The sequence below is a fragment of the Streptomyces sp. NPDC014991 genome (genome assembly GCF_043080665.1).
In the GTDB taxonomy this organism is placed as follows: domain Bacteria; phylum Actinomycetota; class Actinomycetes; order Streptomycetales; family Streptomycetaceae; genus Streptomyces.
On record NZ_JBIBVY010000001.1, the window covers coordinates 1 to 55,826 of the forward strand.

Sequence of the window (55,826 nt, forward strand, 5' to 3'; positions counted from 1 at the left end):
GCAACGGCTCGATCAACGCCCACGACTCATCGGTCAGCTCATGACGACGCACCACGCACAGACCAACGACGCCGACACTTTGCGGACACGACCTAGGACCTGTCTTCCGGATCCTGCCGCGGTCGCGGGGTCCGGCACGCACATCCGCGGCGTCGTCGTCACTCGCCGACTCCGCCACGCTCGGCTGCGCTCACGCGGGGGGACCACCATCGCGTCGACCTCCCCCTCCGCCTCGCAGCCGCACGCACCAGGCCCCGCTCGGGCCGGCCAGGAGGCGAGGCCGGCCCGAGCCGGCCCGATCCGGAAGAAGGGCCCTAGCGGTGGTCCGCCACAGCGGCGAACAGGCTGCCAGGCTCATGTCACTCCTTGATCGAGTCAAGAGCGCTTCACGGACACGCGACGGAGGGGGTCCGAGCGCGGAACGACCGGTGCCGAGGCCCCGACCGGGCCCCGGCATGGAGAGATTGACGTGTCGTCAGCCGACCAGGTTGTCCGCCAGCTCCTCGCTGAGGTTGGCGTCCGTGCCCGGGATGCCCAGGTCGGAGGCGCGCTTGTCGGCCATCGCCAGCAGGCGGCGGATCCGGCCCGCGACCGCGTCCTTCGTCAGCGGCGGGTCGGCGAGCGCGCCCAGCTCCTCCAGGGAGGCCTGCTTGTGCTCCATGCGCAGCCGTCCGGCGGCGGCGAGGTGCTCCGGTACCTCGTCCCCGAGGATCTCCAGGGCGCGCTGGACCCGGGCCCCGGCAGCCACCGCGGCGCGGGCCGAACGACGCAGATTGGCGTCGTCGAAGTTGGCGAGCCGGTTGGCGGTTGCCCGTACCTCCCGGCGCATCCGGCGTTCCTCCCAGGCCAGCACCGACTCGTGTGCGCCCAGACGGGTGAGCAGGGCGCCGATCGCGTCACCGTCCCGGACGACCACCCGGTCCACACCGCGCACCTCGCGGGCCTTCGCGGCGATCGACAGTCTGCGGGCCGCGCCGACCAGCGCGAGCGCGGCCTCCGGGCCCGGGCAGGTCACCTCCAGGGAGGAGGAGCGGCCGGGCTCGGTCAGCGAGCCGTGCGCCAGGAAGGCCCCGCGCCAGGCCGCCTCCGCGTCACAGGTGGCCCCGGAGACCACCTGCGGGGGCAGCCCGCGGATCGGACGGCCCCGCCCGTCCACGAGCCCCGTCTGGCGGGCCAGCTGGTCACCGCCCGCGACCACCCGTACGACGTACCGCGAGCCGCGGCGCAGCCCGCCGGGCGCCATCACGATCAGCTCGGAACTGTGGCCGAAGATCTCCAGGATGTCCCGCTTGAGCCGGCGCGCCGCCATCGCGGTATCCAGTTCCGCCTCGATCACGATGCGCCCGCTCACCAGATGGAGGCCGCCGGCGAACCGCAGAACGGCGGAGACCTCTGCCTTCCTGCAGCAGGTCCGGGTGACGGGGAGCCGGGAGATCTCATCCTTCACCGCTGCCGTCATCGCCATGGGCCGATCCTTCCATGCATCCGAAAAATACGGTCGTACGCGGCGGCCAACAGCTCCGGATCATGCCGGGGCGTTCCGTCGGTCCGGGCCACCGGCGCCAGCTCGACCGCGGCTCCCAGCCGCTTGGCGGCCTCGGTGAGCAAGTCACGGTCGGGCACGGCGGCCTCGTCGGCCAGCACCACGTCCAGGGCGAGTTTAGGGGCGTGTCGCCCCAAAACCTCCAAATGACGCTGCGGTGAGAAGCCCTCGGTTTCTCCCGGCTGCGGCACCAGGTTCAGCGAGAGCACACGGCGGGCCTTGGTCTCGGTGAGGGCGTCGAGCAACTCGGGGACGAGCAGGTGCGGGATCACCGAGGAGAACCACGAGCCGGGGCCGAGGACCACCCAGTCCGCGTCCCGGACCGCCGCCACGGCCTCCGGCACGGCCGGCGGGTCGTGCGGCACCAGGTGCACCGACTGCACCTCGCCGGGCGTGAGGGCCACGGTCGCCTGCCCGCGGACCGTGTCCACGTCGTCCGGGCGCTCCGGGTCGTGCCCCTTGACCAGGGCCTGGAGCTCCAGCGGTACGGCCGACATGGGCAGCACGCGCCCGTGCGCCCCGAGCAGCCTGCCGACCAGGTCGAGGGCCTGTACATGGTCGCCGAGCTGCTCCCACAGGGCGACGATCAGCAGGTTGCCGACCGCGTGGTCGTGCAGGTCGCCCCTGGAGTGGAAGCGGTGCTGGATGACCCGGGACCAGGTCTGGCCCCAGTCGTCGTCCCCGCACAGCGCGGCCAGTGCCTTGCGCAGATCGCCGGGCGGCAGCACGCCCAGTTCGTCCCGGAGCCGGCCGCTGGAACCGCCGTCGTCGGCCACGGTGACGACGGCGGTGAGATCGCCGGTGATCCGGCGCAGCGCCGCGAGCGACGCGGACAGGCCCATGCCGCCGCCGAGCGCGACCACCTTGGGCTGGGCGCCGCGACGCCGGGGCCGGCCCCCACGGACCTCGGCCGGGCGGCCGGCACGGGCCTCGGGCACCATCCGGCGCAGCCTGCCCAGCCGCGGTGTACGTCCCGTCATTCCCGTCCCATGTCCCGGTGTACGACCACCGTCTCCACGCCCTCGGCCGCGAGCCGCGCGGCGAGCTTCTCCGACATCGCGACCGAGCGGTGCTTGCCGCCGGTACAGCCGATGGCGATGGTCACATACCGCTTGCCCTCGCGGCGGTAGCCGGCCGCGATGAGCCGCAGCAGCTCGGCGTACCGGTCGAGGAACTCCTTCGCGCCGGGCTGGTTGAAGACGTAGGCGGCGACCTCCTCGTTGACGCCGGTGTACGGGCGCAGCTCCGGGACCCAGTGCGGGTTGGGCAGGAACCGCATGTCCGCGACCAGGTCGGCGTCGACCGGCAGGCCGTACTTGAAGCCGAAGGACATCACGGTGGCCCGCAGCTCGGGCTCCTCCTCGCCCGCGAACTGGGCGTCCATCTTGGCGCGCAGCTCGTGCACGTTCAGGCTGGAGGTGTCGATCACCAGATCGGCGTCGCCGCGCAGCTCGCGCAGCAGCTCCCGCTCGGCGGCGATGCCGTCCACGATGCGGCCGTCGCCCTGGAGGGGATGCGGCCGGCGCACCGACTCGAAGCGGCGCACGAGCGCCTCGTCGGAGGACTCCAGGAAGACGATCCTGCGGGTGACGCCCCGGGTGTCCAGGTCGGCGAGGGACTCGCGCAGGTTGTCGAAGAAGCGCCGGCCGCGGACGTCCACGACGACCGCGATCCGCGCCACGTTGCCCTGCGACCGGGCGCCCAGCTCCACCATGGTGGGGATGAGCGCGGGCGGGAGGTTGTCCACGACGAACCAGCCGAGGTCCTCCAGACACTTCGCGGCCGTGGATCTGCCCGCTCCGGACATGCCGGAGATGATCACCAGCTCGGGGATGGCCGCCTCGGGGGCCCCGGCTGTCTCGCTGCCCGTACTCACCTGTGCTCCGTTGTCCTCGCCCGCTCCCTGGCCGGCGTCCTGCCGGACGACATCGTCGCCCGTGTCGCTGTGCGGCTGTTCTCGCCGCGCTGTGGGCTGTGCGTCGTGCTCGGTCATGTCTCCTGCCCCCGTCGTCCGTCCGGGGGGCCCGCGGTCACGGGCTCCCCCGAGGAACCCCCCGTCGTGCCGGGTTCCTCGTCCTCAATGATCTCTCCGGTCGCCGTGTTCACGGCGGGTGCGGCCGGGACCGCCCGGGCGAGGGCCACGGCGATGGTCTCGGCCGTCTTCCGGCCTATCCCGGGCACTTCCTGGATCTGCTCGACGGTGGCGGACCGCAGCTTCTTCACCGAGCCGAAATGCTTGATGAGCGCCTGTCTGCGGGTCTCGCCGAGCCCGGGCACGTCGTCCAGCGGGCCGGACCGGAAGCGCTTGGCGCGCTTGGTCCGCTGGTAGGTGATCGCGAACCGGTGGGCCTCGTCACGGACCCGCTGGAGCAGGTAGAGGCCCTCGCTGGTGCGGGGCAGGACCACCGGGTCGTCCTCGCCGGGCACCCAGACCTCTTCCAGGCGCTTGGCGAGACCGCAGACCGCGATGTCGTCGATCCCCAGCTCGTCCAGGGCGCGCCGGGCCGCCGCGACCTGCGGCTGACCGCCGTCGACGACGACCAGTTGCGGCGGGTACGCGAACTTCCTGGGACGCCCGTCGTCGTCCTTGAGGGAGCCGGTGACCACGTCCGTGCCGGTCAGCGCGCCGTCGCCGTCGGTGAGCACCTCCTCGGTGCCGGCGCCGTCGGCCCACTCCCCCGTTCTCTCCTTCTCGGCCAGGTAGCGCCTGAAGCGCCGGCTGATCACCTCGTGCATGGAGCGGACGTCGTCCTGGCCGGCGAAGCCCTTGATCTGGAAGCGGCGGTACTCGTTCTTGCGCTGGAGGCCGTCCTCGAAGACGACCATGGAGGCCACCACGTCGTCGCCCTGGAGGTGCGAGATGTCGTAGCACTCGATCCGCAGCGGGGCGCTGTCCAGGCCGAGGGCCTCGGCGATCTCCTCCAGCGCACGCGAGCGGGTGGTCAGGTCGGAGGCGCGTCTGGTCTTGTGCAGGGCGAGAGACTGCTGGGCGTTGCGCTGCACGGTCTCCATGAGCGCCTTCTTGTCGCCGCGCTGCGGGATGCGCAGCGAGACGTTCGCCCCACGGCGGGCGGCCAGCCACTCCTGGACCGGCTCGACCGGCTCCGGCAGGGCCGGGACGAGCACCTCCTTGGGGACCGCGTCCCCGGTCTCCTCGCCGTACAGCTGCTGGAGGGCGTGCTCGACCAGGGCGCCGGTGGTGACCTCCTCGACCTTGTCGGTCACCCAGCCGCGCTGGCCGCGGACCCGGCCGCCGCGTACGTGGAAGATCTGGACGGCCGCCTCCAGCTCGTCCTCGGCGACGGCGATGAGGTCGGCGTCGGTCGCGTCGGCGAGCACGACCGCGTTCTTCTCCATGGCCTTCTTCAGGGCCCCGATGTCGTCGCGCAGGCGGGCCGCCCGTTCGTACTCCATCTCCTCGGCCGCCTCCGCCATCTGCTTCTCCAGGCGGCGCAGGTAGGTGCCGGTGCGGCCGGTCATGAAGTCGCAGAACTCGTCGGCCAGGTCCCAGTGGTCCTCGGGGGTGATCCGGCCGACACAGGGGGCGGAGCACTTGTCGATGTAGCCGAGCAGGCAGGGGCGGCCGGTACGGGTGGCGTTCTTGAAGACACCGGCCGAGCAGGTGCGCACCGGGAAGACCCGCAGCAGCAGGTCGACGGTGTCCCGGATGGCCCAGGCGTGCGCGTACGGACCGAAGTACCGGACGCCCTTCTTCTTGTGACCGCGCATCACCTGCACCCGCGGGAACTGTTCGTTCATCGTCACCGCGAGGTAGGGGTAACTCTTGTCGTCGCGGTACTTGACGTTGAACCGGGGGTCGTACTCCTTGATCCAGGAGTACTCCAGCTGGAGCGCCTCCACCTCCGTGGACACCACGGTCCACTCCACGGACGCTGCGGTGGTCACCATCGTCCGGGTGCGCGGGTGCAGGTTCGCCAGGTCCTGGAAGTAGTTCGCCAGGCGCTGGCGCAGGCTCTTCGCCTTCCCGACGTAGATCACCCGGCGGTGCTCGTCACGGAACCTGTACACCCCGGGAGAGTCCGGGATGTCTCCCGGCCTGGGGCGGTAGCTGGAGGGATCGGCCATGTCTCACACCCTACTGGCGGGCACCGACACCGCGTCGCGCCTGTGGACGACGCCCGCCCTCGTGCGGCACCCGGAAGTGCGTCGGCGGCACCCCCGCCGCGAAGTCCGCGCCCCTGTCGACGGCACCTCCTCACCGGCGCCGCGCGCCACGCCCGCCCCCCGCCTCCCCCGGCCGCGGGACGGTGAGGTCCGGCCAGTCGTCCACGACGGTGGGGCGCTAGGTGTTGTCGGGTTCTGGTCAACACGCTTCAATGCGGGGGAACCCGGGGCCGTGCACGCACGCACACGGGCGCGGTTGCCCGGCCACGGGCGTCCGCAGCGCCCACGGGGGTGGCCCCGCGGACTCGCACAGACGGTCTGACCAGCCGGAGTGACACCTCACAGAAAGGCCCCTCGGCATGCGGCATGCCACAGAGCACGCGGACGTCCCCACCGCGGAACTCGACACGGCCCTGCGCGGCGGCCCCTTCCACGTGGCGCTGCGCGCCGCGATCGCCGCACGCGGACTGCCGCTCCAGCGCGTGCAGCACCATCTGTCACGCCGCGGGGTCAAGGTGGGCGTGACCAGCCTGAGCTACTGGCAGCAGGGCGCCCGCCGCCCGCAGCGCCCGGAGTCGCTGCGCGCCGTACGGGCGCTGGAGGAAATACTCCAGCTGCCGGACGAGTCACTGATCCGGCTCCTCGCCGAGGCCGACGAGCGCTCGACGGCCGGCCGGCCGGGGGGCCGCTCCTACCGTTCCCAGGTCGAGACCTCGGACGTCCTGGACCGGCTCACCGCCGACCTGGGCTGGTCCGTGGACGGCGGGCTGCACACCCTGGGGCACCACGAATGTGTCCGGATCGGCGCCCGGCGCGAGCTGGCCGGCCGCGAGGCCCATCACATCGTGCGGGCCCACCGCGACGGCGTCGACCGCTTCGTCGCCGTTCACCACGGTGACCGGGGCTGTGACCCGCGCCGGATGACCGTGCGGGCCCTGGAGAACTGCCGCACCGGGCGCCTCCGCTGGGACCAGGACACCGGGGTACTGGTGGTCGAGCTGCTGTTCGACACCCGGTTGCGTTCCGGCGACACGTTCCTCTTCCGGTACGCCGTCGAGGACGGCACGGCGGGGACCGCTCGCGAGCATCTCCAGCGGTTCGGTTCCCCCGGTGGCCAGTACGCGCTCCAGGTGCGCTTCGACCCGGCCGCTCTGCCGGTGCGCTGCCACCGCTTCGCCCAGCACTCGCCGGCGGCTCCGCGCAGCGGCCGGCAGGAACTCGCCGTGACCGGCATGCACCACTGTGCCCACGTGGTGGAGCCGCGCATCCGGCCGGGCATCGTGGGGATCGCCTGGGAGTGGGAGTGACGGACCCCTCTCCGCCCGTGCCCTGATGAGCGGAACCACCCGGCAGGCCGCCGCGCCGAGGACGACGGGAGCCGGGGATCTACCTGCTCGCAGCGCTGCGACGGGATGACCGGGCCGGGACGATCACGGGCGGCCGGTCCGGGCGGCTCCGGCGACGGGCGGGCGGCTTCCGGCGGCCGGTCTGGGCGGCTCCGGCGACGGGCGGGCGGCTTCCGGCGGCCGGGACGGTTACGGCGCGGCCGCTCTGGGCGGCCGGTCCGGGCAACGGGCGGGCGGCTTCCGGCGGCCGGGGCAGGGCCGGGTGTCCGGGGCGGGCGAGCGCGTGACTCCGGGCGACCGCGGACCGCTCCGGGCAGCCTTCCGTCAGACTGCCGGGCCGGCGATGATCCTGCCGTTCGCGGCCTTCACCGTCAGCGCGCCCAGGGGCTCGGTGGCCGGCGCCTGGACCACCTCGCCCGTCACGGCGTCGAACTCGCTGCCGTGGCAGGGGCAGACCAGAGTCGTCCCCCGCAGCTTGTTGATAGGGCACCCGGCGTGCGTGCAGATCGTGCTGTACGCCTTCAGCGTGCCGTTCCGGTCGCGGCTGACCACGACGTTGTGGTCCTGGTAGAGCTGGGCGCCGCCCTTGGGGACCTCGGTCTCGGCACCGAGATCGACCGGTGCGGTCGGGGTGGCCGCAGCCGGCCCGCTCCCGCCCGGTGCCGAGCACGCGGTCAGGCCGAGCCCGGCGACCGGGGCAGCGGCGGCTCCTCGAAGGACGGTACGGCGGCTTGCCGAGGAGTGGGCGGGCATCTGGCTCTCCACAGGTCAAGGTGTGTGCAGGGCGACGATACCCGGGGGAAGGGACCGCTTCGGACCCGAGGGGCGGCAGGTGCTCACGTGCGCGTTTACGCGGGGTGAGAGGGTGAGATACCGTCCCGGTCCGGCCTGCCTGAGGCGCAGGCCGGGCACGGCTCGGTCGGCGGCCTCAGGGCGCGGATCAGTCCGGTACCACCCGGAGCCGGCGGAGGTGTCGGGCCGGTTCACGACTCAGGCGGCGCAGGGATCGGGGCCGCTCACCACTCGGGCCAAGGAGGGAACCGCCGCATGATCGTCGTTGCCGGTGAGGCACTGATCGACCTCGTACCGCAGGGCCCCGGTGCCCTCGCGGTGCTGAAACCGGCGCTCGGCGGCGGCCCCTACAACACCGCCGTGGCCCTCGGGCGGCTCGGCTCCCGCACCGCCTTCTGCTCCCGGGCGTCGAACGACGCCTTCGGTGAGGCCCTGCTGGACGGGCTGCGGCGGGCCGGGGTCGACGTGTCCGGCGTTCAGCGGGGGCCGGAGCCGACGACCCTCGCGGTGGCCACGGTCGACGCCGCCGGCTCGGCCGCCTACTCCTTCTATGTCGACGGCACCGCCGACCGTCTGTTCTCCGGCCCGGTGACTCTGCCCGCCGGTACACGCGCGGTGTCCTTCGGTACCTGTTCGCTCGCCCTGGAGCCGGGGGCGAGCGCCTACGAGGAGCTGATGCGCACCGCTGCGGGGCAGGGGCTCTTCACCGCCCTCGACCCCAACGTGCGGGCGGGGCTGATCCCGGACGCGGACGCCTACCGGGCGCGTTTCGAGAGCTGGCTGCCCTCGGTGACGCTGCTGAAGCTGTCCGAGGAGGATGCCGCGTGGCTCGGCGGCACCCCGCGCGCGTGGCTGGCGGCGGGACCGTCGGCCGTGGTGCTCACCCGGGGCGGCGACGGCCTGACCGTGTTCACCCAGGACGGCGGGGAGCACTCCGCGCCCGGTGAGAAGGTCAGTGTCGTGGACACCATCGGCGCCGGTGACACGGTGAACGCGGCCTTGCTGCACGGACTGGCCGTGCAGGACGCGCTGACGCCGGAGGCGTTCGCCGCCCTCGGGACGGAGGGCTGGGCCCGGCTGCTGCGTTTCGCGGCCCGCGCGGCGGCGGTGACCTGCTCGCGGGCGGGGGCCGAGCCGCCGTACGCGGCCGAGCTGGGCGGGCGGGCCGCGCCGTGAGCGGTCTGATCTCCCTGTGCTGTTGACAAGGTACGGCCGGTCCTGCGGTGTGCGGGGACCTGTCGGATCGCAGGACCGGGCTGGTTGCCGAGGGAACGAACGGCGCCCCGCGGGGAGTTCCCGCGGGGCGCCGACTTTTTGATGGTGCGTCAGCCGGGCCGAAGGGCGTTCCTGACCGCCTCCCGGTCCGGCCGGCTCAGGCCTTGCGGGCCCGCGTGGCCTTCTTCGCGGGCGTCGCCTTCTTCGTGGCCGTGGCGGTCTTCTCGACCGGCGTGCTGTTGGCCCGGACCGTCACCGTCTTCTTCGCCGGTGACTTGGCGGCGGCGGTCTTCCGTGCCGTCGTGGTCCGCGGCTTGACCGGTTCCGCGTCGCTGACGCGGTCGGCGCCGAGGATCTCGCGCAGGAACTTGCCCGTGTGGCTGGTCGGGACTCCGGCGACCTCCTCCGGCGTGCCCTCCGCGACCACCAGGCCACCGCCGGCGCCGCCCTCCGGACCCATGTCCACGATCCAGTCGGCGGTCTTGATCACGTCCAGGTTGTGCTCGATGACGATGACCGTGTTGCCCTTGTCGACCAGCCCGCCGAGCACCGTGAGCAGCTTGCTGATGTCCTCGAAGTGCAGACCGGTGGTCGGCTCGTCCAGGACGTAGACCGTGCGTCCGGTGGACCGCTTCTGGAGTTCGCTGGCGAGCTTGACGCGCTGCGCCTCACCACCGGAGAGGGTGGTGGCGGACTGGCCGAGGCGGACGTAGCCGAGACCGACGTCGTTCAGCGTCCTCAGGTGCCGGGAGATCGCCGGGACCGCCTCGAAGAAGTGCATGGCCTCCTCGATCGGCATGTTCAGCACCTCGGCGATGGACTTGCCCTTGTAGTGAACCTCCAGGGTCTCCCGGTTGTACCGGGCGCCGTGGCAGACCTCGCACGGGACGTAGACGTCCGGCAGGAAGTTCATCTCGATCTTGATGGTGCCGTCACCGGAGCAGTTCTCGCAGCGGCCGCCCTTGACGTTGAAGGAGAAGCGCCCCGGCAGGTAGCCACGGACCTTCGCCTCGGTGGTCTCGGCGAACAGCTTGCGGATGTGGTCGAAGACACCGGTGTACGTCGCCGGGTTGGACCGCGGGGTGCGGCCGATCGGCGACTGGTCGACGTGCACGACCTTGTCGACCAGGTCGTCGCCCGCCACGCGCGTGTGGCGTCCGGGGACGGTCCGGGCGCCGTTCAGCTCGCGTGCCAGGTGCGTGTACAGGATGTCGTTGACGAGCGTCGACTTGCCGGATCCGGAGACGCCGGTGACGGCCGTGAACACACCGAGCGGGAAGGAGACGTCGATGTCCTGCAGGTTGTTCTCGCGGGCACCGTGCACGGTGAGCTGCCGGGACGGGTCGAGCGGGCGGCGCACGTCCGGCAGCGGGATCGACTTGCGGCCCGAGAGGTACGCGCCGGTCTGCGACTCGGTGTTGGCGAGCAGTTCCTTCACGGAACCGCTGTGCACGACCTTGCCACCGTGCTCACCCGCGCCGGGGCCGATGTCCACGATCCAGTCGGCGACCTTGATGGTGTCCTCGTCGTGCTCCACGACGATGAGCGTGTTGCCCATGTCACGCAGCCGGACGAGGGTCTCGATCAGCCGGTGGTTGTCCCGCTGGTGCAGGCCGATGGAGGGCTCGTCCAGGACGTAGAGGACGCCGACGAGGCCGGAGCCGATCTGGGTGGCCAGGCGGATGCGCTGGGCCTCGCCGCCGGAGAGGGTGCCGGCCGCGCGGTTGAGCGAGAGGTAGTCCAGGCCGACGTCGACCAGGAAACGCAGCCGCTCGTTGACCTCCTTCAGGACCCGCTCGGCGATCTTCTTGTCGCGGGCGCTCAGCTTCAGTTCGCCCAGGAACTCCGCGCAGTCACTGATCGACATCGCGGAGATCTCGGCGATCGACCTGCCCATGATCGTGACCGCGAGGACGATCGGCTTCAGACGCGTGCCCTCGCAGGAGGGGCAGGGCACCTCGCGCATGTAGCCCTCGAAGCGCTCGCGGCTGGCGTCGCTCTCGGCCTCGCTGTGCCGGCGCTTCACGAACGGCACCGCGCCCTCGAAGGCGGTCGTGTAGACGCGCTCGCGGCCGTACCGGTTGCGGTACCGCACCTCGATCTGGGTCCTGTGGCCCTGGAGCAGGGCCTTCTTGGCGCGCTGCGGCAGACCGGCGAAGGGGATGTCCGTGCGGAAGCCGAGGGCGTCCGCGAGGGCGCCGATCAGGCGGCTGAAGTAGTCCTTGCTCTGCCCGTGCGACCAGGGGTGGATGGCACCCTCGTCCAGGGACTTGTCGGGGTCCGGGACGATCAGCTCGGGGTCGACCTCCATGCGCGTGCCGATGCCGGTGCACTCGGGGCAGGCGCCGAAGGGCGAGTTGAAGGAGAAGGAGCGGGGCTCCAGCTCCTCGAAGGAGAGGTCGTCGTACGGACAGTAGAGGTGCTCCGAGTACATGCGCTCGCGCTCGGGGTCGTCCTCGGGGAGGTCCACGAAGTCGAGCACGACCATGCCGCCGGACAGGCCGAGGGCGGTCTCCACGGAGTCGGTGAGGCGGCGCTTGGCGGAGTCCTTCACCGTGAGGCGGTCCACGACCACCTCGATGGTGTGCTTCTCCTGCTTCTTCAGGGCCGGCGGCTCGGAGAGCTGGACGGTCTGGCCGTCGACGCGCGCGCGGGAGTAGCCCTTGGTCTGGAGGTCGGCGAAGAGGTCGACGAACTCGCCCTTGCGCTCGCGCACCAGCGGGGACAGCACCTGGAAGCGGCTCCCCTCCGGGAGCTCCAGGACCCTGTCCACGATCGCCTGCGGCGACTGGCGCGAGATCGGGCGGCCGCACTCGGGGCAGTGCGGCTTGCCGATGCGCGCGAAGAGCAGACGCAGGTAGTCGTAGACCTCGGTGATCGTGCCGACCGTCGAGCGGGGGTTGCGGGAGGTCGACTTCTGGTCGATGGAGACCGCCGGGGAGAGGCCCTCGATGAAATCGACGTCGGGTTTGTCCATCTGCCCGAGGAACTGCCGTGCGTACGAGGAGAGCGACTCCACGTAACGGCGCTGGCCCTCGGCGAAGATGGTGTCGAAGGCCAGGGAGGACTTGCCCGACCCGGACAGGCCCGTGAAGACGATGAGCGAGTCACGAGGCAGGTCGAGCGACACGTTTTTCAGGTTGTGCTCGCGCGCGCCACGGACGATGAGACGGTCGGCCACGCCGGTCCGCACCTTTCTAGAGAAGTGACAGGGGCGGGGCCCCCGAGCTTCTTCAGACTAGGGGGAGCCACTGACAACGCCGGTCGGATTGCCCGGTTGCATAACAACCCCCGACCCTCCAGCATGCCCGACGCCACCTTCGACGATATAGCACGTGCTTTCGATTTGCGGGCGAGGTTCCTCACCTTCACCCGAAGGTGTGGCGGGACTAGGGTCAGCACCATGATTGATCACGCTCATGACCTGGCCTGTGTACGTGACGCGACCGACCGGCTCCTCACCGCGGTCGCCGAACTGGACAACGCGTCACTCTCCCTGCCGTCACGGCTACCCGGCTGGACCCGCGGGCATGTGCTCGCCCACCTCGCCCGCAACGCCGACGCGCTCGTGAACGTCCTGGAAGGGCGTCCCATGTACGCGAGCGCCGAACAGCGCGACGCCGACATCGAGCGCGACGCCCCGCGCCCCGTGGCGGCCCAGCTCGCCGACGTCCGGGAGAGCGCGGCCCGCTTCCGGGCGGCCGGGGACACGCCCGCGGACTGGACGCGCACCGTGGAGCTGCGCAACGGGGTCACCGACTCGGCGGCCCGGATCCCCTTCCGGCGCTGGGCGGAGGTGGAACTGCACCACGTCGACCTCGGAGCAGGCTACGAGCTGGAGCATCTTCCGGCGGAGTTCCTGGAGCGGGAGACCGGCTTCCTCGCACAGCGGTTCGCCGGGCGCCCCGAGGTCCCCGCGACCCGGATCACGGACGGCACACGCGCGTGGAGCACCGGCCGCGAGGCGGACGTGCCCGAGGTCACCGTCACCGGACGGCCGGCCGACCTGATGGGCTGGCTCGCCGGGCGCCGCGACGGGGCGGCGCTGGAGGTACGGGGCGGCGCGCTGCCGAAGCTGCCCCCGCTGTAGGACGGCAGCCGTCTGCCGCCGGGCCTCCCCCGCTATAGGCTGGCCGCCATGACGTACTCCGGAGAGGTCAAGGTCGGCGGACCGGCGGATGTGCACGAGCTGAAAGACCTGATGATCACCAAGATCGCGGTCGGCCCGATGGACAACAACGCCTATCTGCTGCGCTGCCGGGCCACCGACGAGCAGCTTCTGATCGATGCCGCCAACGAGGCGGAGACACTCCTGGCCATGATCGGTGACGACGGCATCGCGTCCGTCGTCACCACACATCGGCACGGCGACCACTGGCAGGCGCTCGCCGAGGTCGTCGCCGGCACGGGCGCGCGCACCTACGCCGGCCGCGACGACGCCCCCGGCATCCCGGTGCCCACCGACGTCCTCGTCGACGACGGCGACGTCATCAAGGTGGGCCAGGTGCAGCTCACCGCGCGCCACCTGGTCGGGCACACCCCCGGTTCCATCGCGCTGATCTACGACGACCCGCACGGCCATCCGCACGTGTTCACCGGCGACTGTCTCTTCCCGGGCGGGGTCGGCAACACGCGCAAGGATCCGCAGGCGTTCGCCAGCCTGATCCACGACGTGGAGACGAAGATCTTCGGCGCGCTGCCGGACGAGACGTGGGTCTACCCCGGGCACGGCGACGACACCACGCTGGGCGCGGAGCGGCCGCACCTGCCGGAGTGGCACGCGCGCGGGTGGTGAGCGGCGCGCGTGGTCGCTCACACCGGCGCGCGTGGCTGTGAGCGTCCGGCGAGGCGGGGCGGCTCACCGAGGCGTTGCGCAGGCACCCGTACGTGCGGGGACGCGACCGCGACCGGCGCGCGCACCCTGCCTCCACGCGGGGCGTGCGCCCTGCTCGTACGCCCCGCGCCCGGCGCGTGTGCGCGCTCCCGTGGAGCAGTGCCAGGCGGTCGACCGGGGACGCACAGGATGACGGCTCCCTGCGCGGCAGGGGCCGCCGGTCTTCCGCCCCGCCCTCGGCCGGCGGCCCGGGCGCGGGCACGCGCGCGTGAGTCGCCGTGTTCCCCCGCGTTCACACGGCCGCAACACCCGTTCCCAGTATGCGGACAACCACCGCCGTGACATGGACATAAGCGTCGTCCGCTGCCACTCTCCCGCCATGCATCCTGCTCCTCGCCTCCTGCGTCGCGCGGTAGCCGCCGCGACCACAGCTCTGCTCGCCACCGCTGTCGGCTGTGCGCCGCAGCCCGAGAACAAGGCGTCGGCGGCCCCGTCCGGACCGGCCGCCAAGAACTGCGCGAAGGACGGGCTCACCACCAAGACGTCGGGCAAGCTGACGGTCGCGACGGACGAACCGGCCTACGAGCCCTGGTTCAAGGACGGCAAGCCCGCCGACGGCAAGGGGTACGAGTCGGCGGTCGCCTACGCCGTGGCCAAGCGACTGGGCTACGGCAAGAGCGCGGTCGTGTGGCAGAGCGTGCCGTTCAACAAGGCGTTCGCGCCGGGCGTGAAGACCTTCGACTTCGACATCAACCAGGTGTCGATCAGCGCCGAGCGCAAGAAGGCCGTGGACTTCTCCTCCGGTTACTACGACGTGCGTCAGGCCGTCATCGCGCTGAAGGACGGCAAGGCCGCCGGGGCGACAGGCCTCGCGGACCTGAAGAAGCTGAAGCTGGGCGCCCAGGTGGGAACCACGAGCCTCGACTACATCACCGACGTGGTGAAGCCGGCCCGGCAGCCCGCCGTCTACGCCAAGAACGACCAGGCCAAGTCCGCGCTGCGGAACGGGCAGGTGGACGCCGTCGTCACCGATCTGCCGACCGCCTTCTACATCACCGCGGCCGAGGTGACGGAGGCGAAGATCGTCGGCCAGTTCGAGAACCAGGGCGGCACGCCCGAGCAGTTCGGGCTCGTGCTGGACAAGGGCAGCGCGCTGACCCCCTGCGTGACGCGCGCCGTCGACGCCCTGCGCGAGGACGGCACGCTGGCCCGGATCGAGAAGCAGTGGCTCTCGGACGCCGTCGACGCCCCGGTGCTCAAGTGACGGTCACCCGGGGCGAGCCGGCCCGGGAGGGGGCGGACGACAAGCGTGACCTGGCGGACGCCACCGAGGACGGCGCTTCCGGTGACGGTGCCCGGGGTGACGGCGTTTCGGGCGACGGCTACGTGCCCTCCGAGCGGCGGCTGGCGCGCGAGCGCTACCAGCGCGCGCGTGCCCGCCGCGCCACGGCCGTCGCGGCCCTCTCCACGCTCGTCACGGCCGCCGTGCTGTACCTGGTCGTCGTCGGCGCGCCGGGCTGGCCGCGCACCAAGGAGACCTTCTTCAGCGCCCACTACGCGCGCGAGGCATTCCCGAAGGTCCTCGAAGGTCTGTGGCTGAACGTCCGGCTGCTGCTGGTCTGCGGCGTCGCCGTCCTGGTCCTCGGCATGCTGATCGCCGTCGCCCGGACCCTGCGGGGCCCGGTCTTCTTCCCGCTCCGGGTGCTGGCCGCTGCGTACACCGACTTCTTCCGCGGCCTTCCTCTCATCATCAACCTGATGATCGTGGTCCTGGGCGTTCCCGCGCTGCGGCTCCAGGGCGTGACGGTCGATCCGGTCCTGCTGGGCGGTACGGCGCTGACCCTGACGTACTCGGCGTACGTGGCCGAGGTCTTCCGGGCCGGCATCGAGTCCGTCCACCCCTCACAGCGCGCGGCGGCCCGCTCGCTGGGCCTCACCAACCGGCAGGCACTGCGCCACGTCGTCCTGCCCCAGGCGGTGCGCCGGCAGGTGCCGCCGCTGCTCAACGACCTCGTGTCGTTGCAGAAGGACACCGGCCTGGTCTCGATCGGCGGCGCGGTGGACGCCGTCCGCGCGGCCGACATCATCGCAGGCCGCAGTCTGAACTACACGCCGTACATCGTCGCGGGGCTGGTGTTCGTGGCGCTGACCATCCCGATGACCCGCTTCACGGACTGGGTGACGGCCAGGATGGACAGGCAGCGGGCTCAGGGAGGATCCCTGTGAAGACCTGGGGAGGATCCCTGTGAGCACCACTGTGAGCACCCCGGAGAGCGGCGCGCCCGTGCTGCGGATGGAGTCCGTGCGCAAGACCTTCGGCGGCTCGGTCGTCCTGCGGGACGTCGGCCTCGAGGTCGCCCCGCACACCGTGACCGCGCTGATCGGCGCCTCCGGCTCGGGCAAGTCCACGCTGCTGCGTTGTGCCAACCTCCTGGAGGAGATCGACGACGGCGCGATCTGGCTGGACGGCGAGGAGCTCACCGACCCGCGTGCCGACCAGGACGCGGTGCGCCGCCGTATCGGCGTGGTCTTCCAGGCCTACAACCTCTTCCCGCACATGACCGTGCTCGACAACATCACGCTCGCACCGCGCCGGGTGCACGGCGTCTCCCGGCAGGAGGCCGAGGAGAGCGCCAGGGGGCTGCTGGGGCGCCTCGGCCTGGCCGGCAAGGCGGACGCGTACCCGGACCGGCTCAGCGGCGGCCAGCAGCAGCGTGTGGCGATCGTGCGGGCTCTGGCCGTACGGCCCCGGCTGTTGCTGCTGGACGAGGTCACGGCCGCGCTCGACCCCGAACTCGTGGGCGAGGTGCTGGAGGTGGTGCGCGGCCTGAAGGACGAGGGCATGACCATGGTGCTGGCGACGCACGAGATGGGTTTCGCCCGGGACGTCGCCGACCAGGTGTGCTTCCTGGACGGCGGGGTGGTGCTGGAGCGCGGCACGCCCGAGCAGGTCTTCGGCGACCCGCAGCAGGAACGCACCCGGCGCTTCCTGCGAAGGATCGTGGAGGCGGGCCGGCTGTAGCGACCCCGCCCGGAGCTACGCGTCCGCGCGCGCCGCCCCCAGCAGGGCTGCGACCCGCTCCACGCCGAACACGTAGCCCTGCACCCCGCAGCCGGCGATGACACCGTCCGCGCGCAGCGACACGTAGGAGTGGTGCCGGAACGCTTCGCGCTGGTGGATGTTGGAGATGTGCACCTCCAGGACGGGCATGCCGTCGCAGGTGTTCAGCGCGTCCAGGATCGCCACCGACGTGTGCGAGTACGCCCCGGGGTTGATGACGATCCCGCAGTGGCCGAGCCGTGCCTCGTGGATCCAGTCGACCAGTTCGCCCTCGTGGTTGGACTGCCGGAAGTCCACCGTGCCGCCGTGCTCGGCCGCCGCCTCGGCGCACCGTGCCTCCACGTCGGCCAGCGTGTCCTTGCCGTAGATCTCGGGCTGGCGCCGGCCGAGCAGGTTCAGGTTGGGCCCGTTGAGAATCATGATCGGGGCGTTGGCCAGGGTGCGGGGCACGGTTCCTCCGGTCCGTTCGGGGCGGTGCGTCGACGACCGCTGCTGGCACCCGGTCTATCACGGTGGCCGGAGCGGACGACGAGCCGTGCGCGCCGGTCACCACGGCGCGTGCCCGGCCCCGCGCGGCGCTTCCGCACGCCCCGTGACTCCTGATCGTCCAGGCAGTTGACGCGGTATGCACGAGGTACGCCGCGTCAGCACACCGTCCATGCCGCGGCTCGCCGCCGCCTCACTCGCCGGGACGGCGATCGAGTTCTACGACTTCTTCGTCTACGGCACCGCGGCCGCGCTGGTCCTGGGGCCGCTGTTCTTCCCGACGTTCTCGCCGGCCGCGGGGACGCTGGCGGCGTTCGGGACGTTCGGAGTGGGGTTCGTGGCCCGGCCTCTGGGAGCGGTGGTCTTCGGGCACCTCGGGGACCGGCGCGGACGGCGGCCTGTGCTCGTCGTCTCCCTGCTGCTCACCGGCGCCTCGACGGTAGCGGTCGGCTGTGTGCCGTCGTACGGGACGATCGGTGTCGCCGCGCCCGTGCTGCTGCTCGTCCTGCGCTTCCTCCAGGGGCTCGGGCTCGGCGGGGAGTGGGGCGGCGCGGTGCTGCTGACCGCCGAGCACGCGCCCGCCGGGCGGCGCGCCCTGTGGTCGAGCTTCCCGCAGGTGGGACCGGCCCTCGGCTTCGTACTGGCCAACGGGATCGTGCTCGCGCTGTCGGCGACGCTGTCCGGCGCGGAGTTCGCGCGGTGGGGGTGGCGTGTGCCGTTCTGGGCGGCCGGCGCGCTGGCACTGGCCGGTCTGTGGCTGCGTTCGTCGCTCACGGAGAGCCCGCGGTTCCTGGAGATCGACGACCACGCGCGCGTACCGCTCGTCGAGGTCGTACGGCATCACGGGCGGCTGGTGCTGCTGACGGCCGGGGCACTGGCCGCCGGGTACGCGGTGTTCTACACGGTGACGACCTGGTCGCTGGCCTACGCCACGGAACGGCTCGGTGTGAGCCGCACGGTCATGCTGACGTGTGTCATGGCCGCGGTGCTCGTGATGGGCGCGCTCACACCGCTCGCGGCGCTGCTCGGTGACCGCTACGGGCGCCGGCCGATGTGTCTGACCGGGTGTGCGGCCAGCGTGCTGTGGATGCTTCCGATGGTCGCGCTGCTGGCGACCGGCGAGCCGCTGCTGATGTTCCTGGGCATCCTGGGCGCCCTCCTCGCCTTCGTCACCATGTTCGCGGTGATCGCCGCCTACCTGCCGGAGCTCTACGAGCCGCGAGTGCGCTGCACGGGCGCCGCCGTGGGCTACAACCTCGGCGGGGTGCTCGGCGGCGCGCTCACCCCCCTCGTGGCCACGGCAATCGCGGAGCGGGGCGGGCGTGTCCCCTGGGGGGTGGGGGCGTATCTGAGCGGCATCGCCCTGCTCAGCCTGGCGTGCTTCGCGCTGCTGCCGGAGACGCGGCCGGTGCCCGTAGCGGCGGCGGAACCGGTGACGGGGCCGGTGACGGGCTGACCGGACGTGCCGCGGGTGCCGACGGGCCGGGAGTGGTGGGCCCGGTGATGGCGGGCTACGGGTTGACCGCCAGCTCCAGGTAGGCCGCGAACAGCACCAGGTGCACGCCGCCCTGGAGGGGGGTGGCCCGGCCCGGCACCACCGTCAGGGAACTGACGACCACGGTCAGCAGCAACATCAGCATGTGGGTCGCGCCGAGACCGAGGACGAGCGGCCCGGACAGCCAGACGGAGGCGAGCGCCACGGCCGGGATGGTCAGGCCGATGCTGGCCATCGCGGAGCCGAGCGCCAGGTTGAGGCTGGTCTGCACCCGGTCACGGCGGGCGGAGCGCAGCGCGGCGATGGTCTCGGGCAGCAGGACGAGCAGGGCGATGATCACACCGACGACGGCGGGGGGCAGGCCTGCCACCGCCACACCCGACTCGATGGTGGGCGACACACCCTTCGCCAGGCCGACCACGCCGACCAGCGCCAGCCCGAGCAGGGCGAGGCTGGTCCAGGCGGTGCCTGCGGAGGGAGGGTCTGCGTGGCCGTCCCCGGTGATGATCTCGCCCTGGCGGGTGACGGGGAGGAAGTAGTCGCGGTGGCGCACGGTCTGTGTGGCCACGAACAGGCCGTACAGGACCAGTGACGACAGCGCGGCGAACGTCAGCTGGACCGTGGAGAACTCGGGTCCGGGCTTGCTGGTCGTGAACGTCGGCAGCACCAGACTGAGCGTGGCCAGCGTCGCCACGGTCGCCAGTGCCGCGCCCGTGCCTTCGGGGTTGAAGACCGCCGTGCCGTGCCGCAGGGAGGCGACGAGCAGGCAGATCCCGACGATGCCGTTGCAGGTGATCATCACGGCGGCGAAGACGGTGTCCCGGGCCAGGGTGGAACTCTTGTCACCGCCGTCGGCCATGAGGGTGACGATCAGGGCCACTTCGATGATCGTGACGGCGATGGCGAGCACCAGCGAACCGAAGGGCTCGCCCACCCGGTGGGCGACCACCTCGGCGTGGTGCACCGCCGCCAGAACGGCGCCGGCGAGAACGAGGGTCACCAGGGCGACGACCGCGCCGGGCAGGTCGCGGCCCCAGGTGAACACCAGCAGGACGATCGCGAGCACCGGCACGAGGGCCGTCCATTGCCGGGTGAGCGACCACAGCCGAGTGATCATGCGGCGATGTTCGCAGAGACGTACAGCATTCGCATGTCGTTCTTTCGGGACACCTCTTGTCCTTTCCGGTGCGGGGCCCGGTACCGGCGGGGGCCGGCCCCCGCACCGGCCGACACCGCGTCGCACCGGGGCCCCGCAGAGCCGTCAGCGCGGTCAGGCGTCGGCGTTCTCCCTCGGAGTGCCCTCGTCCACGTGCGCCGCTTCCACGGCCGCCTGCTTCCGCGAGGCCATCAGGCTGGTGATCGTGGTGACGGCGAGGACGGCGCAGATCACGCCGAGCGAGACCGGGATGCCGATCTCCGGCACGTGCACGCCGGACTCGTGCAGGGCGTGCAGCACCAGCTTGATCCCGATGAAGCCGAGGATGATCGACAGTCCGTACGACAGGTGGACCAGCTTCCTGAGCAGTCCGCCGATGAGGAAGTACAGCTGGCGCAGCCCCATCAGGGCGAAGGCGTTGGCGGTGAAGACGATGTACGGGTCCTGGGTCAGGCCGAAGATCGCGGGGATGGAGTCCAGGGCGAACAGCACGTCAGTGGTGCCGATGGCGAGCATCACGACCAGCATCGGGGTCATGACGCGCTTGCCGTTCTGCTGGATCCACAGCTTGGTGCCGTGGTACCGGTCGGCCACGCCGAACCTGCGCTCCGCGGCCTTCAGCAGCTTGTTCTCCTCGAACTCCTCGTCCTCGTGGTCCGCCCGGGCCTCCTGGATGAGCTTCCAGGCGGTCCAGATCAGGAAGGCACCGAAGAGGTAGAACACCCAGGAGAAGCTGCCGAGGACGGCGGCTCCCGCGGCGATGAAGACGGCCCGCAGGACCAGGGCTATGAGGACACCGACGAGCAGGACGCGCTGTTGGTACTGGGTGGGCACCGCGAACTTCGCCATGATCAGGACGAAGACGAAGAGGTTGTCGACGCTCAGCGACTTCTCGGTGATGAAGCCCGCGAAGAACTCGCCGGCCGGTTGTCCGCCGCCGAAGACGAGGAGGCCGAGGCCGAACAGACCGGCCAGGGCGATCCAGACGACGGTCCAGACACCCGCTTCCTTGACCGACACCTCATGGGGCTTGCGACCGATGAGGAAGTCGACGGCGATCAGGGCGGCGAGGCCCACGATGGTGAGGACCCACAGGGTCAGGGTGACTTGCACTGCACCTCCGGCATTACGTCACGGCGAATACGTCAGCGTCGTCGCTGCCGGAGGTCTCTTCCACCCACGATGGGCCGGCGTCCCGGGACCGGAACCGGTCCGTATTGACGGGAGCGCCGCAGTCAGGGAGTACTCCCCTCCGCACAAAAAACAGTACCTCAACGCCCAAGGGAAGGTAAAGAGAGAAGTAAAGGAAATTCCAAAAAGCCTGCTCAGAGGGGCTTTACTCGTACTTGGGGAGGGCTCTGGCCACTTGTGCGAGCACCTCAGGCAGGATCCGGCTGCCGACCGGGATCCGTGAGGCTCATACGTCAGACGTGCCCGACCCAGGGAGCGGCGAGGTGATCGCCGGGCAGCGGGGTGAGTCGCAGCAACGAACGCCACAACGGGTCCAGCGAGGGACCGTGGGCGGCGGCGTCCTCCCGGTCCGCCACCAGCAGGAGATGTACGCCGGCGGCCGGGCCCTCGTCGGCGAGATGACGCAGCCGGCTCACCTGCCGCTGACGCGGTCCGGAGTTCTGATGGAACTCACCCGGCGCGTCGGCCTGGTCCGGATGGCGATGTCCGCAGGCGCGTCCAGGACACTGCCGGCCGATGTCGACACCGCACGGCAGCTCCTGACGGTCCACGACTCCCCCCACGGGTTCGACGACCGGGCGGCGCCCAGCTGGTCGACCAGGCGCGCGCTGTCCTCGACCGCGGCCTCGCCCAGCTCACCGACCGCGCCGGCTCCGCCGCGCCGGGAGCGGCAGCGGTCTGCGGGGCGGCAGCGGCAACGGAGGCGGCAGCGGTTGGGGGCTGGGAGCGGGAGCGGACACCTCGACGCCGGGCGGTACGGCGACGCCGGGGTGGGCCACCCACTGGGGGCCGCGCACCCTGCCGTACTCGTCGGCGAGTGGGGCTCCGGCCAGGACCGGCGCTCCGGCCGAGATGCGGGTCTCCAGCCGGACCCGGGACAGCGGGTGGTTCTGTCCCCGCACCAGCTCGGCCGTCATCGCCGTGGCCCCCTGGGTCGCGGTCTCCCGTCTGCCGCACCCCGTGGCCGGCGCTCCTACAGATGCGGCAGGATCGCCGGCATCAGGTCCTGGAAGGTGCGGCCGCCGGCCGGCGCGCCGATGGCCGTCATCGTCCAGCCGGAGCCGGCACGGTGCACCTTGGCCATGATCTGGGCGGTGTAGTCGCCACCACCGGCCAGCGTGTAGCGGGCGAGTTCCTGACCATTGGTCTCGTCCACGAGGCGGCAGAACGCGTTCTGCACCTCCTGGAAGGTCTGGCCGGTGAAGGAGTTCACGGTGAAGACGATCTGGTCGACGTGGACCGGGACGCGCTGGAGGTCCACCAGGATGGCCTCGTCGTCCCCGCCCTGACCGGCGCCGCCGACGCGGTTGTCACCGGTGTGGCGCACGGAACCGTCGTCGCTCACCAGGTGACGGAAGAAGACGACGTCCTTGGGTTCCCCGCCGGCGAAGAGGACCGCCGAGGCATCCAGGTCGATCTCCCGGGTGCGGGAGCCGAACAGGCCGCGCCGTTTCGCCGCCTGCCAGCCGAGGCCCATACGGACCGCCGTCAGGGTGCCCCCGTCCTTCTTCTCCAGGCTGATGGCCTGACCCTTGGACAAGTTCACGGACACGGCTGATTCCCCTCTCGACAGTCCCCTGTTGCCGCGCCATGGAGCCGCGCGGTTGTCGAAAACCCTACGCAGGGGCGGCGACGGCGCCGAACCCCGAACCGCGCTTTGTGTCGGTGTTGCAACACTCGGCGCATATGGCGAGGTCCGGCACCGTCGCGGAGGTCAGGCGAGGCCGCCCTCCCGCATCTGGCGCAGCTCTTTCTTCATCTCGGAGACCTCGTCACGCAGCCGGGCCGCGATCTCGAACTGGAGCTCCGCGGCGGCGGCGCGCATCCGTTGGGTCATCTCCTCGATCTGTCCGGCGAGTTCGGCCGCCGGCCGGTCCGTCGGAACCGCCCGGCCCTTGGCGGCCTTGGCACCCTTGCCGGCCTTCGCGCCCTTGGCCGCCTTGTCCCCGAGCGACGGGACGGGTGCCTTGGCGGCCTTGCCGTCCTTCGCCGAGCGGTAACCGGAGTCGAGGAGCTGTTCGGTGTCGACCTCCTCGCGGGCGATCTGCGCGACGATGTCGTTGATCTTCTTCCGCAGGGGCTGCGGGTCGATGCCTCTGGCCTTGTTGTAGGCGACCTGCTTCTCCCGGCGGCGGTTCGTCTCGTCGATGGCCTTCGCCATCGCCGGGGTGATCTTGTCGGCGTACATGTGGACCTGGCCGGAGACGTTTCGTGCGGCGCGGCCGATGGTCTGGATCAGCGAGGTGCCCGAGCGGAGGAAACCCTCCTTGTCGGCGTCCAGGATCGCCACGAGGGACACCTCGGGCAGGTCGAGGCCTTCACGGAGCAGGTTGATGCCGACCAGGACGTCGTACTCACCGGAGCGCAGCTCGCGCAGCAGTTCGACGCGGCGCAGGGTGTCGACGTCGCTGTGCAGATAGCGGACCTGGATGCCGAGTTCCAGGAAGTAGTCGGTGAGGTCCTCGGCCATCTTCTTGGTCAGCGTGGTGACGAGGATCCGCTCGTCCTTCTCGGTGCGCTTGCGGATCTCGTGCACCAGGTCGTCGATCTGGCCCTCGGTGGGCTTGACCACGACCTCGGGGTCGACCAGGCCGGTGGGGCGGATGATCTGCTCGACGACACCGTCCGAGCGGGACAGCTCGTAGGTTCCCGGGGTGGCCGACAGATAGACGGTCTGCCCGACGCGCTCCTGGAACTCCTCCCACTTCAGGGGACGGTTGTCCAGGGCCGAGGGCAGGCGGAAGCCGTGGTCCACGAGGGTGCGCTTGCGGGAGGCGTCGCCCTCGTACATCGCGCCGATCTGCGGGACGGTGACGTGCGACTCGTCGATGACGAGCAGGAAGTCGTCCGGGAAGTAGTCCAGCAGGGTGTTGGGCGGGGAGCCGGGCAGGCGGCCGTCGAAGTGCATCGAGTAGTTCTCCACGCCGGAGCAGGTGCCGATCTGGCGGAGCATCTCGAGGTCGTACGTGGTGCGCATCCGCAGGCGCTGGGCCTCCAGGAGCTTGCCCTGCTTCTCCATCTCCGCGAGGCGGTCCCCCAGCTCCTTCTCGATGTCGTTGACGGCCCGCTCCATGCGCTCGGGTCCGGCGACGTAGTGGGAGGCGGGGAAGACGTACAGATGCTCGTCGTCGCTGATGATCTCGCCGGTGAGCGGGTGGAGCGTGGACAGCGCCTCGATCTCGTCGCCGAACATCTGGATGCGGACGGCCAGCTCCTCGTAGACCGGGAAGATCTCGATGGTGTCGCCGCGGACCCGGAAGGTGCCGCGGGTGAAAGCCATGTCGTTGCGGGTGTACTGGATGTCCACGAAGCGGCGCAGCAGCTCGTCGCGGTCGATCTCGTCGCCGACCCTGAGCGGGACCATGCGGTCCACGTACTCCTGCGGGGTACCGAGGCCGTAGATGCAGGACACCGACGCGACCACGATGACGTCACGGCGGGTGAGCAGCGAGTTGGTGGCCGAGTGGCGCAGGCGCTCGACCTCCTCGTTGATCGAGGAGTCCTTCTCGATGTAGGTGTCCGACTGGGGGACGTAGGCCTCGGGCTGGTAGTAGTCGTAGTACGAGACGAAGTACTCGACGGCGTTGTTCGGGAGCAGCTCGCGGAACTCGTTGGCCAGCTGGGCGGCGAGCGTCTTGTTCGGCGCCATCACGAGCGTGGGGCGCTGGAGCTTCTCGATCATCCACGCAGTGGTGGCGGACTTGCCGGTGCCGGTCGCGCCCAGGAGGACGACGTCCTTCTCGCCGGCCTCGATGCGCTTGGCCAGGTCGGCGATGGCCGCCGGCTGGTCGCCGCTGGGCTGGTAGGGGCTGACGACCTCGAAAGGCGCCACCGTGCGTTCGATGTGGGAAACGGGCCGCATGTCATCAACCGTACGACCCCCCACTGACAACCGGCCCCGGTCAGCGGTTCTGCGGGGTGCGCTGGCCGTGGTGCTCCGGCTGGTGTCCCCCGTGGAGGGCGGGCCGGCGGCCGGTGTGGGAGGCGACGGCGGCGGCCGGCACGCCCGGCTTGTCCTCGACGGGCGTCCACTCGGGGCGGCCCGTGACCATCAGCGGATCGAAGATCACGACGACGCCCGCGAGGAGCAGGAAGGCGAGCGGGCCGATCAGCATCGGCGCGAGCACGGAGGCCTCCGGCGCGCCTCCGGTGGCGTGGGAGACACCGTCGAGGTGAACGCCGAGGGCGGCCATCCCGGTGTAGTGCATGCCGCTGACCGCGAGTCCCATGACCAGGCTCGCGCCCACGCTCCACAGGAAGCCCCGGACGCGGCCGGCGGCCCACAGGGCGGCGGTGGCGGCGACGACCGCTATCACGACGGAGGCGGCGACGGTGATCGTGTTGTAGGTGAACCGGCCGTGGAAGCGGACGCCCGCCATGCCGAGGTAGTGCATGGAGGCGACGCCCAGGCCGGTGATCGTGCCGCCGGTGAAGAGCGGGGTGCCGGTGGCACCCCGGTAACCGACGATGAAGATCCCCACACCGACCATGACGATGGCGAGACCGAGACTCGCGTACGTGATCGGCCCGTCGTAGTGGATCGGCGCCCCCTGGATGGAGAAGCCCATCATGGCGACGAAGTGCATGGTCCATATGCCGGAGCCGATCGCGGCCGAGCCGAGGGCCAGCCAGGCGGGTCGCCTGGAGTGCGTGACCAGCAGGGATCTGGTGGTGCAGCGCAAGCCGAGGGCGCCACCGAGGCAGGCCATCAGATAGGCCACCAACGGGGTCACGGCCCCGTAGCTGAATCCGTCGACCGTGCCTTGCATCGCGGCTGCCCTTCCGCCTTCTTACGTCCCGGAATGTTTGGAATGCGCCCCCGTCCCAGGACCGCGCGGCGGTCAGGGTTGTCGCAGAGAGTATGACCCCCACCGGAATGGTCGAACGATTCTGCGGCAAAGAAACACGGCGTTGCCGCACTTGTGCGGCACTGGTGAGCGGTCGCGGAGATCCCCGTTCGGTCCGTGGTCGTCGTGCGCCCGGGTGCCGTTGACCCAGTGCTGTCAGTCTGGTGCTGTCGGTATCCGCTCGACGCGAGGAGTACGCATGTACGCGCGCGTAGTCGCCGCCACCGTCGCCACGGTCCTGGGGACGGGGACGATCCTGCTGAGCCCCGCCTCCGACGCCCGGGCGGGCGAGGACGGCCCACCCACGGTGATCGCCCATCGGGGCGCCTCGGCCTACGCCCCCGAGAACACGCTGGCCGCCATCGACAAGGCCGCCGAGCTGGGCTTCTCCTGGGTCGAGAACGACGTCCAGCGCACCAAGGACGGCGTGCTGATCGTCCTCCACGACGACGGCCTGGAACGCACCACGGACGTCGAGCAGGTCTTTCCCGGCCGCGCGCCGTGGAAGGTGAAGGACTTCACCGCCGCCGAGATCGCCCGGCTGGACGCGGGCAGCTGGTTCTCCCCCGCGTACGCGGGCACGCGCGTGCCGACACTGGCGGAGTACATGCGGCGGTTGGAGCACAACCACGAGAAGCTGCTCATGGAGATCAAGAACCCGGAGCTGTATCCGGGCCTCGAACAGCAGACCATGAAGCTGCTCGCCAACGAGGGCTGGTTGGACGGCCGCCATCTGGGGCGGCTGATCGTGCAGAGCTTCAGCGCCGACAGCGTGCGGACCGTCCACGAACTGAAGCCCGCGGTCACCACCGCCTACCTGGGTACGCCCACCGTGTCGGATCTGCCCCGGTTCGCGGGCTTCGCCGATCTGGTCAATCCCCCGCACGACTCGCTCTCCCTGGGCTACGTCTCGGCCGCGCACGCCATCGACGGGCCGCACGGCAGGCCGCTGGGGCTGTTCGCCTGGACGGTGGACGACGCGGCCACCGCGCGCCGGGTGGCCGGGTACGACGTCGACGGGATCATCAGCAACAAGCCCGACGTGGTGCGGGCGGCGCTGGCTTCGGACTGAGCGGGACGGTCGTTGTCGGTGGCGGGTCGTACCGTGGGCGCATGGACAGCCATGGGCGGGATGAGCAGCGACTCGTGTGGGCCGTCGTCGGCACGGACATCGGTCCGCTGATGCTGGCAGCGACCGGCGACGGCCTGGTGAACGTGGTCTTCCACGCGTCGGACGCCGTGCGCCTGCGGGCGCTGGAGCGGCTGGCCGCCCGGCTGGGCCGCGAGCCCGTGGAGGATCCGGACGCGCCGCTGCTGGCGGAGGCCGTACGCCAGGTGCGGGCCTACCTGGCGGGCGAGCGGCACGCTTTCGACCTGCCGCTGGACTGGTCACTGATATCCGGGTTCAACCGGCAGGTGCTGCGCGCACTGGCGTCCGGAGTGCCGTACGGCACCGTGGTCGGGTACGGCGATCTGGCGGGGCGGGTCGGGCAGCCCGGCGCTGCGCAGGCGGTCGGCGCGGCGATGGGCGCCAATCCGCTGCCCGTGGTCGTGCCCTGCCACCGGGTGGTGGAGCGCGGCGGCGGCATCGGCGGTTTCGGGGGCGGGCTGGAGACCAAGCGGAAGCTGCTCGCCCTGGAGGGCGTGCTGCCCGAGCCGCTGTTCTGAGATGGCCTCCGTAGTCGCCCCCGGCCCGGCCGCCCGGGGGGCGGGGGCCCCCCCCGTTCATCTGTCCCGGAGAAGATCAGGGTTCGCGGACCTGTGGGGGCGTGCCCCGCACCCGCCCGGACGGCGTCGCCGGCGGACGGCCGGTGACCTACGACGCCCAGCGGTACGGGAAGCGCGACACCGTCGAGCGAGCCGTCTGGTCGTGGCGGGGCCTGGCCATCCGCTACGACCAGACACCGGGCAGCTGCCTGGCGGGGCTCCAGCTGCGTGGCGCGATCATCCGGCTCCGCGGCCTCCGCCCCGCCCGGTCACGACTCCTTACAGGTCCAGCACCGAGCGGCTCGTTGCGGAGGCGAAGCCCAACCAGGTGTGCCGGTTGCCCGCCCAGCACCAGCCCACCTTGGGGGCGTTGCGACGCTCGCGGCCGTCACGCCCGGTGCCGTTGCTGATCCAGATCGCCGGCGTGCGGGCGTCCAGCGCGCCGTTGGCCTTGCGCAGCCGGGAGCCGATGGTCATGAAGCAGTGGTTGCGCTCCAGGACGGCGGGCTGCTGCATCACCCAGTGGATGCCTTCGGTGAGCAGCAACGGGGTGCGGTTCTCCGCCGTGAGGGCGGGCAGCGCCTCGTTCGGGCTCCGGTTGGCCATCCGGTCACCGCGGTCGAGGCCGGTGAGGAGGTAGAGCGGGGCGTCGGGCAGCGCGACCGTGTCGAGCGGGGCGAAGAGGTCGACGTCGGGCATGTCGGTGACGACGAAGCCCGGCTTGCCGTCGTGGCGGAGCAGCCGCGCGAGGGCGGAGGCAGTGGCCCGGCCCGGGTGGACGGCGAGTAGGGCGCCGTCGCCACCCGCAGATGCCTCGGCGGCCTCGGCGAAGGCACGGAGCTCGGCGGTGGACAGCCCTGCGATCTCGTGCACCCCCAGCTCGACCAGTCGTTCGGCCTGCACGCTCAGGGCCGGGAGTAAGGGGAGAACGGTGGAGGTGGCGTGCGTGGTTTCGGACACGATGCTCCAAGGGACAGCGACGCGGGTGGACCCAGAGGCAACGAGGCGGCCCGCCGGAACGTTCCCGCCGCTGCCGGACCCCGCTCCCCTGGTACGGCCTGATCCGCACGGAGGACCCTAGTCGTCGTAGTGCCGGGCCTCGAATATGTTGCCGTCGGGGTCGCGGAAGTAGAAGCTGCGGGTGGCGTCGCCGCGGGCGCCGGACAGGCCGCGGTCGATGTCCGACACGGGGACATCGTGTTCTTGGAGGCGGGCGCGCAGGGTGTCGAAGGCGGCGGCCGGCAGGGACAGACAGACGTGGTTGACGGGGTGGCCCGCGCTGTCGGCCGAGCCGGGCAGCATCCTCATGCGTGCGGCGAAGGTGCGCGGGGCGAGGTCGAGGATGGTCTCCTCGTTGACGCGTACGGAGGGGAAGGCCGCCTTTCCCTCGGTGAACTCGGTGACCCTGAGCGGCTCCAGGCCGACGGCCGTCTCGTAGAAGCCGGCTGCCGCGACGGGATCGGTCACCCACAGGACGACGTGGTCGAGACGCGTGGTGTTGTTCGTCATGCGGCCCAGGCTGGTGGCGTCTCCCACAGGCCGCAAGCGTTTATGCGGTGCCGGCGCCCGCCAGGGATGAGGAGGAACCGACGGACAGGAGGCGGGCACGTGGTGCTGGTGGTGTCGGAAGAGGTGCGGGGAGCGCTCGACGCGCGGCGCCCGGTGGTGGCCCTGGAGTCCACGATCATCGCGCACGGCCTGCCCCGTCCGCGCAACCTGGAGGTCGCGCGGGAGCTGGAGGAGGCGGTGCGGCGGGAGGGTGCCGTGCCGGCGACCGTCGCCGTGCTCGACGGTCAGCCGCGGGTCGGCCTTGACGAGCGGCAGCTGGAGCGGGTCGCGAACCAGGACGGCATCCGCAAGCTGGGCCACCGTGACCTGCCGCTCGCCGTGGCCGCGGGGGCGAGCGGTGCGACGACCGTGTCGGCGACGGCACAGCTGGCCGCGCTGGCGGGGATCCGGGTGTTCGCCACGGGCGGGCTGGGCGGTGTGCACCGGGAGTGGACACTGACCCAGGACGAGTCCGCCGACCTGGGGCTGCTGGCGCGGACCCGGATCACGGTGGTGTGCGCGGGCGTGAAGTCGATCCTGGACGTGCCGGCGACGCTGCAGCGGCTGGAGACGCTGGGCGTGGCCGTCGCCGGGTTCGGCACGGACCGGTTCCCCGGCTTCTATCTGTCGGACTCGGGGCATCCGGTGGACTGGACGCTGGACAGTCCGGAGCAGGTCGTCGCCGTCATGCGCGCCCAGGACGCCCTGGACGCGCCGGAGTCCGCGCTGATCGTCGCGAACCCCGTTCCGGAGGCTGAACAACTCGATCCCGGGCTGCACGCGCGCGTGCTCTCCGACGCGCTGCGCGCCTGCGCGGAGCGGGGTGTCACCGGGCAGGCGGTGACACCGTTCCTGCTGGACCATCTGGTCCGTCACACGGACGGAGCCTCGCTGAGCGCCAACCTGGCGGCGGTGCGGGGCAACGTACGGCTGGCGGCGCGGATCGCCACGGCGTGGACCAGGGGGTGACCGCTGAGCGGAACAGGGCGCTGCTGGTCGTCGGGGACGTGGTCACCGACGTGGTGGCCCGGCACCGGGGGCCGCTCGCGGCCGGCACCGACACGGCCGCCGTGATCCGGACGCTGCCGGGTGGTGCGGGCGCCAACGTGGCCTGCTGGGCCGCCCACGCGGGCTGCGCGGACGTACGGCTGCTGGGGCGCGTGGGCGCGGACGCCGCCGCGTGGCACGAGCGGGAGCTGGTGGCGGCCGGGGTGCGGCCCCGGCTGGTGGTGGATCCCGAGGCGGCGACCGGGACGGTGATCTGCCTGGTCGACACGGGTGCGGCGGCCGAGCGGACGTTCCTGACGGACAGCGGGGCGTCTCTGCGGCTCGACCCCGCCGACTGGTCGGACGCACTGCTCGACGGCGTGGCCCGGCTGCATCTGTCGGGCTATCTGCTGTTCACCGAACCGAGCCGGCAACTGGTCCGCAGGGCCGTCGCGGCGGCACGCGCGCGTGGCGTGCCGGTCAGCCTGGACCCGGCGTCGGCCGGCTTCCTGGCGGGGCTGGGAGCGGACCGTTTCCTGGCGTTCGCGGAGGGACTGGACGTGCTGCTGCCCAGCAGGGACGAGGCGTGCCTGCTGACCGGGGCGCCGGATCCGGTGGACGCGGCGGCCAGGTTGAGTCGGTTCGTACCGCTTGTGGTGGCCAAGGCGGGCCCGGACGGGGCGCTGGTGGCCCGGTCCGGTGCCGTACCGGTCCGGGTCCCGGCCGTGCCTGCGGCGCCTCGGGACACCACCGGCGCCGGTGACGCCTTCACCGGTGCTTTCCTCGCCGCGCTGCTCGCGGGCGCGCCGCCGGAGGAGGCGGCGGCGTGGGGCTGCCGGGCGGGCGCGGAGGCGGTGGAACGGGTGGGCGGCAGACCACCGCGGCCGGGAAGCGCGGACTGACCCCGCGGGGGCGCTCGGTGGCACCGGCGGCAGAACGGTCCGGGGCCGGCCGGCCCTGCTGCCTCGTCGGCCGGGCGGCGGAGTCCGAGGAACGAACGCTATGCCTTGCGGCCCCACGCCGAGATCATCGGTGCGGTGGCCAGGTCCATGCCGCCGGCCGCCACGTTGGCCAGGTGCTGGTCGATCTCCTGGTCGGTGGCCAGGCCGGCGGCGACCAGCCGGGAGCGGACCTGACGGACGGTAGCGGCCTCCAGGGCCGTGCAGGCGGGTGAGGTCACGGGGAAGTGCGCGTCGGCCTCCACGTCGTGCAGCCCGGCCTCCCGGAGCAGACGCGGGAGTCTGCGGCCGTACGACAGGTCGGCTCCGCGGTCGGCGAGCAGCTTGCGGAAACCCTGGCGCAGCCGGTTGGCGAGCCGCTGCTCGGGACCGTGTTCGTCGGGGCAGATCAGGGGCTGGAGTGCGGGGTCGGCGTCCTCGACCAGCAGGCGGCCGCCCGGCCGCAGGGCCTGGACCATGGAGCGCAACGCCCGGTCCCGGTCCGGGACGTGGACCAGGACCAGCCGGGCGTGGACCAGGTCGAAGCCCTCCCCCGGGGGTTCGTCGGCGCCCACGTCGTGGACGCGGACCTCCACCGGTGGACGGACCGCGGCGGCGAGCCGGGAGGTGTCGATGTCGGTGGCGACGACCTGACCGGCCGGCCCCACTTTCCCGGCGAGCCAGGACACGACGGAGGTGCCGCCGGCGCCGACTTCCCAACAGCGCCAGCCGGACCGGATGCCGAGTCCTTCGAGGTGCCGGAAGGTCGTGGGGTCGAAGAGGGCGGCGAAGGCGTCGAAGCGTCGACCTGCCTCGTTCTGCCGGTTGTCCAGGAGGTATCCATCGGATGGCGTCATGGCGCGATCATCCCAGTCACCCGTCTTGTCCGCTTTGACCGGCCTCTGTCCACAGGAGAACACAAGCGGAACTCCCTGTTCCCACAGGTTCGCTCCCGCTGTGTCCGGAACTGGCAGACTTGCCGGGCAATGGCACGGAAGCACTGCGCGGAGATCCACGCGAGGAGATCCACATGTCGATGGCAGGGAATCTGCGGAAGGTCACGGGGCTGGGCAGGGTCGGTGGTCTGCGCAAGGTGGCACGGCTGGCCCGGCGTCGGCCGCGCGTGGACCTGAGCCACCCCGCCAGGTCGCCACTGGGCTCGTCGGTGGTCAACTGCGTGACGTATCAGGACGGCGTGCGCGTGCCGGGATGTGCCGATCTGGTGGACGCCGTGCGGCTGGTCCGCAAGAGCGGCGAGGGCTTCGTCTGGCTGGGACTGCACGAGCCGACGGAACACGAGTTCGCGGGCGTGGCCGAGCTGTTCGACCTGCATCCGCTCGCGGTGGAGGACGCGGTCGAGGCCCATCAGCGCCCCAAACTGGAGCACTACGGAGACACGCTCTTCGCGGTGTTCAAAACCGTCTGTTACGTGGAGCACGAGCGGCTGACGGCCACCAGCGAGGTGGTGGACACGGGCGAGATCATGCTGTTCGTCGGCGAGGACTTCGTCATCACGGTACGGCACGGCAGGCACGGCTCACTGGGCCCGCTCCGTGAGGAGTTGGAGGCGAACCCGCATCAGCTCGTCAAGGGGCCGGCGGCGGTGCTGCACGCGATCGCCGACCATGTCGTCGACGACTACCTGAACGTCACGGACGCGGTGCAGGCCGACATCGACCAGGTGGAGACGGAGGTGTTCTCGGAGGACGGCGCCTGCCTCGATCCGGGCCGTATCTACCAGATGAAGCGTGAACTGCTGGAGCTGAAGCGGGCGGTGGCGCCGCTGGGCCGCCCGGTGGAGGATCTGGCCACGCGGCCGATACGGGTCGTCGACCCGGAGATACAGGCGTACTTCCGGGACGTGTCCGACCATCTGATACGGGCCAAGGAGCAGATCGCCGCGTTCGACGAACTGCTCAACTCCATCCTCCAGGCGCATCTGGCGCAGGTGACCGTCGCGCAGAACGAGGACATGCGCAAGATCACGGCCTGGGCCGCGGTGATCGCCGTACCGACGATGGTGTGCGGGGTGTACGGCATGAACTTCCAGCACATGCCGGAGCTGCACTGGCAGTTCGGCTATCCGCTGGTCATGGCCGTGATGGCGACGGCGTGTCTGGTGCTGTACCGGGGGTTCCGGCGCAACGGCTGGCTCTAGGGTCTTTCGTTCGGATCGGGCCGGATCAGGGAGCGGGTCCTGGTGCCGTGCATCGCACGGCGGAGGAGGGCGCCATGGCGGAGCCATGGCAACCGACGACAACGCGGCGAGGCGCGGTGCCAGAGGCCGCGAGCCCGGCATGATCCGAACGAGAGGGCCCAGAAGGCGGGGCGCCGGCGTACGGCGGCTCGCGTCGCCTGGACCAGTCCGAGGGCTGGGCGGGTCCGTCGCCGGCCGGGCGGCCGCATCGGCTGGGCGGGTGGGCCCGGTCGCCGGCCGTACGTCCGGATCAGGTGCTCCAGGCGGGATGGCGTGGGTCGTCGGTGCGTACGAGGACGTCCGCCGTCCCGGCCGGGTCGGTCTCGGCCTCGTAGCGCGCGAAGGCGGGGAGGGTCCAGTGGTCGGTCTCGGGGGTGCGGCGGCGCAGGGCGCCCGGGGAGAGGAGGAGGTGCACGGTCAGGTCGAAGGGGAACCAGTGACGGAGCAGAAGGGGGCCGTGGAGCAGCAGGATCCCGCGGGGCGGGAGATGGACGTACGGGCTGCGGGTGGCCCGGTCGGTGGCGGGATCCCAGAGGTCGGGCAGGATCCGCCCGGTGCCTCCGGGATCCAGCGGGCCGAAGACCTCCCGCCACAGGGCGCCCGTGTCGAACCATCCGCTGTAGTACGACTCCGCGTCCCGCCGCCCGTGCTCCAGCCGCAGCGAGGCAGGGCGCAGGAAGCCCTCGGCGCCGACCACGAGCGAGGGCCGGCCGCGCAGCCGCAGCGCCTCCCCGACGCGTTCGGCGAGGTCGCCGGGCCGGGCGGCCGGGGCGCCGTCGAAGCCGACACGCGGCCAGGCCCCTCCGTCGGCCGGCTCCAGGCCGGCCAGCCGGTCGGCGAGCAGCTCGGCGAGCCGGTCCCAGGTGATCGCTTCGAGTCGCACAGAGCCCATGATGCCGGGTGGCTCCGGAGACCGGTGAGGGCGCCGGCGTCGAGCGGTACCGCGTCGGCGGGATCAGCTCCCCGCCGAAGCCCGCCTGGCGCTCGGCTCCCCGCCGACGCCCGTCTGGCGCGGAGACGGAGACGGGGCCCGGAGGACGAAGGAGTCGTGGCCGGAAGGAGGGGGAGAAGACGGGGCCCGTGGGGGAGGCTTGGGCGGTGAAGGGGAACGTACCGCGTATGGCGTTTCCCACGACTCCCCACTCCCCCGGCGGACTTGTCGTCGTCCAGCCGCTGAAACGGAAGCGGTGCGCCGGCTGCCGGCGCGGTCCGCTGTCGCTGCTGGTGCTGGAGGACGGAGCCCCGCGGTGCCTGGACTGTGCCGACCTCGGGCATCTGGTGCTCCTGGCACGCGGCGACACGGCGCTCACCCGCAGGGCGCGGGAGGAGAGTTCGCTGTCGGCGGTGGTGGTGCGGTTCAACCGCCGCAAGAGCCGCTACGAACGCCAGGGCGTGCTCGTGGAGGCGGCGGCGCTGGCCCGGGCCGAGGCCCGCTGTCTGGCGGACGCGGAGGCGCGGCGCCGGAGGCGGGCGCGGGACGCGCGGAGCAGGGCGGTGAAGGACGAGCGGTTCGCTGCGGCATTCACCGCCGAGATCCTCCGGCTGTTCCCCGGTTGCCCGGGTGAGCGGGCCCGCGCGATCGCGGCCCACGCGTCGGTGCGGGGCAGCGGGCGGGTCGGACGCAGCGCGGCCGGGCGCGTGCTGTCCGAGGGGGCGGTGATATCGGCGGTGGTGGCGGCCGTACGGCATGTGGACACGCCGTACGACCAGCTGCTGATGAGCGGAGTGGCACGGTACGAGGCACGGCGCCGGATCGCCCCGTCGGTGCAGGACGTGCTGCGGACGTGGCGGGGGGCCGGGGAGAGCACCGGCTGAGGCGAGGCAGGCGGACACCGCCGCAGCGTGCGACAGGGCGCCCTTCGGGCGTGGCCGGCAGCGGTCGCGGGGCCGGCCACCGGTCGACGGGCTGCCGGCGGGAGTGAGGTGACGCTGGTGCCCCGCGGCGGGCGGCCGGCAGCCCGCTGGGAAGAACCCTGGAAGAAAGCGCTGTCCGCCACTCTGCGCGGTCGCCGGCGCGGACGTATCGTGGCCGGAAGAGCAGCGCCTACCGAGGCACGGCCCGTCGTACATCCGGTGCCTCCGGTGCCCCGTACGCGAGGAAGACGCCCATGGCCGATCCCAAGGGGTTCATGACCACGCCGCGCCAGGAGTGGCCGCGGCGGCCCGTCGAGGAGCGGGTGCGGGACTGGGACGAGGTGTACGTCCCGGGAGCGCTGCTGCCCATCATCAGCAAGCAGGCCGACCGCTGCATGGACTGCGGCGTCCCGTTCTGCCACCACGCCTGTCCGCTGGGGAACCTCATCCCCGAGTGGAACGACCTGGTGTCCCGGGAGGACTGGCGGGACGCGAGTGACCGGCTGCACTCCACGAACAACTTCCCCGAGTTCACCGGACGGTTGTGTCCGGCGCCGTGCGAGGCGGGGTGCGTGCTGGCGATCAACCAGCCGGCCGTCACGATCAAGAACGTCGAGTGTGCGATCGCGGACCGGGCGTGGGAGGAGGGTTTCACTCCGGCCCGGCCGCCCGAGCGGCTGTCCGGGAAGACGGTCGCCGTCATCGGCTCCGGGCCCACGGGGCTGGCCGCGGCACAGCAGCTGACCCGGGCCGGGCACACGGTGGCGGTGTACGAGAAGGATGACCGGATCGGTGGGCTGATGCGTTACGGCATCCCCGCGTTCAAGATGGAGAAGGTGCATCTGGAGCGCCGGATCGAGCAGATGCGGGCCGAGGGGACGAGGTTCCGTACGTCGACGGTGGTCGGACGGGACGTTCCGGCGGCGGAGCTGCGGGCCCGGTACGACGCGGTGGTGATCGCCACGGGTGCGACGGCGTGGCGTGAACTCTCGGTTCCGGGCCGTGAGTTGAACGGGATACACCAGGCGATGGAGTATCTGCCGCTGGCCAACCGGGTGTGTGAGGGCGATCTGGAGGTCTCGCCGTTGTCGGCCTCCGGCAGGCATGTCGTGATCGTCGGTGGCGGGGACACCGGGGCGGACTGCCTGGGCACCGCGGTCCGGGAGGGGGCCGCGTCCGTGACCCAGCTGGACATCTACGCCCAGCCGGGTGCCGAGCGGGACGAGGACACCGAGCCGTGGCCGACGTACCCGAAGACCTACCGGCTGTCCGGCGCGCACGAGGAGGCGCGGGACCTGCGTACCGCGCCGGCGGCGGACGCGGACGCGCGGTTGTTCGCGGCGTCCACGCTCCGCTTCACCGGGGACGAGAGGGGGCGGGTGCGGTCGCTGCACCTGGTGGAGGTCGACGAGCGGCGGCTTCCGGTGCCGGAGACCGAGCGGACGCTCCCTGCCGACCTCGTGCTGCTCGCCCTCGGGTTCACCGGGCCCGACCGGGAGGACGGGCTCGTCGAGCAGTTGGGGCTGACACTGGAGCCGCGCGGCACGATCGCCCGGGACGGCGGCTTCGCGACCCGGGCGCCCGGCGTGTTCGCAGCCGGTGACGCCGCGCGCGGACAGTCGCTCATCGTGTGGGCGATCGCGGAGGGGCGGGCGGTCGCGGCGGCCGTCGACCGTTATCTGACGGGCAGTTCACGGCTTCCGGCCCCGATAGCGCCCACCGACCGGCCGATGGTGGTCTGAGGCGGCGTCCGGCGGCGGGGCGGCGCACCGGCGGTGCCGGCCGCTGCGGTACGGCCCGCCTGGTGTCGGAGCGGTCGAGCGCCGTCGCGGCGATGGACACGGCCCGCGTTGTCGAGGGGCGCGCACGCCGGCGCCGAGAGCCTGCAAGGCGCCCCTCCCGAAGGCGGCAGTCCCGGCGCGGGCGCGCCCGAGGGCGAGTGCCGTGCCGACTGACCGGCGGGACGGGGCTGGACCGGCTAACCGACGCGTTCGTCGGTGCCCGCGACCTTGCCCGTCGCCAGGGCCACGCGGTTCCACGTGTTGATCGTGAGAATCAGGGCGAGGACGTGGCCCAGTTCCTGGTCGTCGAAGTGGGAGGCTGCCTCGGCGTGGACGGAGTCGGGGACGCCTCCGTCGGCGACCCGGGTCACGGCGTCCGTCAGGGCGAGGGCGGCCTGCTCCCTCGGGGTGAAGAAGTGACGGGCCTCGCGCCAGACCGCGATCATGTGCAGCCGGTCCTCACCCTCGCCGGCCTTGCGGGCGTCGTTGGTGTGCATGTGCAGGCAGTAGGCGCAGTGGTTGAGGTGCGAGGCGCGGATCTGGATCAGTTCGACGAGGGACGGGTCGAGGCCTTCGCGGGCGGCTGCGTCGAAGCCGACGAGGGCGCGGAAGGCCTTGGGAGCGGCCTTCGCGAGGTTCAGGCGGGGGCGGGTGGTCCCGGCGGCGGTCTCGGTGGCGGATGCGGGGGCGGTGGTCGTGTGCGTCGTCATGTGTACAACCTAGGGGCCGGAAAGACCGACGGTAAGGTGCATTCACATGACGGAATCATGGGTCAATTCCGCGCAGCGCATCGGTGTGGACCTGCACCTGGAGCTGTCGGGGCCGGGCGGCCGGCGGGCGGCCCTGACGCGGGCGCTGCGAGGCGCCGTACGCAGCGGACGGCTGGCTCCGGGGACCCGGCTGCCGCCGTACCGCTCGCTCGCCGCGGACCTGGGCGTGGCCCGCAACACGGTGGCCGACGCGTATGCGGAGCTGGTGGCCGAGGGCTGGCTGACCGCCCGGCAGGGTTCCGGGACCAGGGTCGCCGTGGGCGTGGTCACTCCGCGTTCCGGCCGGCGCGGGAGCGCCGAGCCGCAGCGACACGCCGCGGCCCACGTGCCCGAAGAGGCACCTGCACACGTGCGGGGGCCGCGGCACGACCTGCGGCAGGGCACGCCGGATGCGTCGGCCTTCCCGCGTGCGGCCTGGGCGGCCTCGTACCGCCGGGCGCTGCTGGCGGCGCCGAGCGAGGCGTTCGGGCCGGGTGACCCCGCCGGGCGCCCGGAGTTGCGGGAGGCGCTGACGGAGTACCTGGCTCGTGCGCGGGGGGTGCGGGCCGAGCCGGACCGGGTCGTGATCTGCTCGGGCTTCGGGCACGCGCTTCGGCTGCTCTTCACCCGGAACACGCCGGGCACACCGGACAGTCCGGACAGGCCTGGCAGGCCGGGTGCCGGTGGCGTGCTGCGCGGTCCGCTCGGCGTGGAGGCGTACGGGCTGGGCTTCCACCGGCATCTGCTCGCGGCGGCCGGCGTGCGCACCGTACCGCTGCCGCTGGACGAGGACGGGGCGCGGGTGGAGACGCTCGGACGGGAGCGGGCCGTGCTGCTCACGCCCGCGCATCAGTTCCCGACCGGCGGCCCGCTGCACCCCGAACGCCGGGCGGCGGTGATCGACTGGGCACGCGCGCGGGAGGCGGTGGTGCTGGAGGACGACTACGACGGCGAGTTCCGGTACGACCGCCGGCCCGTCGGTGCGCTCCAGGGCCTCGATCCGGAACGGGTGGTCTACATCGGCTCGGTCAGCAAGAGCCTGTCACCGGCGCTGCGGCTGGGCTGGATGGTTCTGCCACGCCGCTGTGTGGGGCCGGTGCTGGCGGCGAAGGGCGAGCGGGAGGCGTGGGCGAGCGTGCTGGACCAGCTCGCCCTCGCGGACTTCATCACCGGCGGGTCGTACGACCGTCATGTGCGGCGGATGCGGCAGAGGTACCGGCGCAGGCGGGACCGGCTCGTCACCGCGCTCGCCGCGCACGCCCCGCACATCCGGGTCACCGGTATCGCGGCCGGGCTGCACGCGGTGCTGCGGCTGCCGCCCGGTACGGAGGGGCCCACGGTGAGCGCCGCCGCACGGCACGGCATCGCCCTCGACGGCCTCGCCGGTTTCCGGCACCCGGACGCGGCGACGGGAAGGGATGCGGAGAGGGACGTGACGGTGGACGAGGGACTGGTGGTGGGGTACGCGGCTCCCGCCGAACACGCCTACGGTGCGGCGCTCGAGGCGCTGTGCGGGGTGCTGCCGCCGGGGTGACGGCCAGGGTGACGCCGGATGCCCTGAGCCGCCACGGAGTCCCGTCGTCGGGGGCGACGGGGGTGTCGGGTTGTCCGCTCGGCCGGCTGTCGCGGGTGAGGGCAGTCGCACGAGAGACAGCGTCGCGGGAGCGGGCCGGCCGACGGGATCAGGACAGCAGGAAGTCGGCCTCCCCCGCCTTGGCGCCCTCGATGAACGCGGTTATCTCGTCCGTCGTGTAGATCAGCGCGGGCCCGTCCGGGTCGGTGGACTGGCGTACCGCGACCCGGCCGTCGGCCAGCTTCATCGCCTCCAGGCAGTTCCCGCCGTTGCCGCCGCTCCACGGCTTGTGCCACCCCTCGCTGCCCAACTCCCGCGCGGGCATCCCGTTGTAGACGCGTCCGCGCGGCCTGATGCGATCCATTCACAGCTCCTTGAGGAGATCCCGGAGGATCTCCTTCGTGCGTCGTGCCGTAGCGGCCTGCGCCGCCATGCGGTCCATGACCTCCAGGTGGGTCGCCACCTCGGTGCGTGCGTCCAGGTAGACGGCGCCGGTCAGGTACTCGCTGTAGACCATGTCGGGCAGTTCCGGCATGGCGAATCGGAACAGCACGAAGGGCCCGTACGTTCCCGGGTGCGGCCCGTTGGCGAAGGGGGCGACCTGGAGCGTCACATGGGGCAGCTTCGTGGCCTCGAGCAACTTGTCGATCTGGGCGCGCATCACCTCCGGGCCACCGACCGGGCGGCGCAGGACCGTCTCGTCCATCACGGCCCAGAAACGGGGGGCGTCGGCACGGGTGAGCAGTTCCTGGCGTTGCATGCGCAGCGCGACGTGCCGCTCCATGTCGTCGGGGCTCGTCTGGCCCACGGCACCGGATTGCAGGACCGCGCGCGCGTAGTCCTCCGTCTGGAGCAGGCCGGGGACGAAGTGCGGATCGTAGGAGCGGATGAGGGTGGCCGCACCCTCCAGGCTGACGTACATCGAGAACCAGCCCGGCAGGATGTCGTGGAACCGCTGCCACCAGCCGGGCCGGTTGGCCTCCTCGGCCAGCCGGACGAAGGCGTCGGCCTCGTCGTCGGGGACGCCGTAGGCCTTCAGCAGCAGCTGCAGGTAGGGGATCTTGAGGCTGACCTCGGCCGTCTCCATGCGGCGGACGGTGGCGGGGGCGACGCGGAGGACGCGGGCGGCCTCCTCGCGCTTCAGCCCGGCGCGTTCCCGCAGGTCCAGGAGGCGCCGGCCGAGGACCACCTGGCCCACGGTCGGCGCGGACCGCGGTTCGCTCACGCTGCCACCTCCACCGAGAGCCGCGGAACTCCAGGGCTACGAGCTCCGGAGCTCCCGAAAGCTCCACCGAAAGTTTCCTGACAGCCCTACGGCGCCATTCGAAAGTGCATTCGAAGACCGGTTCGGATCCCCGACGACCTCAATTGGCGCCGCTCATGGTGCTGTTGCGAGCAGTGTGCCACGACCTCTGACCGAGTCATACAGCACTCTGCAAATTTCAGAGTGACGCTTGCCAAGTGTCCGCGACAGGGAGATAGTGACAAGCGTGATTCCGTCCGCGCCCTTAGGAACAGACGCCGCCGCAGACCGCCCCGGTCTCGGTGCCGCGGCGGGTGCACCCCCTCAGGGGGGCGCCCCCGAGCGCAGGTTCCGCTTCGAGCTGGCCGCCCATCCGGGCTCCGTCGCCCAGGCGAGACGCCTGACGCACGCCCGGTTGTCGGGGTGGTCGATGTGCGCGGACACCTGCGACAACGCGGCTCTGGTCATATCGGAGCTGGTCACGAACGCGGTCGTGCACACCGCCGGCAGCCGGGTCGTGTGCGAGCTGCACGAGCACGGCGACATGGTGCGCATAGCCGTGCAGGACGAGGGCTGTGCCCCTGGTGATCCCCACCCGTCCGCGCAGCGGCCTGACGAGGAGCACGGGAGGGGGTTGCTTCTCGTCGACGCGCTGTGCCGGGCCTGGGGTGCCCAGGGGCACGGCCCCGGACTGCTGGTCTGGGCCGAGCTGGCCCACCGGACCGACACGGCCCACGACACCGCCGAGCCGCGCGACGACCTCGGCTGGGGCGCCCGCCCCAAGCCGGGCCGCCCGGACGACTCCGGCGAGGACCAGCAGGCCGGGGCCGACGGGCACGGGCCGGCACAGCACCGACGTCCCGCCGCGGGTCAGCCGTTGCACCGGGTGCCTGAGCCACACCGGCACGCGACGGCGGACGGGCATCAGCACGTGACCGCGCAACAGCAGCACAGGCAGGGCGATCGTCCGGATCAGCACCGGCACACGGCACCCGTCCGGCCTCTGCACCACGGCCCCGGTCAGTACCGCCGTGGGGAGCGCCCGTGACGGGCGTCGGCCGGCTCGGCGGCTCCGGCCGGTCCGCCGGTGCAGGTGCCCGTGCCGGCCAGGAGGTCACCGTCGGCCTGGACTCCCTGGTGCGCATGCAGCGTCGCCGTCCGGCCGTGGATCCGGCCCGCCGGCTACAGGTGCCGGACGGCATGACGGTCCCGCTCGGCTGTGACGCCGTAGCCGTCCCCGACCGTCTCGGTCCGCTCGTCGTGCCCCTGCTGCCGCGGCTGGGGTGCGTGTACGCCGACGGTTCCCACTGGTGGTGGATCGTTCCGTCGGACTCCGATTACGCCCTGTCGTGGCCGTACCCGGCGCACTACGCCACCGGCGCCCTGACCAACGGCACCGCCAGGCTCATCCACCGGCCGGAGGGCACGGTTCCGTACACCCCGCCGATCCCGCTCTATCTCGCGCTGTGCCGGGTGACGGGGACCGCCCCGGACTGGTCGAGGGCCGTCCCGGCGTAACAGCGGCGCCGGCGGCCGCCACCACCGACGGTCACCCGCCCCCGTCCTCCATCGCTCCCACCGCCCACACCCACCCACCACACTCCGGCCCGTACACCCACTCCGTCTCTCTGACCGACCCCGCCCGTCCCGCATCCCCGTGCCCCCTCCGCGCCCCCCGTACGTCGGTTCGCGCCCTGCCCGGTCGGTGCGCCGGCCGCGATAGTGGCCGTTCCGGTGGGGCGCGGGAGGTCATGGTGGGGAAGAGACGGGAGGTGGTCCAGCCCGCGGTGTCGGAGTCGGAGCGGCTGCTGTTCGGCGGGCCGCTGCGGTACGACATGGGCTGGAACAAACACTCGGAAGCCTTTCTGGAGCTGGGCTTCCGGGCGATGATGACCCGGCTCCCGGGCATGCTGGCGTCGAGTCTGCGGCTGGCCCGGCAGGCCGACGCGCGGGCCGCCCGGGTGGTCCTGGCCGCGGAGGTGGGCCGGGGCGTGACCCAGGCGGTGAGCCTGCTGGCGGTGAACAACGCGCTCGGCAAGCTGCTCACCGGGCCGGACATCGGACAGCGGCTGCACTCGGCGGCCCCCGCCCTGGTCGTGCTGGCCGGCGTGATGCTGCTGGCCGCGCTCCTGCGAGCGGCCTCGACCTACGCCACCGGGCGGCTGGAGCCCAAGGTGGAGCGGGTGGCGACCGAGCTGTATCTGGAGCGGGCGGCGAACGTGGAGCTGGCCGCGATCGAGGACCACGCCTTCCACAAGCTGCTGGACACGGCGCAGTACGGCGCCCGGTCCACCCGGCACATGATCGGGCACGGTACCCGGGTGATCAACTCGATCATCTCGCTGGTCACCGCGGCGGGCGTGCTCACCGTGCTGCATCCGGGACTGCTGCCGCTGCTGGTCACCATGACCCTGCCCAGCGCCTGGAGCGCCCTGACCAACGCCCGGCGCCGCTACGAGTCCTTCCACACCTGGGTGCAGCACGCCCGGGCCGGCCAGCTGATCGCCAGCCTGCTCACCGAGCCGGCCGCCGCCCCGGAGATCAGGGTGCACGGGATGGGACCGTTCCTGCTGCGCCACTTCCGGTCCATGTCGGAGACCGCCGAGGCGGAACAGGCCCGGCTGTCCCGGCTGGCCGCCCGGACCGGTCTGATCGCCGCGAGCTGGACGGGTCTGGCGACCCTGGCGACGTACGCGACGCTGGGCGCGTTGCTGCTGGCCGGCGCGATGGCCCTGTCGGTGGCGGGTACGGCGGTGATCGCGGTCCGTACGGGCGCGGCGAGCCTGGACACGCTGGTCCTGGCGGTCAACGAGCTGCACGAGGAGGCGCTGTTCGTGGGCGATCTCCAGCGGCTGTACGTCGAGGCGGCCGAGCGGGCCATCCCCGTGGGCGGGGAGCCGCTGCCGGAGCACCCTGAGGAGATCCGCTTCGAGAACGTCACCTTCAGCTACCCGCGCGACCCGCACCCACGGACGCCGGGCGCGCACCCGGACGACACCGGTGGGCGAAGCGCCTCGCGTCCCGCTCTGGACGACATCACCCTCACCCTGCCCCTCGGGCGGATCATCGCGCTCGTCGGCGAGAACGGCTCGGGCAAGACCACGCTCGTCAAGCTGCTCGCGGGCCTGTACACGCCGGACCGGGGCCGGATCCTGTGGGACGGCGTCGATGCCGCGCGTGCCGACCGGCGACTGCTCGCCGAGCGCGTCGCGATGGTGGCACAGGACTTCAAGCGCTGGCCGTTCACCGCCCGGGTGAACGTGGCCGTAGGCCGCTCCAGTGCGCCCATCACGGAGGAACGGCTGGCCGCGTCGGTCGCCGAGGCGGGGGCCACGGACGTGGTCGCGGATCTGCCGCGCGGCCTGGACACCCTGCTGGCCCGGAACTTCAGCGGCGGACACGAACTGTCGGGTGGCCAGTGGCAGCGGCTCGGCATCGCCCGGGCCGCGTACCGGCGCGGGAGCATCCTGATCGTGGACGAGCCGACGGCGGCGCTGGACGCGCGGGCCGAGCTGGAGGTGTTCGAGAGGATCCGGGCGCTGGCGGGCAGCGGGCAGACGGTCGTCCTGATCACCCACCGGCTGGCGTCGGTCCGCCACGCCGACCTGGTGCACGTGCTGGAGCACGGCCGTCTGGTGGAGTCCGGTACTCCGGAGCAGCTGCTGGCCAGGGGCGGGGTCTACGCCGAGCTGTACACGCTCCAGGCGGAGCAGTTCACGGCGAAGGCTGCGGCGACGCCCCGGACGGTACCCGCGCCGAAGCCGGCCTGAACCCGTTCCGGCCTGAGCCGTTCCGCCGGGGCCTCTCCGGCGTGAACCCGCCGGCGAGACCGGCCGGGGGGGCTCACCGGCTCACTCGACGGCCTCGCTCCCCCGCACGATGACCAGGAACGTGTCCGTGGCGAGATCCATGACGACCTCCGCGGCCAGCCCCTCCAGACGGCGTGCGTGCGCGAACTCCTCCGCGGGCCAGGATCCCCGCGGACCACCGGCGGAAAAGCGCCCGAGCACCGTTCGCCCGTTCACCATCTCGCACCTCCAGAAAGCGTCGTTCGTGTAGGAGTTAACGCTCTGGAGAGGGGAAACGCCTCGCTCAGTGACGCGACTGATACCTTCTCGACACCTGGTCGGCGCGGACCGTGAGGATCCGTTCACCTTGTGACACGAACAGGACCATGTGTGCCCGGTTACCGGGACGTGGCGGGGCCGTCCGTGTCATGAGTCGTACTCGTCGTGGAGGCGGAGGCGGTCGCTGCCGGCGGGACTGCGGCCGAGCGCCGTCAGATCGAGCAGACCGGTGGTGGTGCCGAGTCCGTCCAGGCCGTCGTCGTACACCGAGTACGTGTGGAAGACCCGGTCGTGGTCGCGCAGGAAGCAGCTGAGCCCGGGGCGCTCGACCAGCTCCCCGTCCGACTCGACGGTGGCCTCGAAATCACGGTTGAAGTCGCGGCCGGGGTCGTGGCCGCAGTCGTCGTGGCCCGAGGAGTACCAGGGAACCGCCCAGCCCATCCGGGCCTTGAACGGCAGGATCCGGGTGAACGGCGCCCGGGAGACGGCCGCGAAGGACGTGTTCCGGGCTCGCAGATGGGCGAGGTGGCCGACCTGGTCCAGGAAGGCCGCGCAGCACGGGCAGCCGCTCTTCCACTCCGGCGCGAACTCGAAGTGGTGGACGACGAGCTGGGCCCGCCCCTCGAAGAGGTCGAGGAGAGTGGCCTTGCCGTCGCCGCCCTCGAAGACGTACTCGGCGTCGACCTCGGTCATGGGCAACCGCCGCCGCTCGGCGCCGAGGACCTCACGGGCCCGTCTGACCGCTTCCTCCTTGCGCAGCAACTCCTCGCGCGCCGCGCGCCACTGCTCACGCGAGACGATCTCCGGAAGCGACATGGGCCCTCCTGTCCGACGGTCGGTTCGGGGTGGTGACCGTCGGGGTGGGCGGAACTCATCGCCTGGTGCACAACGTTTTTCGGCCAGTCTCGTCCGGGCGCCGGCGTGGCTGGTGCTGCCTGGAACCCCGCGGGCCGGTCACGCCGCCACGGGCAGCGGAGTTCCCTCCCCCCGCGTCTCCAGCTCTCCCAGCGCCTCTCGCAGTCGCCGCGTGTGCCGGGGGCTGAGCCGGCCGGTGTCGTCCAGCTGCACCGCGCAGGCCGTCGTCGTGTCCACGAGCCGTTCCAGCACCTCGGCGACGGCGTCCGTGCCCTCGGTGTGCCGGGCGAGGGCGGGCAGTTCGGCGGCGGCGAGCGCGATGGCGGTGCGGGCCCCGGCAAGGGTGCGGTAGGCCTCCCGGCGCAGCGCCCACCGCTCGGCGCGGTCGCCGGACTCGCCGAGGACGTGCAGGAGGTAGGCGTGCGCGGCGTTCTCGGCCGCGGCGAGCCGGGACCGTACCCCGCCGCCGCGCTGCCCCGGCATCGGCAGGTGCCCGACGAGCAGCACGAGCACGCAGGCCAGCAGTGTCTCGCCGATCCGGCCGACCGAGGCCGGTGGTTCCCCGCCGGCCGTGGCCAGGGCGAGGACGAGGACGGTGACGACGGCGGTGAGCGCCGCGAAGTGCCGGGTGGCGACCGGTACGAGGGCACCGCACACCGCGACCAGCGCGACCGGTCCGGCCGGTCGGGGCAGGAGCATCGCGCAGCCGGCGAACACCAGGGCGCCCAGCACGGTGCCGGCGGCCCGGCACAGCACCCGGGAGGCGAGCGGGCCGAGATCGGGCTTGACGAGGAAGACGACCGTGGCGGGCAGCCAGTACCAGTGCTCGTGCTGCCCGTACCAGCGGGCGTGGTGCAGGGCCTGGGCGATGGCGGAGCCGGCACCGAAACCGAGGGCGACGCGCAGTCCGTACTCGCGCCCACCGGCCCCCAGCGCGACACGCAGCGCCCGCCGGGCGCCGCGGCGCCGGCCGTGGAACCCGTGGTGGGCGCCCTCGCCCCGGTCGAAGACCTCGGCTGCCCGCAACAGGGCGTCGTCCAGGGCGCGCAGGGCGGGCGCCGACCGATGCGGCGCGGGCAGCGGGCCGGGGCCGCTACCGGTACGGATCGCCGCGGCGAGCCGGCGCGGGCCCTCCGCCGTCCGCGCCGGCACCGGCTCCCCCGCCCAGTGCAGAGCGGTGGCGGCCTCGGCGAGCGGCAGCGCCGCCGCGAACCGGGCGTGCAGCCGGCGCTCGGCGGCGGAGCCGGCGTACCGGCGCAGCCGGGGCCCGGCGAGGGCGTCCTGGGCGTGGTCGAGTGCGGCGGTGAGCGCGGCCCGCCGGGCGGTGGCGTGCTCACCGCCCACGGCGTCGAGAAGAGCGGCTACCGCGTCGTACACCTCGGCGACCGCCGCCCGCTCCCCGTCGAACCGGAAGTCCCCGGGGAGCGAGCCGGGGGTGGGCAGGGCCAGCCGCAGCACGAGCAGCCATCCGGCCCCGGCGACAAAGGCCAGGCCGCGCTGCCAGCCGGGCTCGGCCGCCGGCATCCCGGCCCCGACGGCCGCGGCGACGAGCAGCTGGGTCCCGGCCGCGGAGGCGACGGGCCCGACCGCGCTGACGGCTCCGGCGACCAGCCCCAGCAGGCTGAGCACCAGGGTCAGCGGTACGGCGGTCAGACCCTGACCGCCGTAGGTGCCCACGAGCAGCCCGAGGGCGCCGGCCAGCGCGGGCACCCCGAGCCGCTTCACGGAGGCCCGCCGGCTGCCGGGCCGGTCGTTGATGCCGGCGAGCATCGCGGCGATCGCGGCCAGCACCCCGACGGCCGTCCGGCCACCGAGCAGGCCGGCGAGCAGCAACGGCCCGGCGGCGAGCGCGCCGCGGGTCACGGCGCTCCAGGGAACGGGACCGCGCTGCGCGCGGAAGGCGTGGGCGAGCCAGAGGGGTGCGGCGGGCCGGGACACGGAGCTCCTGTTCGTACGAGGGCGGGGTGGGCCTTCGGACGACGGTGGCCGGCGGACCGTGTTCCCACCGTAGAGCGTGTTCCCGGTGCGGACGGGGTGCTCACGTTTCGCCTGTGTGAAAGGTGCCGGGCCGGGCGGTTTCTTTATGAACGCAATCCCGGGCCGCCGTCTCGCGGTGCCCGGCGGCGGCCCGGCACCCGCCCAGGACCGCGTAAATCGGATGCGGTCGGGGCGGGGAGGGGTCGATCATCGAGCGGTTGCCCATGGACCGTTCGAGGAGCCGCTTCCGTGATCCAGCGCGTCACCGTCCCCACTCTGTTCCCTCCGCCCACCTACTCCCACACCTCCGTCGTCGAGGCCGGCACCAGGCTCGCGTTCCTCGCCGGGGCGGTGCCGCTGACCGCCGACGGCGAACTGGTGGGCCCGGGAGACCCCGTACGCCAGGCCGAGCGGGTCATCGCCAACCTCCGCGAGCAACTGCAAGCCGTGGGCAGTGATTTGGAGCATGTGCTCACTACGGAGGTGTACGTGGTCAGCAGCGAGACCGCGACACTGTCCGCCGTGTGGGAGGTGGTCGAGGCGTCCGGTCTGAGCCGGGGGCCGCACTCGTCCACGCTGCTCGGCGTCGCCTGCCTCGGGTACGCCGGGCAGCTGGTGGAGATCACGGCCACGGCGGTGGTGCCGGAAGCCCCTGATCACCCGTGATCAGGGTTGATCATCCCCGACCGGCCTGACCAGCGGGCTCAGGCCTCAGTCCCGGGGCTCGTGGGCATCGGGCACGGGGGCGTGGGCATCGGGCACGGGGGCGTGGACGCGTGCCACCGGCCGTGCGTGGTGGTTGCGCCGATACGACCCCGGCCCGGCGTGAGCGGTCACAGCAGCCCGGCCGTTCTCGCCGCCGTGCGCAGCACGTCGCGGAGCATCTCGGTGGTGAGGCGGCCGGTGAACGTGTTGCGCTGGCTGACGTGGAAGCAGCCGAACAGCTCGAGGCCGTCGAGCGCCACCCGGGCGCCGTGGCCGAAGGCCGGCCGGGGGCGGGGCACGCTCCAGCCCGCTTGTGCGAACGCGGGCAGCGCGGCCTGCCAGCCGAAGGCACCGAGGACGACCGCGGCCCGCAGTGTCGGGCGGAGCAGTGTCAGCTCCTGGACCAGCCAGGGCCGGCAGGTGTCGCGCTCACCCGGGGTCGGTCTGTTGGCGGGCGGGGCGCAGTGCACCGGCGCGGTGACACGGACGCCGTACAGCTCCAGGCCGTCGTCGGCACGGACGGACGTGGGTTGCGAGGCGAGCCCCACGTCGTACATGGCCTGGTAGAGCACGTCGCCGGAGCGGTCGCCGGTGAACATGCGGCCGGTGCGGTTGCCGCCGTGCGCGGCCGGGGCCAGACCGATGATCACCAGCCGGGCGTCGGCGGGCCCGAAGCCGGGGACCGGCCGCCCCCAGTACGTCTCGCCGGCGAACGCGGCCCGCTTGGTACGGGCCACCTCCTCGCGCCAGTCGACCAGCCGGGGGCAGGCCCGGCAGTCGGCGACGCGCCGGTCGAGGCGGGTGAGGGCACTGCTGTCGTCCATACCGTCCCGTGTGCCCCGAGGCGCTGGGGCGAACGCGGCCCGGCGCCCGAGCGCGCGGATCAGCCCCTCTACCGGCGCGGCCGGCCGGGGCAGCCGGCGCGCCTGCAGCGGCCGGTCTCGCAACCGCTCGCGGCGCCGCACGGGCATCGCGCGTCTGACGCCCGGACCGCTGACGCCGGCCGGCCCGCGCCTGCCCGCCAACGTCGGCATCGGCATCGGCATCGGCATCGGCATCGGCGGTCGGGACTGTCACCGTCGGCGCAGCCGGCCCAGGAGATCCCTGTTGTGCTGCCGCCGAACCCAGCCGATCAGGAGCAGGGGTGCGACGAGGATCAGCGGGGTCGCCGCGTTCTGGCCGTCGAACGCGGTGAGCTGGACGATGAACGCGCCGACCATGAGCGCGCCGAGGGCGAGGGCGGCCACGGACTGGAGCACCGGTATCAACAGCGCGACGGCTCCGGCGAGTTCGAGCGCGCCGATCGTGTACATGGCTCCGCTGCCCCAGCCGATTCTGTCGAAGGACTCGACGGCCGACGGGTGCGCGATGAGCTTGGGCAGGGCGCTCGCGATGCCGTAGAACAGGGCGAGCAGCACCTGCACGGTCCGCAGGGCGATCCGGAGCCCGCGTGCCCGTCCGGTGGCGGGCTGGCCGAGGCTGCTCGTGGGTGTCGTGGTGCCGACGGGAGCGGTGGTCTCCGACATGGATGTCTCCTGGTGAAGCGGTGCGGGTTGCCTTCCCCGACTTCGACCGGCCGGATGCCGGAAGGTCATCGCCGGAGCGGCCCCGAATGCACCTGCCCCGCAGGCGTCTGTCCGGAAGGCACCGTGCCCCATGGCGCCCGTCGTGAGGGCACGGTCCCGCCGGCCCCGCCCGCCGTCACGGCCTGGGCAGCGCCCTCACCCATATACCGTCGGGGGTCAGATAGGCGTCCACCTCCAGTCCCGCCTCCGCCAGCGCCGACTCGAACTGCTCCTTGGTCAGGGGCCGGGACAGGAACGTCTGTGTCCAGACCGCGTCCGGGAACACGTACTCGGCGCGCACCGAGTTCACCCCGTCCCCGACCGGTTCCGCCGAGACGATCCGCACGGTGAAGCCGCTGGGGTCGACCCGCTCCCTCGGCACATGGGTGTGGTAGTCCTCGCCCTCGCGCTGGATGAGCACACAGCCGCCCTCCGCCACGTGCCGGACGCAGGCACGCAGCAGGTTTCTGCGCACCTCCTCGTCACCGGCGTGCACCAGGAACGACGCGAGCATCACCACGTCGAACGTCTCGCCCAGGTCGAGACTCTCGATGGGACTGCATATCGTGCGCGCCCCACGGACCCGGGCCAGCATGTCGGCGGACTCGTCCACCGCCGTGACCGTGAAGCCGCGCTCCAGCAGGGCGTGGGTCACCCGGCCCACGCCGCTGCCCAGTTCCAGGATGTGCGCCCCCGCCGGTACCGCCGCGGCGATGACGTCCGGCTCGCCGCCCACCGGCAGCCGCGCGTACAACTCCACCGCGCAGCCGTCCGGGGTGATCGCGCCCGGTCCCGTGCCCTCGTGTCCCTCACGCATGTCGACCCTCATGCCCGTACAACGGCTCACCCCCGCACGCCCGTTCCCCTCCGCCCCCGATTCACCCGTTCGGGTCATCCAGCGCGGAACGGGAACCACCCGTGCCCGATGTACCAGTGGCCGCCGGCCCGCAGATGGTCGCCGACCGCCCGCTCCACGGACGTACGGCGGGGCAGCCCGGCCACCGGCAGGTCCGGGTCCCCGAAGACGAACCGGACGGGCTCGGTGTCGGCCGGTGCGGTCTCGTCGCAGGCGATGCGGAACCGTTCCTGGAAGCGGACGATGCCGGATTCGGCGGGCAGGTAGCGCCGCAACTGCCGGTCGAGGAGCCAGGAGTGGCACAGTACGGCGCCCGGCCGTTCCTCGGGGAAGTGCAGGGGGAAGAACGCGCGGGCCAGGGCCAGGGAGCGGTCGCAGGCGGACGGGGTCAGCGGGCCGTGGAAGTCGGGGATGTGCAGGTTCAGGCAGGGCGTTCCGGGCGCCGCGTCCAGTCCGGCCGCCGCCGCCGTCCGCGCGTCGCGGTCCCCGAGCCGCGCCCGTTCGAACTGCAACCGGCCCAACTGGTACAGCTCCCCGCGGAAATGGCGGACCAGCCAGCGCCGCGACTGCACGCCCGTCCCGCCGTGCCGCCCGCGGTACGCCGCCATGTGGCGGCCCAGATCGGCCAGGGTGCGCCGGGAGATCTCGGCCGGGATGCCCCGAGCCCGGTGATACGCCCGCGTGCGCGGGAGGGCGGCGAGGAAGACGTACACGGGGAAGGCGCCGGCCAGTTCGGCCGGGACCGCGGCGAACGGTTCGGCGAGGTCGGGTGTGCGGCCCGTGTCCCACGGTTCCCGGAACAGTTCCTCGACGCAGTCCGTCAGGAGCCTGAGCGTGCCCGGGTCCGTGGTCACCCTGCGCCACCGCGCGACGAGTTCGTTGATGTCCTCGTGCGGCACGGCCAGGTCGAGGAGCAGTTCGGGCAGGTCGTCGGTGTCCGGCAGCACGTGCGGTTCCCCCTTCGGTTCCGGCGGACGGCGTCGCCGCGCACCTCTCCACAAGCATGATCGGCGGTGGTCCGCTCCCGCTCGCCCGGCGCCGCTCGGGGTCGCCACGCGCACGTCGCCGCACACCGAGGCGCCGCCCGCTGCCCCGGGCCGTCCGGCCGGCTGCCGCTCCTCGTCACCCCGTCGAGCGGTGCGCCCCCACTCCACCGCGCCGGACGCCGCTCCGCGTCGCCCCGCCGGGCGTTGATGCCCGTCGTCATCGAAGAGTACGGTGCGAAGGAGGAGTGGAGCGGTGGTCCGATGCGTACCGGCAGTGAACCGAGAACCGCGCGCAGCCCCCTGCGGGCGCGGTTCTGGCTGAGCGTGTGGGGGTTGCTGTGGGCGGCCCTCGGCACGGCGGCGTTCGCGCTGGCCGGGCGCCCCGGCTGGGCGGCGGCCTGCGGGGTGCTGTCGCTGGTGGTCGCCGTCGACATGGCCATGATCCTCAGACACCTGCGCCAGGGCCCGCACTACCAGCCGGGCCGTGACATCCCGCCGTACCAGCCGCCGGATGCCGGACCGCCCCACCCCCGGCCTCCCCGTCCCCGGCCTCCCCACCCCGGGCCGCCCAGACACCGCCATCCGTGATCGACGGCACCGGCGCACCGGCCGGCCGAGCGCCGGGCAGGCCGCCCTCAGGCCTCGAAGCGTGCGGCCTTCAGGTAGTCCGGGTTGGGGTCGAGCGCGGCGGCCAGCCGGAAATGACGCTTGGCCTGCTCGGGACGGTTCTGCCGCTCATAGGTGCGGGCCAGCGCGAAGTGCGCGAAGGCGTTGTCCGGCTCGCGTTCCAGCACGATGGTGAACTCCAACTCCGCCGGCCGCAGTTGCGCCGCGGCGAAGAAGGCACGCGCGCGCAGCAGCCGGGCGGCGGTGTTCTCGGGGTGGGCGGCGATGACTCCGTCGAGCAGCTTCACCGCGCCCCGGGCATCCCGCGCGTTGAGCAGCTGTTCGGCGGCACGGAAGTCGATCACATGAGTTTCCGGCGTAGGTCCGATGGAACCGCTGGTCTCGGGCACGGCAGAGTCCTTCCCTCACTCCACCGCTGCAACGCTTCGTGCCGGACCGCTATTCCGCCGCGGCACCGCCCTCGTCCGGCGTCCGGCCCGCGCCCCGGCGCGCTCGCCGTACGAGGTCGTCCCAGACCTCGGCGACGCGCTTCCTCAGCGCGTCGAGGGGTACGTCGTTGTCGATCAGGATGTCGGCGATCTCCCGGCGTTGCTCGCGGGTCGCCTGCGCGGCCATACGCGCGCGTGCGTCCTCCTCGGTCATCCCGCGCAGCCGGACCAGCCGGTCGAGCTGGGTCTCGGGGGCGACGTCGACGACGATCACCACGTCGTAGAGCGGCGCGAGGCCGTTCTCGGTGAGCAGCGGCACGTCGTGGAGGACGACGGCGTCCTCGGCCGCGGCGCTCTCCAGCTCGCGGGAGCGGGCGCCCACCAGGGGGTGCACGATCGAGTTGAGGACGTCGAGCCTCTCGCGGTCGGCGAAGACGATCGAGCCGAGCCGGGGCCGGTCGAGGCTGCCGTCGGCGGCGAGGACGTCCGTGCCGAAGGCGTCGACCACGGCGGCGAGGCCGGGAGTGCCGGGCGCCACGACCTCGCGCGCGATGCGGTCCGCGTCGATCAGTACGGCCCCGTGCTCCACGAGCAGCCGCGACACCTCGCTCTTGCCGGCACCGATCCCGCCGGTCAGGCCCACTGTCAGCATGAGCGGAAGCTTAGGCCCTGGCGTTGCCGGCAGAGCCGGCGGAGGCCTGTTCCGGCCCGCGCGCTCGCCAGGAGGCCGCAATCAGGTCAGCCATCGCGCTCCGCCAGCGAGGCGCGAGGTCAGTTCTCGCCCTCGCGTTCCGCCAGGAAGCGCTCGAACTCCTGCCCGATCTCGTCGGCCGACGGGATCTCCACGACCTCGGCGAGCATGTTGCCCCGGGTCTCGGCGCCCGCCGCGGCGTCGTACTGGTGCTCCAGGCCCTGCACGAGCGCGGTCAGCTCCTCGTCGCCCTCCTGGATCTGCCGGTCGATCTCGGTCTGGGTACGGTGCGCGTCCGTGCGCAGCGAGTGCGCGACGCCGGGCAGGACGAGACCGGTGGCGGCCGTGATGGCCTCCAGGACGGTCAGGGCGGCGTCCGGGTACGGGGAACGGGCGATGTAGTGCGGGACGTGCGCGGCGACGCCCAGGACGTCGTGCCCGGCTTCCATGAGGCGGTACTCGACCAGCGACTCGGCGCTGCCCGGCACCTGGGCCTCCTCGAAGGGGCTGCGGTGGCCGGGGACGAGGTCGTTGCGGTTGCCGTGCGGGGTCAGGCCCACGGGGCGGGTGTGCGGGACACCCATGGGGATGCCGTGGAAGTTCACGGCCAGGCGGACGCCGAGCCGCTCCACGATCTGCCGCACCGCCGCCGCGAACCGTTCCCACTCCACGTCCGGCTCCGGGCCCGACAGCAGCAGGAACGGGGCACCGGTGGTGTCCTGGACGAGGTGGACCTCGATGGCCGGGACGTCGTAGTCGGTCCAGCGGTCCCGCTTGAAGGTCAGCAGGGGCCGGCGGGCGCGGTAGTCCACGAGCCGGTCGTGGTCGAAGCGCGCCACGACCTGGTGGGGCAGCGAGTCGAGCAGCCGGTCCACGATCTGGTCGCCGGTCTCACCCGCGTCGATGTATCCGTCGAAGTGGTAGAGCATGACCAGGCCGGCCGACTCCTGGGCGAGCGCCATGTCGACCACGGCCAGGCCCTTCGGCTCCCATGCGTACAAACCCTGCGGATCAAGCACTGTGACCGCCCCTCCTCGTGTTCCCCTCCCACCAACGCGTCCTGCAGCGGGGGAATTCCCGCGACACGCCGCTGATCAGCGATCTCGTGCGTGACCTCTTGACGACCCGTCACCTGGTCCGTACCTTCACGACGTCCAGGATTCAAGGAGACGTTCGCCGTTCATGCAGGAGAACGCAGGACAGGAGCACTCATGCGCGCACGCACGTCGCTCATCTCCCTGCTCACCACCACCCTCGCCACCGGCGGACTGCTTCTCACCGCCACCGGCCCGGCCTCCGCCGCCACCTTCGAGGTCACGACCGCGGCCCAGCTGAGGACCGCCCTCGGCGCCGCCCGGCCCGGCGACACGATCCATCTGGCGGACGGCACCTACACCGGCAACTTCAAGGCGGCGACGCCTGCGACGGCCTCCGCGCGCATCACCCTGACGGGCTCCCCCGGGGCCGTACTGACGGCCGGCGGCGGCTACGGCCTACACCTGAACGGCGCCTCCTACTGGACGGTCAGCGGCCTGACCGTGACCGGCGGCCAGAAGGGCATCATGATCGACGCGGCCAGGGGTGTCGTCGTGGACGGCGTCACGGTGCACGGCCTGGACATGGAGGGTGTGCACTTCCGCGACTCCAGCACCGATGGCGTGATCAGGAACTCGAGGATCTACGACACCGGGAACGACGGCCGGGGCATGGGCGAGGGCGTGTACGTGGGCACCGCCAACACGCTCACCGACCGGAGCGACCGCACACAGATCCTCGGCAACACGATCGGCCCGGACGTGGGCGGCGAGAACGTCGACATCAAGGAGGGCACGACAGGTGCCCGGATCATCGGCAACACCTTCGACGGCAGCGGCCTGACGGGCGCCAACTACGACGACTCCTGGGTCGACGTGAAGGGCAACGACGTCCTCGTGCAGGACAACACGGGCAGCGACACCACCAACGACGGCTACCAGACCCACACCCAGCAGTCCGGCTGGGGCTGCGGCACGGTCTTCAGGGGCAACCGGTCGACGTTGACCGGTGCGACCGGCGCGACACGTCTGGCGATCGACGTCACGAACGACAGCAGCACCTGCCGGACGACGGTCCACAGCACGAACACGGTGGCGGGCGGCAGAGGCCTGACCAACGTACAGGTGACCCCGTAGGGGGGCCGGAGGACCGCACGGGCAGTCCGCGACCGGGCGGACAGCCGGGGCAAGCGACCGAGGCACGATCCGGCAGTCCGGGGAACGCCTGAGGGGCCGCACCTCGAAAGGTACGGCCCCTCAGCCGACTATCGGCTAAGCCTCAGCGGCAGCGATCAGCTCTGCCCACCGGCCAGCTTCTCGCGCAGTGCGGCCAGCGCCTCGTCCGAGGCCAGGGCACCGGAGGTGTC

The 55,826-nt window shown here is 72.3% G+C and carries 52 protein-coding genes and 2 pseudogenes (1 of these 54 running past the window's edge); 22 read left to right on the forward strand and 32 right to left on the reverse strand.

Translation table 11 applies throughout. The annotated features are described in order from the left end of the window. Positions 1-475 precede the first annotated feature (475 nt). Genes whiA through uvrC form a run of 4 tightly spaced genes read right to left on the reverse strand, consistent with a single transcriptional unit; the run spans position 476 to position 5,629 of the window. The gene (whiA, locus tag ACF1BE_RS00005) at positions 476-1,465 is read right to left on the reverse strand and encodes a DNA-binding protein WhiA (protein WP_356820968.1); all 990 of its coding nucleotides are present in this window, start codon (positions 1,463-1,465) and stop codon (positions 476-478) included. Further along, positions 1,456-2,523, reverse strand: coding sequence for a uridine diphosphate-N-acetylglucosamine-binding protein YvcK (yvcK, locus tag ACF1BE_RS00010; protein WP_392196670.1), 1,068 nt, complete (start codon positions 2,521-2,523; stop codon positions 1,456-1,458). The genes whiA and yvcK overlap by 10 nt, the downstream gene beginning before the upstream one ends. After that, the gene (gene rapZ / locus ACF1BE_RS00015; protein WP_392196671.1) at positions 2,520-3,536 is read right to left on the reverse strand and encodes an RNase adapter RapZ; all 1,017 of its coding nucleotides are present in this window, start codon (positions 3,534-3,536) and stop codon (positions 2,520-2,522) included. The genes yvcK and rapZ overlap by 4 nt, the downstream gene beginning before the upstream one ends. Further along, positions 3,533-5,629 (reverse strand): excinuclease ABC subunit UvrC, encoded by a 2,097-nt coding sequence (gene uvrC, locus ACF1BE_RS00020; RefSeq protein ID WP_392196672.1) that lies wholly within the window; start codon positions 5,627-5,629, stop codon positions 3,533-3,535. Before uvrC ends, rapZ begins: the two co-directional genes overlap by 4 nt. A gap of 398 nt (positions 5,630-6,027) precedes the next feature. On the opposite strand from uvrC, the gene ACF1BE_RS00025 reads away from it, so the two are divergent. Continuing rightward, positions 6,028-6,975, forward strand: a complete 948-nt coding sequence (locus tag ACF1BE_RS00025; protein WP_392196673.1) for a hypothetical protein — start codon at positions 6,028-6,030, stop codon at positions 6,973-6,975. A 363-nt stretch (positions 6,976-7,338) separates the two neighbouring features. Here ACF1BE_RS00025 and ACF1BE_RS00030 read toward each other — a convergent pair whose 3' ends face one another. Further along, positions 7,339-7,767 (reverse strand): Rieske 2Fe-2S domain-containing protein, encoded by a 429-nt coding sequence (locus ACF1BE_RS00030; protein WP_392196674.1) that lies wholly within the window; start codon positions 7,765-7,767, stop codon positions 7,339-7,341. A 294-nt stretch (positions 7,768-8,061) separates the two neighbouring features. On the opposite strand from ACF1BE_RS00030, the gene ACF1BE_RS00035 reads away from it, so the two are divergent. Then, positions 8,062-8,982, forward strand: a complete 921-nt coding sequence (locus ACF1BE_RS00035; RefSeq protein WP_392196675.1) for a carbohydrate kinase — start codon at positions 8,062-8,064, stop codon at positions 8,980-8,982. A 196-nt stretch (positions 8,983-9,178) separates the two neighbouring features. Here ACF1BE_RS00035 and uvrA read toward each other — a convergent pair whose 3' ends face one another. Further along, complete coding sequence (gene uvrA / locus ACF1BE_RS00040; protein WP_392196676.1) at positions 9,179-12,202, reverse strand: excinuclease ABC subunit UvrA; 3,024 nt, start codon at positions 12,200-12,202, stop codon at positions 9,179-9,181. A 222-nt stretch (positions 12,203-12,424) separates the two neighbouring features. Here uvrA and ACF1BE_RS00045 point away from each other — a divergent pair, with 222 nt between their 5' ends. From ACF1BE_RS00045 to ACF1BE_RS00065, 5 genes are all read left to right on the forward strand, one after another. After that, positions 12,425-13,111 (forward strand): maleylpyruvate isomerase family mycothiol-dependent enzyme, encoded by a 687-nt coding sequence (locus tag ACF1BE_RS00045; RefSeq protein ID WP_392196677.1) that lies wholly within the window; start codon positions 12,425-12,427, stop codon positions 13,109-13,111. Between the two features lie 48 nt (positions 13,112-13,159). After that, positions 13,160-13,816 carry an MBL fold metallo-hydrolase gene (locus tag ACF1BE_RS00050; protein ID WP_392196678.1) on the forward strand — a complete coding sequence of 219 codons (657 nt, stop codon included), beginning with the start codon at positions 13,160-13,162 and terminating at the stop codon, positions 13,814-13,816. Positions 13,817-14,234: 418 nt separating this feature from the next. Next, positions 14,235-15,119, forward strand: coding sequence for an ABC transporter substrate-binding protein (locus tag ACF1BE_RS00055; protein WP_392196679.1), 885 nt, complete (start codon positions 14,235-14,237; stop codon positions 15,117-15,119). Beyond that, the gene (locus ACF1BE_RS00060) at positions 15,116-16,081 is read left to right on the forward strand and encodes an amino acid ABC transporter permease (protein WP_392196680.1); all 966 of its coding nucleotides are present in this window, start codon (positions 15,116-15,118) and stop codon (positions 16,079-16,081) included. Before ACF1BE_RS00055 ends, ACF1BE_RS00060 begins: the two co-directional genes overlap by 4 nt. Positions 16,082-16,148: 67 nt before the next feature. Then, complete coding sequence (locus ACF1BE_RS00065; RefSeq protein ID WP_392197381.1) at positions 16,149-16,877, forward strand: amino acid ABC transporter ATP-binding protein; 729 nt, start codon at positions 16,149-16,151, stop codon at positions 16,875-16,877. A 15-nt stretch (positions 16,878-16,892) separates the two neighbouring features. On the opposite strand, the gene aroQ is transcribed toward ACF1BE_RS00065, so the two are convergent. Beyond that, positions 16,893-17,366 (reverse strand): type II 3-dehydroquinate dehydratase, encoded by a 474-nt coding sequence (aroQ, locus tag ACF1BE_RS00070; protein ID WP_392196681.1) that lies wholly within the window; start codon positions 17,364-17,366, stop codon positions 16,893-16,895. Positions 17,367-17,574: 208 nt separating this feature from the next. Between aroQ and ACF1BE_RS00075 the strand changes: the two genes are divergently transcribed. Then, positions 17,575-18,858 carry an MFS transporter gene (locus tag ACF1BE_RS00075; protein WP_392197382.1) on the forward strand — a complete coding sequence of 428 codons (1,284 nt, stop codon included), beginning with the start codon at positions 17,575-17,577 and terminating at the stop codon, positions 18,856-18,858. A 55-nt stretch (positions 18,859-18,913) separates the two neighbouring features. On the opposite strand, the gene ACF1BE_RS00080 is transcribed toward ACF1BE_RS00075, so the two are convergent. From ACF1BE_RS00080 to ACF1BE_RS00110, 7 genes and pseudogenes are all read right to left on the reverse strand, one after another. Next, on the reverse strand, positions 18,914-20,014 hold the full coding sequence (locus tag ACF1BE_RS00080) for a calcium:proton antiporter (protein WP_392196682.1): 1,101 nt from the start codon (positions 20,012-20,014) through the stop codon (positions 18,914-18,916). A gap of 153 nt (positions 20,015-20,167) precedes the next feature. Continuing rightward, the gene (locus ACF1BE_RS00085) at positions 20,168-21,166 is read right to left on the reverse strand and encodes a TerC family protein (RefSeq protein WP_392196683.1); all 999 of its coding nucleotides are present in this window, start codon (positions 21,164-21,166) and stop codon (positions 20,168-20,170) included. Positions 21,167-21,389: 223 nt separating this feature from the next. After that, a pseudogene (locus ACF1BE_RS00090) lies at positions 21,390-21,666 on the reverse strand (export associated protein); the annotation flags it as partial. Between the two features lie 213 nt (positions 21,667-21,879). Further along, the gene (locus tag ACF1BE_RS00095; protein ID WP_392196684.1) at positions 21,880-22,161 is read right to left on the reverse strand and encodes a hypothetical protein; all 282 of its coding nucleotides are present in this window, start codon (positions 22,159-22,161) and stop codon (positions 21,880-21,882) included. Positions 22,162-22,217: 56 nt separating this feature from the next. After that, positions 22,218-22,796 (reverse strand): TerD family protein, encoded by a 579-nt coding sequence (locus ACF1BE_RS00100; protein WP_392196685.1) that lies wholly within the window; start codon positions 22,794-22,796, stop codon positions 22,218-22,220. 162 nt (positions 22,797-22,958) lie between these two features. Beyond that, positions 22,959-25,106, reverse strand: a complete 2,148-nt coding sequence (uvrB, locus tag ACF1BE_RS00105; RefSeq protein WP_392196686.1) for an excinuclease ABC subunit UvrB — start codon at positions 25,104-25,106, stop codon at positions 22,959-22,961. Between the two features lie 40 nt (positions 25,107-25,146). Then, positions 25,147-26,013, reverse strand: a complete 867-nt coding sequence (locus ACF1BE_RS00110) for an MHYT domain-containing protein (protein ID WP_392196687.1) — start codon at positions 26,011-26,013, stop codon at positions 25,147-25,149. Positions 26,014-26,290: 277 nt separating this feature from the next. On the opposite strand from ACF1BE_RS00110, the gene ACF1BE_RS00115 reads away from it, so the two are divergent. Next, the gene (locus ACF1BE_RS00115) at positions 26,291-27,163 is read left to right on the forward strand and encodes a glycerophosphodiester phosphodiesterase (protein WP_392196688.1); all 873 of its coding nucleotides are present in this window, start codon (positions 26,291-26,293) and stop codon (positions 27,161-27,163) included. Between the two features lie 41 nt (positions 27,164-27,204). Further along, positions 27,205-27,759: a methylated-DNA--[protein]-cysteine S-methyltransferase gene (locus ACF1BE_RS00120; protein WP_392196689.1), complete on the forward strand. Its 555-nt coding sequence runs from the start codon at positions 27,205-27,207 to the stop codon at positions 27,757-27,759. A gap of 318 nt (positions 27,760-28,077) precedes the next feature. On the opposite strand, the gene ACF1BE_RS00125 is transcribed toward ACF1BE_RS00120, so the two are convergent. Together ACF1BE_RS00125 and ACF1BE_RS00130 are read right to left on the reverse strand one after the other, a co-directional pair. Next, a complete protein-coding gene (locus ACF1BE_RS00125) occupies positions 28,078-28,758 on the reverse strand; it encodes a DUF5701 family protein (protein WP_392196690.1) in 681 nt (226 codons plus the stop codon). 117 nt (positions 28,759-28,875) lie between these two features. Next, entirely contained in the window at positions 28,876-29,307 is a 432-nt protein-coding gene (locus ACF1BE_RS00130; RefSeq protein WP_392196691.1) for a VOC family protein, read from the reverse strand. A gap of 99 nt (positions 29,308-29,406) precedes the next feature. On the opposite strand from ACF1BE_RS00130, the gene ACF1BE_RS00135 reads away from it, so the two are divergent. Beyond that, the gene (locus tag ACF1BE_RS00135; RefSeq protein ID WP_392196692.1) at positions 29,407-30,315 is read left to right on the forward strand and encodes a pseudouridine-5'-phosphate glycosidase; all 909 of its coding nucleotides are present in this window, start codon (positions 29,407-29,409) and stop codon (positions 30,313-30,315) included. After that, positions 30,312-31,235: a carbohydrate kinase family protein gene (locus ACF1BE_RS00140; protein WP_392196693.1), complete on the forward strand. Its 924-nt coding sequence runs from the start codon at positions 30,312-30,314 to the stop codon at positions 31,233-31,235. Before ACF1BE_RS00135 ends, ACF1BE_RS00140 begins: the two co-directional genes overlap by 4 nt. 98 nt (positions 31,236-31,333) lie before the next feature. Here the strand turns inward: ACF1BE_RS00140 and ACF1BE_RS00145 are convergent, their stop codons facing one another. Next, entirely contained in the window at positions 31,334-32,128 is a 795-nt protein-coding gene (locus ACF1BE_RS00145; protein ID WP_392196694.1) for a methyltransferase, read from the reverse strand. 173 nt (positions 32,129-32,301) lie between these two features. Between ACF1BE_RS00145 and corA the strand changes: the two genes are divergently transcribed. Further along, positions 32,302-33,429: a magnesium/cobalt transporter CorA gene (gene corA / locus ACF1BE_RS00150; protein ID WP_392196695.1), complete on the forward strand. Its 1,128-nt coding sequence runs from the start codon at positions 32,302-32,304 to the stop codon at positions 33,427-33,429. 289 nt (positions 33,430-33,718) lie between these two features. Here corA and ACF1BE_RS00155 read toward each other — a convergent pair whose 3' ends face one another. Further along, entirely contained in the window at positions 33,719-34,351 is a 633-nt protein-coding gene (locus tag ACF1BE_RS00155) for a uridine kinase (RefSeq protein ID WP_392196696.1), read from the reverse strand. A gap of 236 nt (positions 34,352-34,587) precedes the next feature. Here ACF1BE_RS00155 and ACF1BE_RS00160 point away from each other — a divergent pair, with 236 nt between their 5' ends. After that, positions 34,588-35,283 carry a DUF2293 domain-containing protein gene (locus tag ACF1BE_RS00160; RefSeq protein WP_392196697.1) on the forward strand — a complete coding sequence of 232 codons (696 nt, stop codon included), beginning with the start codon at positions 34,588-34,590 and terminating at the stop codon, positions 35,281-35,283. 293 nt (positions 35,284-35,576) lie between these two features. After that, complete coding sequence (locus ACF1BE_RS00165) at positions 35,577-37,064, forward strand: glutamate synthase subunit beta (protein ID WP_392196698.1); 1,488 nt, start codon at positions 35,577-35,579, stop codon at positions 37,062-37,064. Positions 37,065-37,300: 236 nt separating this feature from the next. On the opposite strand, the gene ACF1BE_RS00170 is transcribed toward ACF1BE_RS00165, so the two are convergent. Then, positions 37,301-37,813, reverse strand: a complete 513-nt coding sequence (locus ACF1BE_RS00170) for a carboxymuconolactone decarboxylase family protein (protein WP_392196699.1) — start codon at positions 37,811-37,813, stop codon at positions 37,301-37,303. Between the two features lie 46 nt (positions 37,814-37,859). On the opposite strand from ACF1BE_RS00170, the gene ACF1BE_RS00175 reads away from it, so the two are divergent. Further along, positions 37,860-39,386: a PLP-dependent aminotransferase family protein gene (locus ACF1BE_RS00175; RefSeq protein WP_392196700.1), complete on the forward strand. Its 1,527-nt coding sequence runs from the start codon at positions 37,860-37,862 to the stop codon at positions 39,384-39,386. A 148-nt stretch (positions 39,387-39,534) separates the two neighbouring features. On the opposite strand, the gene ACF1BE_RS00180 is transcribed toward ACF1BE_RS00175, so the two are convergent. Both ACF1BE_RS00180 and ACF1BE_RS00185 read right to left on the reverse strand, forming a co-directional pair. After that, positions 39,535-39,789 (reverse strand): DUF397 domain-containing protein, encoded by a 255-nt coding sequence (locus ACF1BE_RS00180; protein WP_392196701.1) that lies wholly within the window; start codon positions 39,787-39,789, stop codon positions 39,535-39,537. Next, positions 39,790-40,650, reverse strand: a complete 861-nt coding sequence (locus tag ACF1BE_RS00185) for a helix-turn-helix domain-containing protein (RefSeq protein ID WP_392196702.1) — start codon at positions 40,648-40,650, stop codon at positions 39,790-39,792. A 229-nt stretch (positions 40,651-40,879) separates the two neighbouring features. On the opposite strand from ACF1BE_RS00185, the pseudogene ACF1BE_RS00190 reads away from it, so the two are divergent. The 3 genes and pseudogenes from ACF1BE_RS00190 to ACF1BE_RS00200 all read left to right on the forward strand — a co-directional run. Continuing rightward, positions 40,880-41,524 (forward strand): annotated as a pseudogene (locus ACF1BE_RS00190) (ATP-binding protein); the annotation flags it as partial. A 287-nt stretch (positions 41,525-41,811) separates the two neighbouring features. Continuing rightward, positions 41,812-42,186 (forward strand): hypothetical protein, encoded by a 375-nt coding sequence (locus ACF1BE_RS00195; RefSeq protein WP_392197383.1) that lies wholly within the window; start codon positions 41,812-41,814, stop codon positions 42,184-42,186. 233 nt (positions 42,187-42,419) lie between these two features. Further along, entirely contained in the window at positions 42,420-44,438 is a 2,019-nt protein-coding gene (locus tag ACF1BE_RS00200; protein WP_392196703.1) for an ABC transporter ATP-binding protein, read from the forward strand. Positions 44,439-44,519: 81 nt separating this feature from the next. Here the strand turns inward: ACF1BE_RS00200 and ACF1BE_RS00205 are convergent, their stop codons facing one another. The 3 genes from ACF1BE_RS00205 to ACF1BE_RS00215 form a co-directional block, all read right to left on the reverse strand. Beyond that, a complete protein-coding gene (locus ACF1BE_RS00205; protein WP_392196704.1) occupies positions 44,520-44,696 on the reverse strand; it encodes a hypothetical protein in 177 nt (58 codons plus the stop codon). A gap of 186 nt (positions 44,697-44,882) precedes the next feature. After that, positions 44,883-45,551 carry a DUF899 domain-containing protein gene (locus ACF1BE_RS00210; protein WP_392196705.1) on the reverse strand — a complete coding sequence of 223 codons (669 nt, stop codon included), beginning with the start codon at positions 45,549-45,551 and terminating at the stop codon, positions 44,883-44,885. A gap of 138 nt (positions 45,552-45,689) precedes the next feature. Then, the gene (locus ACF1BE_RS00215) at positions 45,690-47,528 is read right to left on the reverse strand and encodes an FUSC family protein (RefSeq protein WP_392196706.1); all 1,839 of its coding nucleotides are present in this window, start codon (positions 47,526-47,528) and stop codon (positions 45,690-45,692) included. Between the two features lie 288 nt (positions 47,529-47,816). On the opposite strand from ACF1BE_RS00215, the gene ACF1BE_RS00220 reads away from it, so the two are divergent. Next, complete coding sequence (locus ACF1BE_RS00220) at positions 47,817-48,233, forward strand: RidA family protein (protein ID WP_392196707.1); 417 nt, start codon at positions 47,817-47,819, stop codon at positions 48,231-48,233. A 167-nt stretch (positions 48,234-48,400) separates the two neighbouring features. On the opposite strand, the gene ACF1BE_RS00225 is transcribed toward ACF1BE_RS00220, so the two are convergent. The 4 genes from ACF1BE_RS00225 to ACF1BE_RS00240 form a co-directional block, all read right to left on the reverse strand. Next, positions 48,401-49,096 carry a uracil-DNA glycosylase gene (locus ACF1BE_RS00225; protein WP_392196708.1) on the reverse strand — a complete coding sequence of 232 codons (696 nt, stop codon included), beginning with the start codon at positions 49,094-49,096 and terminating at the stop codon, positions 48,401-48,403. Positions 49,097-49,345: 249 nt separating this feature from the next. Next, entirely contained in the window at positions 49,346-49,798 is a 453-nt protein-coding gene (locus ACF1BE_RS00230) for a DoxX family protein (RefSeq protein WP_392196709.1), read from the reverse strand. Between the two features lie 175 nt (positions 49,799-49,973). After that, complete coding sequence (locus ACF1BE_RS00235; RefSeq protein ID WP_392196710.1) at positions 49,974-50,654, reverse strand: class I SAM-dependent methyltransferase; 681 nt, start codon at positions 50,652-50,654, stop codon at positions 49,974-49,976. A gap of 74 nt (positions 50,655-50,728) precedes the next feature. Beyond that, a complete protein-coding gene (locus ACF1BE_RS00240; RefSeq protein ID WP_392196711.1) occupies positions 50,729-51,640 on the reverse strand; it encodes an acyltransferase domain-containing protein in 912 nt (303 codons plus the stop codon). A 300-nt stretch (positions 51,641-51,940) separates the two neighbouring features. On the opposite strand from ACF1BE_RS00240, the gene ACF1BE_RS00245 reads away from it, so the two are divergent. Beyond that, entirely contained in the window at positions 51,941-52,267 is a 327-nt protein-coding gene (locus ACF1BE_RS00245; RefSeq protein ID WP_392196712.1) for a DUF6343 family protein, read from the forward strand. A 47-nt stretch (positions 52,268-52,314) separates the two neighbouring features. Here the strand turns inward: ACF1BE_RS00245 and ACF1BE_RS00250 are convergent, their stop codons facing one another. The 3 genes from ACF1BE_RS00250 to ACF1BE_RS00260 form a co-directional block, all read right to left on the reverse strand. Beyond that, complete coding sequence (locus tag ACF1BE_RS00250; RefSeq protein ID WP_392196713.1) at positions 52,315-52,695, reverse strand: tetratricopeptide repeat protein; 381 nt, start codon at positions 52,693-52,695, stop codon at positions 52,315-52,317. Positions 52,696-52,744: 49 nt separating this feature from the next. Beyond that, positions 52,745-53,386, reverse strand: coding sequence for a dephospho-CoA kinase (gene coaE / locus ACF1BE_RS00255; protein WP_392196714.1), 642 nt, complete (start codon positions 53,384-53,386; stop codon positions 52,745-52,747). 119 nt (positions 53,387-53,505) lie between these two features. Continuing rightward, positions 53,506-54,444: a PAC2 family protein gene (locus ACF1BE_RS00260; RefSeq protein ID WP_392196715.1), complete on the reverse strand. Its 939-nt coding sequence runs from the start codon at positions 54,442-54,444 to the stop codon at positions 53,506-53,508. A 192-nt stretch (positions 54,445-54,636) separates the two neighbouring features. Between ACF1BE_RS00260 and ACF1BE_RS00265 the strand changes: the two genes are divergently transcribed. Continuing rightward, positions 54,637-55,596, forward strand: coding sequence for a nitrous oxide reductase family maturation protein NosD (locus ACF1BE_RS00265; protein WP_392196716.1), 960 nt, complete (start codon positions 54,637-54,639; stop codon positions 55,594-55,596). A 155-nt stretch (positions 55,597-55,751) separates the two neighbouring features. Here ACF1BE_RS00265 and rpsA read toward each other — a convergent pair whose 3' ends face one another. Then, positions 55,752-55,826: the 3' portion of a 30S ribosomal protein S1 gene (gene rpsA / locus ACF1BE_RS00270; protein ID WP_392196717.1), read on the reverse strand. Its footprint extends 1,431 nt past the window's final position; 75 of the gene's 1,506 nt are visible here — the last part of the coding sequence; its start codon lies beyond the right edge, outside the window; the stop codon is at positions 55,752-55,754.

Bases quoted from the DNA above. Each gene is read 5' to 3' on its own strand.
- coaE (WP_392196714.1), bottom strand. From the start codon at position 53,386: ATGCTGACAGTGGGCCTGACCGGCGGGATCGGTGCCGGCAAGAGCGAG.
- ACF1BE_RS00180 (WP_392196701.1), bottom strand. From the start codon at position 39,789: ATGGATCGCATCAGGCCGCGCGGACGCGTCTACAACGGGATGCCCGCG.
- ACF1BE_RS00120 (WP_392196689.1), top strand. From the start codon at position 27,205: ATGGACAGCCATGGGCGGGATGAGCAGCGACTCGTGTGGGCCGTCGTC.
- ACF1BE_RS00055 (WP_392196679.1), top strand. From the start codon at position 14,235: ATGCATCCTGCTCCTCGCCTCCTGCGTCGCGCGGTAGCCGCCGCGACC.
- ACF1BE_RS00065 (WP_392197381.1), top strand. From the start codon at position 16,149: ATGGAGTCCGTGCGCAAGACCTTCGGCGGCTCGGTCGTCCTGCGGGAC.
- ACF1BE_RS00030 (WP_392196674.1), bottom strand. From the start codon at position 7,767: ATGCCCGCCCACTCCTCGGCAAGCCGCCGTACCGTCCTTCGAGGAGCC.
- ACF1BE_RS00080 (WP_392196682.1), bottom strand. From the start codon at position 20,014: ATGATCACTCGGCTGTGGTCGCTCACCCGGCAATGGACGGCCCTCGTG.
- corA (WP_392196695.1), top strand. From the start codon at position 32,302: ATGTCGATGGCAGGGAATCTGCGGAAGGTCACGGGGCTGGGCAGGGTC.
- ACF1BE_RS00160 (WP_392196697.1), top strand. From the start codon at position 34,588: ATGGCGTTTCCCACGACTCCCCACTCCCCCGGCGGACTTGTCGTCGTC.
- ACF1BE_RS00175 (WP_392196700.1), top strand. From the start codon at position 37,860: ATGACGGAATCATGGGTCAATTCCGCGCAGCGCATCGGTGTGGACCTG.
- ACF1BE_RS00035 (WP_392196675.1), top strand. From the start codon at position 8,062: ATGATCGTCGTTGCCGGTGAGGCACTGATCGACCTCGTACCGCAGGGC.
- ACF1BE_RS00265 (WP_392196716.1), top strand. From the start codon at position 54,637: ATGCGCGCACGCACGTCGCTCATCTCCCTGCTCACCACCACCCTCGCC.
- ACF1BE_RS00130 (WP_392196691.1), bottom strand. From the start codon at position 29,307: ATGACGAACAACACCACGCGTCTCGACCACGTCGTCCTGTGGGTGACC.
- ACF1BE_RS00165 (WP_392196698.1), top strand. From the start codon at position 35,577: ATGGCCGATCCCAAGGGGTTCATGACCACGCCGCGCCAGGAGTGGCCG.
- ACF1BE_RS00050 (WP_392196678.1), top strand. From the start codon at position 13,160: ATGACGTACTCCGGAGAGGTCAAGGTCGGCGGACCGGCGGATGTGCAC.
- whiA (WP_356820968.1), bottom strand. From the start codon at position 1,465: ATGGCGATGACGGCAGCGGTGAAGGATGAGATCTCCCGGCTCCCCGTC.
- ACF1BE_RS00145 (WP_392196694.1), bottom strand. From the start codon at position 32,128: ATGACGCCATCCGATGGATACCTCCTGGACAACCGGCAGAACGAGGCA.
- uvrC (WP_392196672.1), bottom strand. From the start codon at position 5,629: ATGGCCGATCCCTCCAGCTACCGCCCCAGGCCGGGAGACATCCCGGAC.
- rapZ (WP_392196671.1), bottom strand. From the start codon at position 3,536: ATGACCGAGCACGACGCACAGCCCACAGCGCGGCGAGAACAGCCGCAC.
- ACF1BE_RS00210 (WP_392196705.1), bottom strand. From the start codon at position 45,551: ATGTCGCTTCCGGAGATCGTCTCGCGTGAGCAGTGGCGCGCGGCGCGC.
- ACF1BE_RS00075 (WP_392197382.1), top strand. From the start codon at position 17,575: ATGCCGCGGCTCGCCGCCGCCTCACTCGCCGGGACGGCGATCGAGTTC.
- ACF1BE_RS00115 (WP_392196688.1), top strand. From the start codon at position 26,291: ATGTACGCGCGCGTAGTCGCCGCCACCGTCGCCACGGTCCTGGGGACG.
- ACF1BE_RS00235 (WP_392196710.1), bottom strand. From the start codon at position 50,654: ATGCGTGAGGGACACGAGGGCACGGGACCGGGCGCGATCACCCCGGAC.
- ACF1BE_RS00025 (WP_392196673.1), top strand. From the start codon at position 6,028: ATGCGGCATGCCACAGAGCACGCGGACGTCCCCACCGCGGAACTCGAC.
- yvcK (WP_392196670.1), bottom strand. From the start codon at position 2,523: ATGACGGGACGTACACCGCGGCTGGGCAGGCTGCGCCGGATGGTGCCC.
- ACF1BE_RS00110 (WP_392196687.1), bottom strand. From the start codon at position 26,013: ATGCAAGGCACGGTCGACGGATTCAGCTACGGGGCCGTGACCCCGTTG.
- ACF1BE_RS00225 (WP_392196708.1), bottom strand. From the start codon at position 49,096: ATGGACGACAGCAGTGCCCTCACCCGCCTCGACCGGCGCGTCGCCGAC.
- ACF1BE_RS00095 (WP_392196684.1), bottom strand. From the start codon at position 22,161: ATGACGGCCGAGCTGGTGCGGGGACAGAACCACCCGCTGTCCCGGGTC.
- ACF1BE_RS00230 (WP_392196709.1), bottom strand. From the start codon at position 49,798: ATGTCGGAGACCACCGCTCCCGTCGGCACCACGACACCCACGAGCAGC.
- uvrB (WP_392196686.1), bottom strand. From the start codon at position 25,106: ATGCGGCCCGTTTCCCACATCGAACGCACGGTGGCGCCTTTCGAGGTC.
- ACF1BE_RS00195 (WP_392197383.1), top strand. From the start codon at position 41,812: ATGCAGCGTCGCCGTCCGGCCGTGGATCCGGCCCGCCGGCTACAGGTG.
- ACF1BE_RS00245 (WP_392196712.1), top strand. From the start codon at position 51,941: ATGCGTACCGGCAGTGAACCGAGAACCGCGCGCAGCCCCCTGCGGGCG.
- ACF1BE_RS00045 (WP_392196677.1), top strand. From the start codon at position 12,425: ATGATTGATCACGCTCATGACCTGGCCTGTGTACGTGACGCGACCGAC.
- ACF1BE_RS00200 (WP_392196703.1), top strand. From the start codon at position 42,420: ATGGTGGGGAAGAGACGGGAGGTGGTCCAGCCCGCGGTGTCGGAGTCG.
- ACF1BE_RS00170 (WP_392196699.1), bottom strand. From the start codon at position 37,813: ATGACGACGCACACGACCACCGCCCCCGCATCCGCCACCGAGACCGCC.
- ACF1BE_RS00205 (WP_392196704.1), bottom strand. From the start codon at position 44,696: ATGGTGAACGGGCGAACGGTGCTCGGGCGCTTTTCCGCCGGTGGTCCG.